This window comes from Methanothermobacter sp. (genome assembly GCA_030055615.1).
Classification (GTDB): Archaea; Methanobacteriota; Methanobacteria; order Methanobacteriales; family DSM-23052; genus Methanothermobacter_A.
In genome coordinates this window covers 140,001-197,671 of the sequence record JASFYN010000002.1, presented here as the reverse complement: position 1 = coordinate 197,671, position 57,671 = coordinate 140,001, and the positions used below count along the sequence as shown (strand labels likewise).

Annotated in this window: 61 protein-coding genes and 3 pseudogenes (2 of these 64 cut by a window edge); 30 read left to right on the top strand and 34 right to left on the bottom strand. The window is 39.0% G+C overall.

The features are described 5' to 3' along the window. The 4 genes in view from QFX38_04260 to QFX38_04245 are tightly spaced (at most 15 nt apart) and all read left to right on the top strand, a layout consistent with a single transcriptional unit that may run on beyond the window. Window positions 1–613, top strand: the 3' portion of a protein-coding gene (locus QFX38_04260; protein MDI9624077.1) for a DUF1512 family protein. 509 nt of this gene lie to the left of the window's left edge; 613 of the gene's 1,122 nt are visible here — the last part of the coding sequence; its start codon lies off the left edge, out of view; the stop codon is at window positions 611–613. A 2-nt stretch (window positions 614–615) separates the two neighbouring features. Next, window positions 616–1,224: a dCTP deaminase gene (gene dcd / locus QFX38_04255; protein MDI9624076.1), complete on the top strand. Its 609-nt coding sequence runs from the start codon at window positions 616–618 to the stop codon at window positions 1,222–1,224. Between the two features lie 2 nt (window positions 1,225–1,226). After that, window positions 1,227–2,969 carry a glycine--tRNA ligase gene (glyS, locus tag QFX38_04250; GenBank protein ID MDI9624075.1) on the top strand — a complete coding sequence of 581 codons (1,743 nt, stop codon included), beginning with the start codon at window positions 1,227–1,229 and terminating at the stop codon, window positions 2,967–2,969. Window positions 2,970–2,984: 15 nt separating this feature from the next. Continuing rightward, window positions 2,985–3,740, top strand: a complete 756-nt coding sequence (locus QFX38_04245; GenBank protein ID MDI9624074.1) for a TatD family hydrolase — start codon at window positions 2,985–2,987, stop codon at window positions 3,738–3,740. Between the two features lie 54 nt (window positions 3,741–3,794). Here QFX38_04245 and QFX38_04240 read toward each other — a convergent pair whose 3' ends face one another. From QFX38_04240 to QFX38_04220, 5 genes are read right to left on the bottom strand one after another with little or no spacing between them, the layout of a single operon-like run. Beyond that, window positions 3,795–4,634, bottom strand: a complete 840-nt coding sequence (locus tag QFX38_04240; GenBank protein MDI9624073.1) for a carbohydrate kinase family protein — start codon at window positions 4,632–4,634, stop codon at window positions 3,795–3,797. A gap of 25 nt (window positions 4,635–4,659) precedes the next feature. Then, window positions 4,660–5,439 (bottom strand): cell division ATPase MinD, encoded by a 780-nt coding sequence (gene minD / locus QFX38_04235; protein ID MDI9624072.1) that lies wholly within the window; start codon window positions 5,437–5,439, stop codon window positions 4,660–4,662. Between the two features lie 16 nt (window positions 5,440–5,455). Next, on the bottom strand, window positions 5,456–6,448 hold the full coding sequence (locus QFX38_04230; GenBank protein ID MDI9624071.1) for a DUF2226 domain-containing protein: 993 nt from the start codon (window positions 6,446–6,448) through the stop codon (window positions 5,456–5,458). 22 nt (window positions 6,449–6,470) lie between these two features. After that, a complete protein-coding gene (sepF, locus tag QFX38_04225; protein ID MDI9624070.1) occupies window positions 6,471–6,827 on the bottom strand; it encodes a cell division protein SepF in 357 nt (118 codons plus the stop codon). A 1-nt stretch (window position 6,828) separates the two neighbouring features. Beyond that, window positions 6,829–7,890, bottom strand: coding sequence for a DUF1611 domain-containing protein (locus QFX38_04220; protein MDI9624069.1), 1,062 nt, complete (start codon window positions 7,888–7,890; stop codon window positions 6,829–6,831). Between the two features lie 123 nt (window positions 7,891–8,013). Between QFX38_04220 and QFX38_04215 the strand changes: the two genes are divergently transcribed. The 3 genes from QFX38_04215 to QFX38_04205 all read left to right on the top strand — a co-directional run bounded on the left by QFX38_04215 (window position 8,014) and on the right by QFX38_04205 (window position 9,946). After that, window positions 8,014–8,361: a roadblock/LC7 domain-containing protein gene (locus QFX38_04215; GenBank protein ID MDI9624068.1), complete on the top strand. Its 348-nt coding sequence runs from the start codon at window positions 8,014–8,016 to the stop codon at window positions 8,359–8,361. A gap of 71 nt (window positions 8,362–8,432) precedes the next feature. Further along, the gene (locus tag QFX38_04210) at window positions 8,433–9,395 is read left to right on the top strand and encodes a 3H domain-containing protein (protein MDI9624067.1); all 963 of its coding nucleotides are present in this window, start codon (window positions 8,433–8,435) and stop codon (window positions 9,393–9,395) included. Further along, window positions 9,392–9,946 (top strand): ZPR1 zinc finger domain-containing protein, encoded by a 555-nt coding sequence (locus QFX38_04205; protein ID MDI9624066.1) that lies wholly within the window; start codon window positions 9,392–9,394, stop codon window positions 9,944–9,946. Before QFX38_04210 ends, QFX38_04205 begins: the two co-directional genes overlap by 4 nt. Window positions 9,947–9,951: 5 nt before the next feature. On the opposite strand, the gene QFX38_04200 is transcribed toward QFX38_04205, so the two are convergent. Together QFX38_04200 and nadC are read right to left on the bottom strand one after the other, a co-directional pair. Beyond that, window positions 9,952–10,296 (bottom strand): hypothetical protein, encoded by a 345-nt coding sequence (locus QFX38_04200; GenBank protein MDI9624065.1) that lies wholly within the window; start codon window positions 10,294–10,296, stop codon window positions 9,952–9,954. A gap of 143 nt (window positions 10,297–10,439) precedes the next feature. Continuing rightward, window positions 10,440–11,276, bottom strand: a complete 837-nt coding sequence (gene nadC, locus QFX38_04195; GenBank protein MDI9624064.1) for a carboxylating nicotinate-nucleotide diphosphorylase — start codon at window positions 11,274–11,276, stop codon at window positions 10,440–10,442. Window positions 11,277–11,347: 71 nt separating this feature from the next. Between nadC and rnz the strand changes: the two genes are divergently transcribed. The 5 genes from rnz to QFX38_04170 are packed head-to-tail and all read left to right on the top strand — an operon-like array spanning window position 11,348 to window position 15,048. Next, the gene (gene rnz, locus QFX38_04190) at window positions 11,348–12,268 is read left to right on the top strand and encodes a ribonuclease Z (GenBank protein ID MDI9624063.1); all 921 of its coding nucleotides are present in this window, start codon (window positions 11,348–11,350) and stop codon (window positions 12,266–12,268) included. After that, window positions 12,246–12,977, top strand: coding sequence for a mechanosensitive ion channel family protein (locus tag QFX38_04185; protein ID MDI9624062.1), 732 nt, complete (start codon window positions 12,246–12,248; stop codon window positions 12,975–12,977). Before rnz ends, QFX38_04185 begins: the two co-directional genes overlap by 23 nt. 51 nt (window positions 12,978–13,028) lie before the next feature. Next, complete coding sequence (locus QFX38_04180; GenBank protein MDI9624061.1) at window positions 13,029–13,568, top strand: class E sortase; 540 nt, start codon at window positions 13,029–13,031, stop codon at window positions 13,566–13,568. A 12-nt stretch (window positions 13,569–13,580) separates the two neighbouring features. After that, the gene (locus QFX38_04175; GenBank protein ID MDI9624060.1) at window positions 13,581–14,543 is read left to right on the top strand and encodes a hypothetical protein; all 963 of its coding nucleotides are present in this window, start codon (window positions 13,581–13,583) and stop codon (window positions 14,541–14,543) included. A gap of 49 nt (window positions 14,544–14,592) precedes the next feature. Continuing rightward, on the top strand, window positions 14,593–15,048 hold the full coding sequence (locus QFX38_04170; GenBank protein MDI9624059.1) for a deoxyuridine 5'-triphosphate nucleotidohydrolase: 456 nt from the start codon (window positions 14,593–14,595) through the stop codon (window positions 15,046–15,048). On the opposite strand, the gene acs is transcribed toward QFX38_04170, so the two are convergent. Beyond that, window positions 15,043–16,995 carry an acetate--CoA ligase gene (gene acs / locus QFX38_04165; protein ID MDI9624058.1) on the bottom strand — a complete coding sequence of 651 codons (1,953 nt, stop codon included), beginning with the start codon at window positions 16,993–16,995 and terminating at the stop codon, window positions 15,043–15,045. The two genes, QFX38_04170 and acs, sit on opposite strands and share 6 nt — an antisense overlap. A 67-nt stretch (window positions 16,996–17,062) precedes the next feature. On the opposite strand from acs, the gene QFX38_04160 reads away from it, so the two are divergent. Next, entirely contained in the window at window positions 17,063–18,673 is a 1,611-nt protein-coding gene (locus QFX38_04160) for a thiamine pyrophosphate-binding protein (protein MDI9624057.1), read from the top strand. 95 nt (window positions 18,674–18,768) lie between these two features. On the opposite strand, the gene QFX38_04155 is transcribed toward QFX38_04160, so the two are convergent. From QFX38_04155 to QFX38_04090, 14 genes are all read right to left on the bottom strand, one after another. Then, window positions 18,769–19,899, bottom strand: coding sequence for a tetratricopeptide repeat protein (locus QFX38_04155; GenBank protein MDI9624056.1), 1,131 nt, complete (start codon window positions 19,897–19,899; stop codon window positions 18,769–18,771). 20 nt (window positions 19,900–19,919) lie between these two features. Beyond that, window positions 19,920–20,612 (bottom strand): anaerobic ribonucleoside-triphosphate reductase activating protein, encoded by a 693-nt coding sequence (locus tag QFX38_04150; GenBank protein MDI9624055.1) that lies wholly within the window; start codon window positions 20,610–20,612, stop codon window positions 19,920–19,922. Between the two features lie 4 nt (window positions 20,613–20,616). Beyond that, the gene (gene hisC / locus QFX38_04145) at window positions 20,617–21,717 is read right to left on the bottom strand and encodes a histidinol-phosphate transaminase (protein MDI9624054.1); all 1,101 of its coding nucleotides are present in this window, start codon (window positions 21,715–21,717) and stop codon (window positions 20,617–20,619) included. Beyond that, on the bottom strand, window positions 21,717–22,184 hold the full coding sequence (locus tag QFX38_04140; protein ID MDI9624053.1) for a gamma carbonic anhydrase family protein: 468 nt from the start codon (window positions 22,182–22,184) through the stop codon (window positions 21,717–21,719). The genes hisC and QFX38_04140 overlap by 1 nt, the downstream gene beginning before the upstream one ends. Before the next feature lie 231 nt (window positions 22,185–22,415). Continuing rightward, window positions 22,416–23,687 carry a sugar phosphate nucleotidyltransferase gene (locus QFX38_04135; protein ID MDI9624052.1) on the bottom strand — a complete coding sequence of 424 codons (1,272 nt, stop codon included), beginning with the start codon at window positions 23,685–23,687 and terminating at the stop codon, window positions 22,416–22,418. Further along, a complete protein-coding gene (gene glmM, locus QFX38_04130) occupies window positions 23,681–25,024 on the bottom strand; it encodes a phosphoglucosamine mutase (GenBank protein MDI9624051.1) in 1,344 nt (447 codons plus the stop codon). The genes QFX38_04135 and glmM (QFX38_04130) overlap by 7 nt, the downstream gene beginning before the upstream one ends. 2 nt (window positions 25,025–25,026) lie before the next feature. Then, the gene (locus tag QFX38_04125) at window positions 25,027–26,256 is read right to left on the bottom strand and encodes a 2,3-bisphosphoglycerate-independent phosphoglycerate mutase (protein ID MDI9624050.1); all 1,230 of its coding nucleotides are present in this window, start codon (window positions 26,254–26,256) and stop codon (window positions 25,027–25,029) included. 21 nt (window positions 26,257–26,277) lie between these two features. Beyond that, complete coding sequence (locus tag QFX38_04120) at window positions 26,278–26,970, bottom strand: TIGR00297 family protein (protein ID MDI9624049.1); 693 nt, start codon at window positions 26,968–26,970, stop codon at window positions 26,278–26,280. A 32-nt stretch (window positions 26,971–27,002) separates the two neighbouring features. Continuing rightward, window positions 27,003–27,590 (bottom strand): 30S ribosomal protein S3ae, encoded by a 588-nt coding sequence (locus tag QFX38_04115; protein MDI9624048.1) that lies wholly within the window; start codon window positions 27,588–27,590, stop codon window positions 27,003–27,005. Window positions 27,591–27,704: 114 nt separating this feature from the next. Continuing rightward, a complete protein-coding gene (locus QFX38_04110) occupies window positions 27,705–28,028 on the bottom strand; it encodes a NifB/NifX family molybdenum-iron cluster-binding protein (GenBank protein ID MDI9624047.1) in 324 nt (107 codons plus the stop codon). A gap of 32 nt (window positions 28,029–28,060) precedes the next feature. Next, window positions 28,061–28,624 (bottom strand): flavodoxin family protein, encoded by a 564-nt coding sequence (locus tag QFX38_04105; protein MDI9624046.1) that lies wholly within the window; start codon window positions 28,622–28,624, stop codon window positions 28,061–28,063. Further along, the gene (gene mtnP / locus QFX38_04100) at window positions 28,621–29,406 is read right to left on the bottom strand and encodes an S-methyl-5'-thioadenosine phosphorylase (protein ID MDI9624045.1); all 786 of its coding nucleotides are present in this window, start codon (window positions 29,404–29,406) and stop codon (window positions 28,621–28,623) included. Before mtnP ends, QFX38_04105 begins: the two co-directional genes overlap by 4 nt. A gap of 5 nt (window positions 29,407–29,411) precedes the next feature. Further along, window positions 29,412–30,860 carry an RtcB family protein gene (locus QFX38_04095; protein MDI9624044.1) on the bottom strand — a complete coding sequence of 483 codons (1,449 nt, stop codon included), beginning with the start codon at window positions 30,858–30,860 and terminating at the stop codon, window positions 29,412–29,414. A gap of 26 nt (window positions 30,861–30,886) precedes the next feature. After that, the gene (locus QFX38_04090; GenBank protein MDI9624043.1) at window positions 30,887–31,312 is read right to left on the bottom strand and encodes an archease; all 426 of its coding nucleotides are present in this window, start codon (window positions 31,310–31,312) and stop codon (window positions 30,887–30,889) included. Window positions 31,313–31,400: 88 nt separating this feature from the next. Here QFX38_04090 and QFX38_04085 point away from each other — a divergent pair, with 88 nt between their 5' ends. Next, window positions 31,401–31,577 (top strand): hypothetical protein, encoded by a 177-nt coding sequence (locus QFX38_04085; protein ID MDI9624042.1) that lies wholly within the window; start codon window positions 31,401–31,403, stop codon window positions 31,575–31,577. Here the strand turns inward: QFX38_04085 and QFX38_04080 are convergent. Both QFX38_04080 and QFX38_04075 read right to left on the bottom strand, forming a co-directional pair. After that, the gene (locus tag QFX38_04080) at window positions 31,555–32,664 is read right to left on the bottom strand and encodes an ORC1-type DNA replication protein (GenBank protein MDI9624041.1); all 1,110 of its coding nucleotides are present in this window, start codon (window positions 32,662–32,664) and stop codon (window positions 31,555–31,557) included. The two genes, QFX38_04085 and QFX38_04080, sit on opposite strands and share 23 nt — an antisense overlap. A gap of 27 nt (window positions 32,665–32,691) precedes the next feature. Continuing rightward, on the bottom strand, window positions 32,692–33,423 hold the full coding sequence (locus QFX38_04075; protein MDI9624040.1) for a DUF115 domain-containing protein: 732 nt from the start codon (window positions 33,421–33,423) through the stop codon (window positions 32,692–32,694). A 118-nt stretch (window positions 33,424–33,541) separates the two neighbouring features. On the opposite strand from QFX38_04075, the gene QFX38_04070 reads away from it, so the two are divergent. Continuing rightward, the gene (locus QFX38_04070) at window positions 33,542–34,696 is read left to right on the top strand and encodes an alanine--glyoxylate aminotransferase family protein (GenBank protein ID MDI9624039.1); all 1,155 of its coding nucleotides are present in this window, start codon (window positions 33,542–33,544) and stop codon (window positions 34,694–34,696) included. Between the two features lie 401 nt (window positions 34,697–35,097). Here QFX38_04070 and glmM (QFX38_04065) read toward each other — a convergent pair whose 3' ends face one another. The 5 genes from glmM (QFX38_04065) to thiC form a co-directional block, all read right to left on the bottom strand. Continuing rightward, window positions 35,098–36,465 (bottom strand): phosphoglucosamine mutase, encoded by a 1,368-nt coding sequence (gene glmM / locus QFX38_04065; GenBank protein MDI9624038.1) that lies wholly within the window; start codon window positions 36,463–36,465, stop codon window positions 35,098–35,100. Then, window positions 36,462–37,856 carry a glycosyltransferase family 39 protein gene (locus QFX38_04060; protein ID MDI9624037.1) on the bottom strand — a complete coding sequence of 465 codons (1,395 nt, stop codon included), beginning with the start codon at window positions 37,854–37,856 and terminating at the stop codon, window positions 36,462–36,464. Before QFX38_04060 ends, glmM (QFX38_04065) begins: the two co-directional genes overlap by 4 nt. A gap of 35 nt (window positions 37,857–37,891) precedes the next feature. Next, window positions 37,892–38,281, bottom strand: a complete 390-nt coding sequence (locus QFX38_04055; protein ID MDI9624036.1) for an OB-fold nucleic acid binding domain-containing protein — start codon at window positions 38,279–38,281, stop codon at window positions 37,892–37,894. Window positions 38,282–38,410: 129 nt separating this feature from the next. Then, entirely contained in the window at window positions 38,411–40,066 is a 1,656-nt protein-coding gene (locus QFX38_04050) for an ATP-dependent DNA ligase (protein ID MDI9624035.1), read from the bottom strand. A gap of 30 nt (window positions 40,067–40,096) precedes the next feature. After that, window positions 40,097–41,368, bottom strand: coding sequence for a phosphomethylpyrimidine synthase (gene thiC / locus QFX38_04045; protein ID MDI9624034.1), 1,272 nt, complete (start codon window positions 41,366–41,368; stop codon window positions 40,097–40,099). 48 nt (window positions 41,369–41,416) lie between these two features. Between thiC and QFX38_04040 the strand changes: the two genes are divergently transcribed. Beyond that, window positions 41,417–41,815, top strand: coding sequence for a CBS domain-containing protein (locus QFX38_04040; GenBank protein MDI9624033.1), 399 nt, complete (start codon window positions 41,417–41,419; stop codon window positions 41,813–41,815). Between the two features lie 5 nt (window positions 41,816–41,820). Here the strand turns inward: QFX38_04040 and QFX38_04035 are convergent, their stop codons facing one another. Continuing rightward, window positions 41,821–42,636, bottom strand: a complete 816-nt coding sequence (locus QFX38_04035) for a DUF2099 family protein (protein MDI9624032.1) — start codon at window positions 42,634–42,636, stop codon at window positions 41,821–41,823. Between the two features lie 20 nt (window positions 42,637–42,656). Beyond that, window positions 42,657–43,646: a hypothetical protein gene (locus QFX38_04030; protein MDI9624031.1), complete on the bottom strand. Its 990-nt coding sequence runs from the start codon at window positions 43,644–43,646 to the stop codon at window positions 42,657–42,659. Between the two features lie 144 nt (window positions 43,647–43,790). Here QFX38_04030 and QFX38_04025 point away from each other — a divergent pair, with 144 nt between their 5' ends. Further along, complete coding sequence (locus tag QFX38_04025) at window positions 43,791–44,126, top strand: DUF2085 domain-containing protein (GenBank protein ID MDI9624030.1); 336 nt, start codon at window positions 43,791–43,793, stop codon at window positions 44,124–44,126. Next, window positions 44,123–44,776 carry a cysteine peptidase family C39 domain-containing protein gene (locus tag QFX38_04020; protein ID MDI9624029.1) on the top strand — a complete coding sequence of 218 codons (654 nt, stop codon included), beginning with the start codon at window positions 44,123–44,125 and terminating at the stop codon, window positions 44,774–44,776. Before QFX38_04025 ends, QFX38_04020 begins: the two co-directional genes overlap by 4 nt. A 51-nt stretch (window positions 44,777–44,827) precedes the next feature. On the opposite strand, the gene QFX38_04015 is transcribed toward QFX38_04020, so the two are convergent. After that, window positions 44,828–45,316 carry a hypothetical protein gene (locus QFX38_04015; protein ID MDI9624028.1) on the bottom strand — a complete coding sequence of 163 codons (489 nt, stop codon included), beginning with the start codon at window positions 45,314–45,316 and terminating at the stop codon, window positions 44,828–44,830. Between the two features lie 224 nt (window positions 45,317–45,540). Here QFX38_04015 and QFX38_04010 point away from each other — a divergent pair, with 224 nt between their 5' ends. The 3 genes from QFX38_04010 (at window position 45,541) to QFX38_04000 (ending at window position 47,117) form a co-directional block, all read left to right on the top strand. Next, window positions 45,541–45,900, top strand: a complete 360-nt coding sequence (locus QFX38_04010; GenBank protein MDI9624027.1) for a DUF5518 domain-containing protein — start codon at window positions 45,541–45,543, stop codon at window positions 45,898–45,900. Between the two features lie 80 nt (window positions 45,901–45,980). Beyond that, window positions 45,981–46,487, top strand: coding sequence for a metallophosphoesterase (locus QFX38_04005; GenBank protein MDI9624026.1), 507 nt, complete (start codon window positions 45,981–45,983; stop codon window positions 46,485–46,487). Window positions 46,488–46,493: 6 nt separating this feature from the next. After that, a complete protein-coding gene (locus QFX38_04000) occupies window positions 46,494–47,117 on the top strand; it encodes an RlmE family RNA methyltransferase (GenBank protein MDI9624025.1) in 624 nt (207 codons plus the stop codon). Here QFX38_04000 and QFX38_03995 read toward each other — a convergent pair. Next, a complete protein-coding gene (locus QFX38_03995; protein ID MDI9624024.1) occupies window positions 47,100–47,534 on the bottom strand; it encodes a hypothetical protein in 435 nt (144 codons plus the stop codon). The two genes, QFX38_04000 and QFX38_03995, sit on opposite strands and share 18 nt — an antisense overlap. A gap of 86 nt (window positions 47,535–47,620) precedes the next feature. On the opposite strand from QFX38_03995, the pseudogene QFX38_03990 reads away from it, so the two are divergent. From QFX38_03990 to QFX38_03960, 7 genes and pseudogenes are all read left to right on the top strand, one after another. Next, window positions 47,621–48,682: pseudogene (locus QFX38_03990) on the top strand (minichromosome maintenance protein MCM). After that, window positions 48,674–51,783: pseudogene (locus QFX38_03985) on the top strand (LAGLIDADG family homing endonuclease). The pseudogenes QFX38_03990 and QFX38_03985 overlap by 9 nt, the downstream one beginning before the upstream one ends. 4 nt (window positions 51,784–51,787) lie before the next feature. Next, window positions 51,788–52,582: pseudogene (locus tag QFX38_03980) on the top strand (AAA family ATPase). Between the two features lie 22 nt (window positions 52,583–52,604). Beyond that, window positions 52,605–53,012, top strand: coding sequence for a translation initiation factor IF-2 subunit beta (locus QFX38_03975; GenBank protein MDI9624023.1), 408 nt, complete (start codon window positions 52,605–52,607; stop codon window positions 53,010–53,012). 15 nt (window positions 53,013–53,027) lie between these two features. Next, entirely contained in the window at window positions 53,028–54,074 is a 1,047-nt protein-coding gene (locus QFX38_03970; protein ID MDI9624022.1) for a 60S ribosomal export protein NMD3, read from the top strand. 5 nt (window positions 54,075–54,079) lie between these two features. After that, complete coding sequence (locus QFX38_03965) at window positions 54,080–55,036, top strand: tyrosine--tRNA ligase (protein MDI9624021.1); 957 nt, start codon at window positions 54,080–54,082, stop codon at window positions 55,034–55,036. An 11-nt stretch (window positions 55,037–55,047) separates the two neighbouring features. Further along, a complete protein-coding gene (locus QFX38_03960) occupies window positions 55,048–55,242 on the top strand; it encodes a hypothetical protein (GenBank protein MDI9624020.1) in 195 nt (64 codons plus the stop codon). 1 nt (window position 55,243) lies between these two features. Here the strand turns inward: QFX38_03960 and tmk are convergent, their stop codons facing one another. Beyond that, a complete protein-coding gene (gene tmk, locus QFX38_03955; GenBank protein MDI9624019.1) occupies window positions 55,244–55,819 on the bottom strand; it encodes a dTMP kinase in 576 nt (191 codons plus the stop codon). 64 nt (window positions 55,820–55,883) lie between these two features. Between tmk and QFX38_03950 the strand changes: the two genes are divergently transcribed. Together QFX38_03950 and QFX38_03945 are read left to right on the top strand one after the other, a co-directional pair. After that, window positions 55,884–57,182, top strand: a complete 1,299-nt coding sequence (locus QFX38_03950; protein ID MDI9624018.1) for a response regulator — start codon at window positions 55,884–55,886, stop codon at window positions 57,180–57,182. A 20-nt stretch (window positions 57,183–57,202) separates the two neighbouring features. Next, window positions 57,203–57,671, top strand: the 5' end (the start) of a protein-coding gene (locus tag QFX38_03945) for an AAA family ATPase (GenBank protein MDI9624017.1). It continues 1,454 nt past the right edge of the window; 469 of the gene's 1,923 nt are visible here — the first part of the coding sequence; the start codon lies at window positions 57,203–57,205; its stop codon lies beyond the right edge, outside the window.

Sequence of the window (57,671 nt, the reverse complement as noted above, 5' to 3'; positions counted from 1 at the left end):
CCAATTTAAAGGCGCTAAAGCATTCTCCAAGGGTCTTCCAGTAGGCGACGGTGCAGGCCCCCTCACAATAGCAATGCTCCTAAAAAAAGATGATAAAATAGAATCCATAGACGACATGATCTACACAAAAAGAGAATACAATGGTAAAAAACTTATCATACTCAGACCAAAAGGGCCAGGAGCAAGACTAGGTAAAATTGCAAGGGCTGTGAACACATTAATAGACAAGTTCAACATCCAAAAGATTATAATGGTAGATGCGGCCGTTAAAATGGAAGGCGAAAAAACAGGCAAAATTGCGGAAGGTGTTGGTATCGTAATCGGAGGTACCGGAGTCGAGAAATGGTTTATCGAAGATAAAATACTCAAAGGAGACATGGAAATAGATTCAATAGTGATTAAAATGGGCCCAGAAGAGGCAATAACCCAGATGGATAAAAAGATCTTCAGAGGATGTGAAACAGCCCTTGAAAGGGTCAAAGCCAGTATAAAAAGGACAGAAAAGGAAAACATACTCGTCGTAGGGGTGGGTAACAGTTGTGGCATACCTAACATCGTCGAAGACCCATCAATCATAAAATTAAAAGAAGAAGATGATGAAAAGGGAGACTGACTATGGCAATCCTAAGCGACCATGACATAAAAAAGTATCTAAAGAGGGGTTTAATAATTATAGACCCCCTAGAAGATCCTGAAAGACAAATACAACCATCATCAGTAGATCTTAGGATAGGTAACGAATTCAAGGGATTCAAGATCATAAGAAAACCATGCATAGACCCCCAAGAACCAGGGGACATAGAATCTTACATGGAATCATACCATATAGAAGATGGAGAATCCTTCATAATACACCCAGGAGAATTTGCATTAGCCACAACATACGAATATATAGGATTACCAGACAATCTTGTCGCAAGAGTAGAAGGAAGATCATCCATCGGAAGACTCGGTATCACAATGCACGTTACAGCAGGATACATAGACCCAGGATTCCATGGCAGAATCACCCTTGAAATCTCAAATATTGGGAAAATGCCAGTAGCACTCTACCCAAAGCAGAGAGTATGCCAGATAGTATTCGAAACAATGACCTCACCAGCAGAAAAACCCTACGGACACCCTGAAAGGGAAAGCAAATATATGGGTCAACTCAAACCCGAAACAAGCAAAATAAAAGAAGACTATGAACTCAGAAAACTCAGAACAAAAAAAGGAGGATAATAATGAGCCACGAAGAAGTGATGAAGATCGCGAGAAAACGAGGATTCCTATGGTCATCATTTGAAATCTACTCAGGAGTGGCAGGATTCGTAGATTACGGTCCATTAGGGGCCCTCTTAAAAAATAAGATCATGAACAAATGGCGAGAATACTACATAATAAAAGAGGGATTCTATGAGATGGAATCACCCACAGTGATGCCTGAAGAAGTTTTTAAAGCTTCAGGCCACGTGGACCACTTCAATGACCCAATGACACAATGCAAAGAATGCAAAGAAGTATACAGAGCAGATCACATAATCGAAGAAGTTACAGGTCGGGATGTTGAAGGCCTAGAAAACCAGAAACTCACAGAGATAATCTCCAATGAAAAGATAAGATGTCCACGTTGTGGCGGACACCTCACACACGTCTGGAGTTACAATCTCATGTTTCAGACACTAATCGGGGCAAAGGGCAAAAAAATAGGATACCTCAGACCCGAAACAGCCCAGGGCATATTCACACCATTCAAAAGACTCCTAAGATTCTTCAGAAACAAATTACCATTTGGTGTTGTCCAACTCGGAAAAGCTTACCGAAACGAAATATCACCCCGTCAAGGTGTCATAAGACTCAGAGAATTCACACAAGCAGAAGCAGAAATATTCGTAAACCCTAAAGAGAAGACACACCCAAAATTCCACACAATAAAATCAGAAAAACTAAAACTCCACCCAGCAGAAAACCAAGAAAAAAACAAAAAACCGATAACAATAACCGCAGGAGAAGCCGCTGAAAAAGGTATAATATCAAGTGAACTTCTAACATACCATTTATGGTTGGCAAAAAAATTCCTAGTCGATATAGGGATACCAGAAGAAGTCATAAGATTCCGACAACATCTCCCAACAGAAATGGCCCATTATGCAATCGACTGCTGGGACGTTGAAATAAAAACCAACAGATACGGATGGATCGAAATAATAGGCATAGCAGACAGGACAGACTACGACCTCAAATCCCATAGTGAACACAGCAAAGAAGATCTCAAAGTCTTCATAGAATACGAAAAACCCAAGATAATAAAAAAAGAAACAATTCAAGCTAAGATGGATAAAATCGGTCCAAAATTTAAAAAAGACGCCGCGAAGATCATAAAAGCCCTAAAAGGTCTGGATCCGAAAATCGTCAAAAAAGAACTTAAAGAAAACGGCCAATTCACACTGGAATTAGATAAAACCTACACCCTATTAGAAGAAGACCTTGAATTCAAAAAAGTTGAAAAAACCATAAAAGGTGAAAGGATATTCCCCCATGTAATAGAACCATCCTTTGGCATTGACAGAATAATATATTCACTCCTACTACATTCATATAAAAAAGAAGATGGTAGGACTTACTTTAACTTTCCAGTTGATATAGCACCAGTAGAAGTTGCAGTCCTACCTTTAATAAACAAGGAAGAACTTGTCCAATTAGCACTAAATATAAAAGAGAATCTTAGAAATAATGGTTTCATCGCAGAATTCGACGCATCAGGTACAATAGGCAGAAGGTACGCTCGTATGGATGAAATAGGAGTGCCATTCGCGGTGACAGTGGATCACCAATCACTCAAAGATCATAAAATCACCTTAAGAGACAGGAACACCACAAAACAGGTTAGGATGCCAATAAAAGAGCTCACAAAGACCCTGGAAGACCTCTTGAAAAGACGGAAAAAATTCCAAGATCTTTCACACTACTATAAAATCCAAAACTAACAAGGTGAAAATAGGATGATAGACGCCCACATACACGCAGACACACGACCCTATGAAGATTTCGAAAAAATGGCAATAGCAGGTATAGATAAAACCATAACATGCGCCCATGATCCCCTACCAATGAAAGTCTCGACAGTCACCCTTGAACATATACAACGCTTACTAGAAGTAGATGCCAAACGCGCGAAAGAAAACGGCATCGAATTATACGTAGCAGCAGGAATACACCCAAGAAGCATACCCAGAGACTATAAAAATGTCCTAGAGAATTTACCACAAATTCTAAAGGATAAACGTGCGGTGGCCATAGGAGAAATCGGAATTGAAAAAGGAACCCATGTAGAGATAAAAGTCTTGAAGGAACAATTAGAATTAGCTGATAAACTGAAAATCCCTGTGATAATACACACACCCCGTAAAAACAAGAAGAAAATGACAAAAATCCTACTCCAAGTCATGGAAGATCATATCGACACTTCAAGGGTATTGATAGATCACATAAATACTGAGATAATCAAAGAAGTCATCAAACACGAATCAATGCTTGGACTCACCATACAACCAGGTAAAATGACACCATTTGAAGCTGTTATGATCATGAGAGAATATGGTATAGACAAATTCATGTTAAACAGTGATATGAGTTCAGCACCATCAGATCCACTATCAGTGCCAAGAACAGTCCATAAGATGCGCCTTGAAGGGTTCAATGACTCAGAAATACTTAAAGTATCTTCAAAGAATGCTGAAAAGTTCTTTAAAATATAGGTTAACTTCAATAATATACTTTAATGTCACCTATAATCCTTTTTTTGCCGAAAACTATATTGCACCTAGTTTTTTAAGATTTTTCAGGGCACATCCGTGCGCCTTTTTGAGGCATGAGTTTAAACTTTCACCTTTAGTCCATGATGCTATAAAACCCGCGGCAAAGGCGTCACCTGCACCGGTTGTGTCAAGAGCCTTAACTTCCTTAACCTTATATTTAACCAAATCTTTTTTTGTATGGACTTCTGCACCTTTACTTCCTCTTGTTATCACTATCAAGGGAATCCCCTCATCGATTAGGAGATTAATACCTTCCTTAGGAGATTTACCGGTTAAAAGTTTAAGTTCATGTTCATTGAGAAAAAGAACATCTGTATTCTGGAGTATTGGCCTTAACGTGGATATGCCATAAGCTGCAAGGAGAGCTCCAGGTGCAAAAGAAAGAAGATTTGCATGTTCAGCTGCTGGAAATGCTATTTCAAGGTATGTGCCTCCTAGGTGGATTAAATCAGCCTTTGAAATATAATCTATTTCCCTTTTTCCAATTTTAAGCTCCTTGTTCGCACCCATAAATGAGTAAATAGATCTCCTACCAGTCCTATCCACACTTATGAAAGCCATCCCAGTAGTCTCACTGGTCCTTGAAAGACCTTTTATATCGACTCCTTCATCCTTGAGTCTATTATAAATTATATCACCAAAATAGTCCAAACCAAGCTTTGCTACTATACCTGTTTTAAGACCGTTCCTAGTGGCATGAATTGCAAAATTAAGGGCGGATCCCCCAGGTGAAAGATGTAACTTTTCAATGTTCATTTCAGTATCAGGCTCTACGAAGGACGGAACCTTTAGGATGAAATCTATATTGGCGGTTCCCACACTTACTATATCCAAAAAAAATCCCCACCCATGGGAAAATTTATCTGCGCCCTGTTAAACCTGCTATTAATTTCGCTATGATACCTCTCTTATCAGGTTCAATTGGATGGAACTCTTTACCCAATAGATCAGCGGCTAATTTCATGATAGCATTGCTAGCGGGTGATTTAGGATTCTTTATAACTACAGGCTCTCCAAATGCTGCTGATCTACTAATTTCAGGATCTTCAGGTATAACTGAAATTACTGGAACTTCTAGTATAGTTTCGATCTCATCAACTGTTAGGAAGGTTTTATCATGTTGCTCCCTATTCACTACAACACCTATGATCTTAACATCTAGCTTATCTGCAATTATTTTTGTCTTAAGAACATCACTTATGGAAGGAATCTCAGGAGTTGTGACAAGTAAAAGTTCCTCAGCAGCGGCAAGCGCTGCTATAGCATCCTTTTCAAGGCCAGCGGGGGCATCAATTAATAAGATATCAGCATCTTCGACCAAATAAGATAATACTTCCTCTAAGCGTTCTAGTTTCACATTCCTCAATCCTTCTAATGATATCCCAGCAGGAACTATCTTCACACCTTCTGGACCATCATAAATAGCTTCCTCTATGTTGGCTTTGCCCGCGAGTACATCGTGTAAGGTGACTGATTTGCCCTCCATTCCAAGCACGAGCTCCAAATTGGCCATTGCGATATCTGCATCTAGTACTATTACACGTTCGCCGTAACTTGCGAGTGCAACTCCTAAATTGGCCGTTACTATTGTCTTTCCAACTCCTCCTTTACCAGAAGCGATTGTTATGACTCTTGTCATTTTATGCCCCCAGAATTTAATGTATTTCGATATTCACATTAAAATGTTCTATGATTTCAGGATAACCCCTGAATGTCTTTCTGATCTCCATTTCGATTATATCATTAATGTGTTCTTTTAATTCTTCTTCCTTCATTGTCCCACCTATTAGACGGGATAATAATCCTTTGTTTTCGCGTTCAATAAGTACTTTTATGTCTCCTTCAAGTTCTGGCATGTTTTCTAGGAAAACCATAACTTCAACACCTTTTATATCGGGGATTCCTATTATTGATTTTTTTATCTTGTTCATTAAAGTCAATTCTACTCTTTCTATATCTATTGTAGTTATGGCGCCCCCTTTATAGTTTTCGAGGACTTTTTCAACTTCTTCTTCGTCTATATCCTTCAATCCATACTTTTTCATTATTTCTTCTCTGTTTAGGGGTTTTGTTATTTTTTCTTCTGTTTCATCGGCGATTTCGGGAGCTTTTTCAAGTTCTGTTGATGTTTCTTCTGTGGTTTCTTTTTTTACTGGTGTTATTTTTGGATGTTCTTTTTCTTCTGTGGTTGGTGTGGTTTCTTCTTTTATTGGTGTTTCTTCTGTGGTTGGTGTGGTTTCTTCTTTTATTGGTGTTTCTTCTGTGGTTGGTGTGGTTTCTTCTTTTATTGGTGTTTCTTCTGTGGTTGGTGTGGTTTCTTCTTTTATTGGTGTGGGTTCAAGTTTATATACCTTGTTTATGTCTATTATGTAGTCTATTTGTGATTCTCTTACTTCAAACAGTTCTATGATCGTGTCCATTTTGTTAACGATTTCTAAGATTTTTTTCATGGCCTTTGATTTCATGTATCTGTCATAAGAGGCTGCTACTGGGATGCCATCTTTGATTAATATATGGCCTTCGCTTGAAGCGTGGGTGACTCTGATAAATCCGTTATGTTTTTTTCTGGCAAGTTCTTCTAAAAATTTATCGAAGTCTATTTCATCACCATAAGAGATGTATGATGGTTTTGTGATTGGTAATTCCATTCACCACTCCCCTTAGAATCTATTATTCTTTTTTGATGAGTTTTATCTCTGGGGGGGTGATGATTATGATCTCTTTTTCATTTTTACATAATAGTATAGCCTCGGCATTTTCTGTTTCCCGTAAATTTTTTATTTTTTCCCCCGCTCTTCTGAAATCTTCTAAGGATTCTTTTTTTAAGTGGCTTAGGTCTAGTATTACTGGGTTTTTTTCTTCTGTTATCTGGACTAGAACGTCATCGATGTCTTCGAGGTTTTTCGCTTTCATTAATATTATCTCATAAAAAGAATGCTCTGGTACTATAATTGTTTCGGTTTCTTCTTTTTTCTCCTCCTCGTCCAAGCCCATGGTTTCTTTTAAGAAATTTATAACATCTCGCAATTTATATCTCTCCTATGTGATCTATGATAGCATCTAATAATTTGGAGGAGCCCCCCCTTTTTACATCGGCGACTGGAAGATTATATTGGTTTTCATATTTTCTTATTAATTTTTCTTTTATATAATCATTTATGTTTCTCAGATTTAAGGAGATGCCCACAACTTTTGTGGGTTCAACAGCTTCTATTGCTTTTATTTCTTCTTTTATGCCTCTGGGGTACCTGTAGGGGTGTCTGGGCCTGTGGCATACTATGCATGCATCTGGCATGGATCCTACTAGGATTGCGGCTGATAATCCCCTGGGATGTGGGTTTTCTCTTTCTGTTAAACTGGCTTGGCTTTCAATGAAAATTATGTCAGGATCCTTTTTTTCTTCCATGTATTTTATCGTCCCCATTAGGGCTGCTGCGACATCCATTACAGAAAGGCTGCCTGCCCTGAAGTTGATATCAATTGGTGGCTCTAATCCCATCTCATCTGTGGATATTACCGCTGGTTTCATGCCCCTATTTTTGGCTTCGATACCTAGCATTCTTGTGGTGGTTCGTTTGCCACATTCTTGTGAAGTTCCTCCTATGTATACCACGGGGGTTTTGGGTTTGTAATTTATTTTTGGCAGGATTTCTGTACAGTGTGGTGGGGCCACTCCCATGACTTTGCGGACGTTATCCAAACGGGGACTTATTTCTAGGATTGATACGTTCTTTTCCTGGGCGAATTTTACCAGTGACTGGTTTTCGGCGAGTGGTAGCGATCTGAATGATGTTACAACATTTTTGCCCTCGTTTATTGCCTGGACTGCATACTTTAATGCGGTTCCTTCAGCTCCAATAGGTAACATTATGGCAACGCTCTTTGCAGGTGTCTTCTTAAGGAGTTCGAGGAGATCTGATGATACTATGGAGCCACAGAATTCTTTTCCATGCTTTGATGGATCATCATCTACGAATCCTACTATTTCCACTCCTTCGAAGTTTGCGAATTTTTCTCCTCCACCACCACAGCCTATTACAATGAATGGGTTGAGTTTTTGAAGTTCTTTTACAGAAGATAAGATGTACAAAGAATCACTCCTTAACATTTTAATGTTTGAAGATAATAGAAACTTTAATTAGTTATGTGTACTTACCTAATAATAAAATGGTTAATGAATATATAAATCTAGGGGATAGGTAATATGGTTGAAATGATTGAAAGGGTGCTTAAGGATCTAGGTAGAATTAATGGTGTTAATGGCTCTCTGGTTGTTGGAAAGGATGGTCTCATAATTGAGAGCGAAGTCCCATCAGGTATAGATGCGGAACTCGTAGCTGCAATGGCATCAGCAGTATTTGGTACGGCTGAGAGATCAGCTGAGGAGATCCAACAGGAACCACTTGAACAGGTGACAATAGAGGGCAGCAGGGGTAAAACATTGATGATCGATGCTGGTGAAGGCATACTTGCAGTTATAACAGATGTTGATATAAACCTTGGGCTAATAAGGCTCGAAATGAAAAGAAGCGCGGAAAGGGTGAAGGACCTACTAACATGAACATGGATTTCCCTTTAAACTGAAAAGGTGCACAGAAACATCTAAATATTTGGCCTTGGAGAGTAGGGATATTGAGGAAACCGTATGTAATATTGATAGGAAGCGCTTCTGGTATAGGCAAATCTACAATAGCTGCTGCTATAGCCAGTGAATTAAATATAAAACATCTCATAGAAACAGATTTTATCCGGGAAGTTGTGAGGGGGATCATTGGACCAGATTATGCTCCAGTACTCCACAGATCATCCTTTGATGCTTACACTGCCTTGAGAGATAAAGAAAGATTCGGAGACTATAAATCGCTGGTAAGCGCGGGATTTGAAGAACACGCTTCCTTTGTCATACCTGCCATTGAAAAGGTTATAAAGAGAGCCATTGAAGATGCGGATGACATAGTAATAGAAGGAGTACATTTAATCCCAGGTCTCTTAGACATAGCCAAATTCAAGGATGAAGCTTCAATACACTTTTTCATATTATCTGCGGATGAGGAAGTCCACAAAGAAAGATTCGTCAAAAGGGCCATGGAAATCAAAAGAGGGGGTAAGCATCTTGAATATTTCAAAGAAAACAGGATCATACACGATCATTTAGTGAAAGCGGCGAGGGAGCATAATGTACCAGTGATTGACAATGAAAGCGTAAATTGTACAATAAAAAGGATGCTGTCATTCATAAGAGAGTGTTGCAAACTGATAACATTAAAACACTCAGTAGATAAGCTACCTGAAGTTATAGATATAGTTATTAGAAAGTATGGTGGACGAATAGTAGATGTCGCTTATTATATACCAGGATTCACAGAGCCTCTTAAAAGGGAAGTGAATGTATATGATCCCAGGGAGGCTCAGAGGTTCCTTGACAGGCTTCAGAGCAATCCTAAACGAAAAAAGGATCTTGAAAGACTCTACAAATTATCGAATAACATACACTCACATATAATATGCGCACCAGACGAGGAAAGTCTCACTAAGATAACTCATGAACTCGACAAAAAAGGACTAATATACAAAGGAGAAGATGATCAACAATGAAAATCGATTGTCCAGTATGTCATGCCCAAAAATCGTTGGAAATCACCACGCACTTGGAGAAGATACCATATTTTGGTGAGGTCATGGAATCAACGCTTATATGCCAGGAATGTGGATACCGTTACAGTGACGTTCTCTGCCTGGATCATGGAGAACCTATGAGATACTCTTTATGGGTTGAATCTGAAACCTTAAACGCGAGGGTGGTTAAATCACAATCAGCCACTATAAAAATACCAGAACTAGGTTTAAAGGTGGAGCCAGGGCCAAGGTCCACAGCTTATATTTCAAATATTGAGGGGGTTATCGAAAGATTCCAAGCAGCTGTTAAAATGGCTTTAAAACTTTTCGAGGATGAGAAAGCCCAGGAGAGATCCCTTAATTTACTCGAGGACCTTAAAAAGGTTAGGGATGGTGAGAAAAAGGTTAAGGTTATATTGGAAGATCCTATGGGTCAAAGCTTCATAGCTCATCCAAAGGCTTCGAAGCGCAAGTTAACCAGTGAAGAAATCAAAAAACTTAAAACAGGTTTTATAACAATCGAAAGATAGTGTCATCATTCCTCTCGTGATTTCATTGTACGTTCAATATCCATGGCTAGAGAGTCACAGTCCGCTTTTATAGCCTCTAAGTGTTTTATTATCCTCTCTTTTTCCTTGTTTATCCTTTCTATGTTCTTATATGGGTAAATGCATTCCTTGAACATGTCATATTCCACTGTAGCATAAGGGTACTTGTTTAATTCCTTGCAGACCTTTGCTAATATTTCACCTAAAAATTTGTTCATTTCAACCTTGACTCTCTCTCTTATCATCTTGTCACTGTCAAGGTGTTGCTTCATGAGTCTTACAACTTCAGCCTTTGCAAATGGTAATTCCTCTTTTTCGCTCTCTTGGACCATAAAATTTTACCTCCTCTTATCATATGATTAGTGTGATGGCTATATAAATATTTGGATAATTGAAAAAATCCTAAATTTTTTAAATGGAATGGGAGCATATTTTAGAGAATATTAAAGACAATTTTAACCAGAATTAAAACAAGTCACAGTTTGCTCATCTCCAAACTTAAATCTACTACAGGCGTTGAATGCGTGATAAAACCCATTGATATCACGTCAACCCCAGTAGCGGCATATTCATCAATATTATCAGGGTTTATACCACCCGAAGCCTCGAGGATAACATTATCCCTCAAGTTTTCCTTTTCAAGTGTACTGATAACATCCTTAATAACTGATGGCTCCATATTATCAAGGAGTATTATATCAGCACCACACCTTGCAGCTATAATAGCATCCTCAACAGACTCAACTTCTACTTCTATTTTCTTTGTGAAACTTATATAGGACCTAACCTTCCTGATAGCCTCCTCTAGGTCTCCGATGAGGGAAATATGATTATCTTTTATCATTGCACAATCGTCAAGTCTAAAACGGTGAGTGTCACCGCCACCAATACGGATAGCATGTTTCTCCCACCATTGTAAGCCTGGTGTTGTCTTACGAGTTCCAGCGATTATAATGTTGGGGTTATATCTTCGCGCCCTTTGCACTAGATTATATGTAGTAGTGGCTATACCGCTCATTCTCATCATAAGATTAAGGAGGGTTCTTTCAATAAGGAGAATATGCCTTGCATCCCCTTTCATTGAGAGTATGATTTCATCCTCTTTGACCTTATCACCATCTAACTTATATGCTTTAAAGTCTAAATTGAAATCATCACATGTAATCTTTGCAACCTCAACCCCAGCTATTATACCATCATCCTTGGATATGACTTCTGCTTCAGCTTCTAAGCCAACCTCTATAAGTGCGTTAGTTGTGATATCCTCAAAACCCACATCCTCTTTTATTAATTTCCTTAACATATCAATCAAAATACTCACCCTCCCCTTTATGATATATTAACGATGGGATTATAAACCTTTTACAAAGGCTGGTGTGAAAAATGGAACTAATATTCCTTGGAACTTCGGCAGCAATACCCTCCAAGAAAAGAAACCATACCGCAATAGCCTTGAAAGCATTCGGTGAAGTGTTCCTATTCGATTGTGGAGAGGGGACTCAGCGGCAGATGGCAAAGGCAAAGGTAAGCCCAATGAAAATAGAGAAAATATTCATAAGCCATTTACATGGGGATCACATTTTAGGTTTGCCTGGGATGATCCAGACAATGGCATTCCGTGGGAGGGAAAAACCCCTACACATATTCGGCCCCCCTGGCCTCAAGGGAATGGTTGATGCGGCGATGAAGCTTGGATATTTTTCAATGGATTTTGACATTTATGTGCATGAAATAGGCGCTGGTAAAATCATAGAAAAGGAGGAATATGTTATAAGTTGTGCTGAGACAGAGCACACAGTACCTAATTTATCATATTGTTTCGAGGAAAAGAAAAGGCCTAGGTTTTTAAGGGATAAGGCTATAAAGTTGGGTTTAAAGCCTGGACCAGCATTTGGAAAGCTTCATAGGGGCATCCCGGTACGTTTGGGTGATAGGATCATAAGACCGGAAGAGGTTCTTGGAAAACCGCGTAAGGGTATTAAGATAACATATTCAGGTGATACAAGACCATCTCAGAACCTTGTAAAATTGGCTAAGGATTCCCATATACTCATCCATGAAGCCACATTCGAGGCAGGTAAAGAAGATAAAGCTCTTGAAACTGGACACTCTACGGCTTCTGAAGCTGCTGAGGTAGCTAGAGAATCTAATGTGAAAAATTTGATCTTAACACACCTTAGCACCCGTTATAAACGTTCTGATATTATTGAAAAGGCGGCTAGGGAAATATTTGAGAATACTATAGTGGCTTATGACCTCATGTCTATCGAGGTGAGGAAATATGCAACCGAAGATGATAATTGAAGGTTTACTTGTTATAGGAATTACATTGTTCGCCACGTTTGTTATAACAAGGTGGGTTTCGCGCTTACTTTATAAAACCGCGGAAAAATGGGAGTTAGATTTAACAGTAATACATGTGTTGAATGATATAATAAAATACGCCCTATATATATTAGCGGCTGCCATAATCTTGAAATGGTTTGGAATCGATCTTACGGGGCTAATTTTAAGTATAGGAATAGTAGGTGTTGCAGTAGGTTTCGCTGCTAGGGATACATTAGCAAATTTTATATCAGGACTTTTCATACTTGCAGATAAGAGTTTCAAGGTTGGTGACGTTATCGAAGTTTCCAACCAGAAAGGTACCGTTATAAAGATGGGTTTTAGGACAACAACAATCTGCACTTCTGACAATAAAATTATAACAATACCAAATTCTTCTTTTTCAAAAAACCCCTATGTTAATTATACATCATCCCATAGACGTAGGATAGATCTCAAAGTAAACATACCCTTGGAGGTTGATATAAAAGAATTTGAAAAGAAGATAAAAGGGATAGTAAGTAAAATAGATGGTATCTTACCAGAACCAGAACCGCATCTCATCATATTGGAGATTGCGGATACTGGTATAATCGCTAAGGTAACAGCTTGGACGGATAAAACAGATAAAGTTGTCTATTACAAGTCTATAATAGGAGAAAATGTCAAAAAACTTATTAAAAGGTGAAAAATGAGAAGATATAAAATATACTCAATAATTATAATCATTATTTCTATAATGATATCATCTCTGATTATAATAAAAGGGTGCCAGGACATTGAAAAGGTGAAAATCTCACAACACCACCTCGAAGAATACAAGAAAGCCCCAAAAGAACTTTTAAGCCCGGAAATACCCACTAATACAAGGTATACTATCATAGGGAAGCTGATAATACCTAAGATAGGCCTGGAAGCTTGGATAAGAGAGGACACAGTTAACGCCTATGATTCGGTCTACCATTACCCCGAAAGCGTAATGCCAGGAGAACCCGGAGACTGCGGCCTACTAGGACATAGAACAAGATATTCAGGGCCGTTCCAATTAATAGGAAACTTAAAGCCAGGAGACATAGTAATAATAGAAGACTTCATAACCTCCAAAAAATACACATACAAAGTAATATCCAATGGTGAAGATATAAGATGGGACTACAAAGAAAATCCCATAAGATTCGCACAGACAGGAAAAGCAAAACTGATGCTCATAACATGTTACCCTCCAGGGAGAACAGACGCTGCATGGATAACATACTGCGAACTTATAAACACTCAATAAGAGGTTTTCGAAATGAACATATTCGATGAAATCTACCAAGATTTCAAAAAGATAAATGGTTTCAATGGTATAATGGTAATGGATAATCAGAGCATCCTATATGACAGGATAACACCAGAAGGGATCGACAAAACGCAAATAGAATCCATGGCAAGGGTTATAAACAAATCATCACAAAAACTGCTTAAAAGAACAGGGCAAGGCCATTGTAAAACAATAATCCTAGAATTCCAAAAGAATAACATGATACTATTAGATATTGAGAAAATCCACCTTATAGTAATAGCAGACAAAAAAGCCAAACTCGGCCACATAATCCTTGTATCAGAAAAAAACAGGAAAAAACTCCATCAGATAGAAAAAGCACCAGTTAGTGAAGTTCCACTCAAAATAAAAAAAGAGATCACACCTTCAGGGGAAGTTAAAGGTTTACCCGAGGAAGAAGAGGAATTCACCCCCTCAGAAGAGGTCAAGAGTTTACCTGAAATAAAACCGCCGATTTCGCTCCCCAGAATGGAAAAGGAGGTTAAAATACCCACTAATGAAAAAGAAAAAACAGAATTAACCCTTGAAATATATGAAAACATACTACTTGCAATGTCAATTGGAGCCAGTAAAATAATGGGAGTTGCACCAGCCAGGGGAATGTTAAAAAAGTCATTACCATACAAAGAATGTCCACAGATCCTTGAAGGCGTTGAAGTTAAAGCAAATGCTGCCATAGAATTCAACACTATAAAATCTAATATAGAAAAATCCCGATACAAATCAGAGGACATCATAGAGGGTCTTAATAAAATAATATGGTCCATAACAGAAAATTATGGTAGAGTAATGGGATATGATGCATTCAGGGGCATGATAAGACCAGAATTTAAAACAATCCATGAAACATATGGCAAGGCAATGGAAAAACTTGGAATAATAGATGGAATACACCCAGAACTTAAAAAAGTTTGGGAAGAAGCATCATAACCATAATAGGTGCCCCGGAAATTCGTCAGGTTTACAGGAGCAAAATAAAATGCTAGGAGAAAAAGAACTTATAAAGCTTTTCCCAGAATTCAAAGACTTAATACAACCAGCAGGTATAGACTTGCGCCTTGACGAAGTATTCGAACAAGCCGGCCCCGCTTCTCTTTTAGATGATAAAAAAAGATTACCGGAACTCCGAAGGTTAAAACCTCCACTTTATAATTTAAAACCTAAAAAAGCTTACCTTGTAACCGTGGACAGAAAAATAAAAATCCCGAAGGGTTATGCTATGATATACCTCCCCCGTTCAACATTACTAAGATCTTTTATAGCAGTGCACACGGCACTCGGAGATCCAGGATTCCAGGGAAAACTAAGATTCCTAGTCTATAATTACGGGGACTTTGAATATAAAATAAAAAGAGGGGAGAGGATAGCACAGGCCATTGTATTCAAGGTTAAAGGCTCTGGAGAATACAATGGAAGCTACCAGGAACCACTATAATGCCTTCTCCAATTCATCAACGGCCTCAGGATTCGCAAGGGTGCTCGTATCACCCACATCTTCCCCTATAAGTTTCGCTTTTATTATCCGCCTCATTATCTTACCTGATCTAGTCTTGGGAAGATCATCCACGAACCCTATATAACTTGGAGTTGCTATAGGACCTATCTCCTTCCGCACATGCTCCCTGAGCACCCCTTTAAGGCGCTGGGTTGGTTCAACATCCTCTTTTAATATTACAAAGGCCGCTATTTCTTCCCCTTTTAGAATATCAGGTTTCCCGACAACCGCAGCTTCCACCACAAGAGGATGGCTTACAAGCGCAGATTCAACCTCAGCAGTACTTATCCTGTGACCTGCCACATTTAGGATATCATCTTCCCTACCCTGTATCCAGAAGTAACCATCTTCATCTATCCTCCCAACATCCCCCGTAAGGTAAATGTTGGGGAATTTACTCCAATAGGATTCAATGTAACGTTTCTCATCCTTGTAGAGTGTTCTGAACATTGCAGGCCATGGGGTCTTAATTACAAGGTGTCCTCCTTCACCCCTTAGACTGTTACCATCATCATCTAGTACATCAGCTTTTATCGTTGGGAAGGGTTTATATGCTGAGCCTGGTTTCAATGGGTTTATAGGTAGAGGTGTTATAAGGTGCATTCCTGTTTCGGTCTGCCACCATGTATCCATTATGGGACATCTTCTTCCACCAATATTTTCATAATACCATATCCAAGCCTCTGGGTTTATGGGCTCCCCCACAGATCCCAGCAACCTCAAACTGCTTAGATCATGATCTTGCGGCCATTTTTCACCGTATTTCATGAACATCCTCACTAGGGTAGGTGCTGTGTAGAATATTGTAACCCCGTAGTCTTCTATCATCTTCCAGAGTCTTCCAGGATCTGGATAATCTGGGGCACCATCGTATAATATTGATGTAGCCCCTGCTATCAGAGGCCCATAAACTATGTAACTGTGGCCTGTTATCCATCCTATGTCTGCTGTGCACCAGTAGATGTCATCGTCTCGGATGTCGAAGACGAATTTCATTGTTGTGTAGGTTCCCACAGCGTATCCTCCATGTGTATGTACCACGCCCTTGGGTTTGCCTGTTGTACCTGAAGTGTAGAGTATGAATAATGTGTCCTCGGCTCCTAATATTTCGGTTTCGCATTCTTTATCCTGTCCTTTTAGGAGGTCGTTCCAGAAAATGTCTCTTCCCTCTTTCATATCTACTTCTGTTTTTAGATGTTCTACGACTATGACCTTTTCTATGGTTGGTATATCATCTATGACCGTGTCTAGTGTGTCTTTGAGTTTTATGATTTTTCCTCGTCGGTGGAATGCGTCAGCTGTTATCACTATTTTCGATCCCGCGTCTATTGCCCTTTCTTTGAATGCTTTGGCCCAGAATCCTGAGAAGACTACGCTGTGTATTGCACCGATTTTAGCACATGCTAGCATTGCAATGGGCAGTTCTGGTATCATCGGAAGATAGATGCTGACTCTATCACCTTTCTTGACTCCTAATTCTTTCAGAGCATTTGCTAGTCTGTTCACTTCCTTGTAGAGGTCGAAGTATGTTAATTTTCTTTGTCTACCATCTTCTCCTTCCCATATGTAGGCTATTTTGTTTTTTCTCCATCCTTTAACATGTCTATCAAGTGCATTGTGGACTATGTTAAATTTACCATCTGCAAACCATTTGGCATATGGAGGGTTCCATTCTAATACTTTAGTGTAAGGTTCGAACCAGTCCAATTCTTGTGCCAACTCGTCCCAGAACCATTCTGGGTCTTCTTCACATTTTTTAATGAGTTCAGAGTAACTTTTTATATTCCTTTCGTCCATCCATTTCTTAATATTGCTTTCTTTGACAAGTTCTTCTGGTGGATAGAATATTCTCTTCTCATGGAGTAATGCATCTAGGTGGTCGCTCATAAATTCTCACCTTTATGTATTTTTGGTTTGAGATAATATTTTAAAGTTGGCCTAGGAGATTTGGTCTATGAAATGTTCCGATGCTATTGTAAAATTATTAGAAGATGCTGGTATAAAATATGTTTTTGGTCATCCAGGTGAACATATATTACCCCTTTATGATTCCATAAGGACCTCGAGTATTGAACACGTACTTCTAAGGCATGAACAAGGGGCCGCACATGCAGCGGATGGGTATGCACGAGCATCCGGGGAAATAGGGGTTTGCATATCTACAGGTGGTCCTGGTGCCTTGAACCTTGTTATGGGTGTTGCAACAGCCTATAAGGATTCCATACCGCTAATCGTGATCACGGGGGATATTCCGAGGGATCAGATAGGTTTAAACGTATTCCAAGAAGTTGAATTGGAGAAAATATTCAAGCCAATTACGAGATACACTTTCAAACCAGCAGATGGTGAAGAAGCCATATCAATGTTGAAAAAGGCCCTACTATATTCTAGTATAGAACCTATGGGTCCCATCCACATTAATATAAATAAGGACATATTCCAAGAGGAGATAAGGGAGGATGTACTGTTAGAGGAGGTGGAATATTCTCCCACGAGAAATTATACTAGCATGGGAGAGGCTATCAGCTTATTAAAGTCGTCTAAAAGACCTCTCATAGTTGCAGGTGCTGGTGTGCTCTGGAGTCGGGCTGAAGATGATCTCAGAAAACTTATAGAAGCCCATAATATACCGGTTGCAACAACATATCCTGCGAGGGGTGTTATAGGTGAGGACCATCCACTATGTTTGGGGATGATAGGTACGAGGGGCACTCCCACAGCTAATTATGCCGGGAAAAGCTGTGACTTGATCATAGCATTAGGTTGCAGAATATCGGAAAGAACCATAACCGGCTTTGGAGATTCGCCAATAATACACGTGAATATTGACAAGAAAACATTCAAAGGCGATATTAATCTTCAAATGGATGTTAAAGAATTCATAAAAAGAATAAAGTCCAATGTAAGTTCATATAATGATTGGATCAGAGAATTGGAGGAGTATTCCATTGGGAATCCTCCAGCATATGATGATCCGCCACTTTTGGAAGATTATCCTCTTAAACCTAGTCAAGTTATACCTAGGATATTTGATCTGGCCCCTGATGCTATAATAGTGAATGATGCTGGAAGCCATACAACTTGGGTTACACTTTATAGGAAGGTCTTGGAAAGTCGTTCATTAATATATTCTGGGGCATTTGGGCCCATGGGCTATGGACTCCCGGCTTCGATTGGAGTGGGCTTGGCAAGACCTGGAAAGAAGATAATTTTGATAGCGGGTGATGGTGGTTTTCAGATGACCATGCAAGAGCTTGGGACAATAATGGAGAGGAAATTGCCTATTATAATATGTGTATTGAATAATTCGAGTTTGGGTATAGTAAGGCAATGGCAGGAGATGGAGTATGGTGAAAGCTACCAGGTCCACCTTGAAAATCCAGACTTTGTTAAATTAGCAAAATCATATAATATAAGATCTGTTAGGATAGAAAAGCCGGAAGAGTTAGATGATACATTTTTGGGTGTTCTTGGGATGGATGAGCCAGTTTTGGTTGAAATAAAAGTTGAAGAAGAGGATATCCCATTGCCATCAGATTTTATTGCTTTAAAGGGAAAGTCTTGAAATTGAATTGGGGGGTGAAATTCTTTTTGGAAGGCTTCTGAGATGTTTGTGGAGCTTATATTAGTTGGAGATGGTGTGAGAGGGTTTGGGGGCTTTCAGAGGTTTTCGAGGCATTCTTCTTTAAGTATTTTAGCGTCTTCGTTTTTTGGGTTTATCATTAGTGCTCTGTTGAATGATTCAAGGGCTTCTTCGAAGCGGTTTAATTCGAGCAATGTGACGCCACGGTTGCTCCAAAATATATCATTTTCTGGTTCTAATTCTAATGCCCTGTCATAGCATTCTAGGGCGTCCTGAAATCTTCCAAGTTCGAATAACGCATTACCCTTCCTATTCCAGAGTGTTGCACTTTCATCATCTTCTAGTGCTAACTTTAATGCGTTTTCATAAGATTTTATAGCTTCTTCTTTTTTTCCGAGTTCTGATAGTAGGTCGCCCCTGGCGTTCCATGCCCCCACATTTTTATCATCTGCTTTGATAGCCTTATCATAGTATTTGAGCGCTTCTTTTTTTTCTCCCATAACTTCTAGTATCACTCCATGCCAGTATAATATGGTTGTATCCTTTGGATTTATTTTGAGGGCTCTATTACTGGAGTTTAATGCTCCTTTTATGTTGCCTGCGTTGAGTAATGTGATTGCCTTGTTATTCCATATGTATTCGTTTTCTGGTTCTAACTCTAATGCTTTGTCATAGTATTCTATTGCCTTTTGGAATTTTCCAAGTCTTGTGAGGTTGTCTGCTAGCCTATTTAGTATGTAAACATTTTCTGGATCTAATTTTAAGGCTGCATTATAGCATGTTTTTGATTCTTTATATTTTCCAAGGTCGAATAATATGTCTGCCTTTTGGATTATCATGGCTTTTTGGTCTATTTTTTCGCCTTCCCATTCTTCAATTGGCAATCTTTTGAATCTTATAATCTGAAATTCGGTTTCATCATCAATGTCCCCATATATCCTTTCAAATTCTTTTTTAAGTTCATTAGCATCTTTAAAACCGTCTTCTTGGGCTAGTTTATCGTCTTTTATAAGTTCTTTGAATTTTATGATCTCTACACTTGTAACTTCGGCTTCGAAAACTTTTTGACGCTCTTTTGATATGAGGTTCCAGTAACAGTGGAGTCTATCACCTACTTTTAGGCGTTTTTTCCACAGTTTACGTATGGTCATGCTCTTTTCGCCGGTTATAAGGTCGATTTGGCGGCTGTTGAATGATAGGATGGGCAATTCACCCCCTCCACTGTTACTTATATTTTTTCTTCTCCAAATTCTTGCGTTCTGATCTTCACGTTTTCACAATACCTTTTAGCTTTCTTTGCGATGTCCTTTAAAATGGAAGGTGATGGTGGATTAACATTCTTGAATTTGGGGTCGAGTACCATTTTGTTCCTGAATTGTTGTATCACATAAAGGTCGCAATTGATTTGAGAAGCGATCTTTATAATGTCTCCCGGTTTTAAAAGCTTAGGGACATAAGTGGTTCTACACTCAAGGAAGACATTTGATTCTGATAATATATTCATTGTTTCTTTGACTTTAGCCCCATCAAAACCGAAAAGTTTCCGATATTTTTCAAATGGGGCTTTAACATCGAGTGCAACATAATCTACTAGATCTTTTATCTTATCGATGTACTTTGGTTGGTAGCCATTGGTGTCCAGTTTCGTTTTAAGTTTTTGTGACTTAGCGAATTCTAGAATCTTCTCTAGTTCATCTATTTGTAAAAGTGGTTCTCCACCACTTATCACAATAGCATCTACTAAATCCTTAGATTCTATTATTTTTTTGTAAATGTCTTTGAGTGAAACATTTTTTCCTCCTTTTATTAGTTCTGGATTGTGGCAATATGGACATTTAAGCGAACAACCAGCAAGGAATATCACAAGTGATGGTGTGCCGGGAAAATCCACCGTAGAAATACTATAATTTCCAATCTTCATAAAATCACTCTATGATCTCCCCGAGGGCTTCTATGAACTTATCATTTTCTTTCATTGTCCCTACACTCACACGTATCCAATATTCGTCCAAACCTTTGAATGATGTGCAATCCCTGACTATAACACCCCTCTTAAGCAGCTCATCTGTCAATTGACCCGCGTTCATGCCAGTTTCGCGTATATCCACCAATAGATAATTTGCATAGGACTTAAGGACTCTAATCTTATCCATTTGTAGAAGTCTAGAATATAGATATTCCCTACTTTTAATTGAAAATTCAATAGACCTTTTTATATAATCCCTGTCAGATAATGTCGCAAGGGCAGCTACATACGAAAGTCTAGTCAAACTGAAAACGGGCTTAATACGATGCATATAATCTATTATCCTAGGATTCGAAATACCATAACCTATACGCATACCAGCGAGGCCCATGGCCTTTGAAAATGTTCTTAGGATGAACAAGTTCTCATAATCCTCGATGAGTCCTATGTTACTGACACCTGCAAATTCAAAATAGGCTTCATCCACTACAACTAATGCAGAAGTTGAGTCAAGTATGCTGACTATATCATCCTTTGAGATCAGGCCACCAGTAGGATTGTTAGGAGTGCATAAAAATATAAGCTTTGTTTTATCATTTATGGATTCTATGACAGATTTTGTATCAACGGTATTCTTTTCCATGTCCCATTTTGCATAGGTGGGTCTTGCACCATATGGGCGTAGAGTATACTCATAATACATGTAGGATGGTATTGGTACGATGAATTCTGTGCCAGTTTCCATGAAGGTTTTGCCGAGGAGATCTATTATCTCATCGGCGCCATCACCCCCAATTATTATCTGATTGGGGGAAGTCCCTGAATAGTCTGCGATTGCTTTTTTAAGATCATCCAGTCCTGATTCTGGGTATCTGTGCATGTTTTTGGTTTCACGTTTCACGGCTTTAACTGCCTTGGGTGAGGGTCCGAGGGGGTTTTCATTGGATCCGAGTTTCACGATTTCACTTTCTTTAAGGTGATATTCTTCAGCTATTTCTTTTGTTGATCTTCCAGGTACGTATGGTTCTATTCCTAGTATCGCATCCCTTATCTTGGCCATTATAACCCCTTCTTGGCGAGTTTAGAGTATCTTAGCGCATTGTCTTTTACAGATTTTATCTCTTCTTTTGTAAGTTCCCTTATGAGCCTCCCTGGGACGCCGAGTATTAGACTCCCTGGGGGGAATTCTTTTCCCTCGGTTACAACAGTACCTGCTCCTATAATAGAATCTTTGTTGATGGTGGAGCCATTGAGGATGGTTGCGTTCATCCCTATAAGTACATTATCGTTTATCCTACAACCATGTAATACAGCTGCATGCCCCACAGATACATAATCTCCTATTATAGTCTTGAAGCCTTTGCTTGTATGTACTACACAATTGTCTTGGATATTGGAATATGAGCCTATCTTGATGGGTTCGATGTCGCCTCTCACCACGGCATTATACCATATTGATGAATGATCTCCTATTTCGACTTCACCTATTATTTTAGCTCCACTGAAGACTTTAAAGTTCTTTCCCATCTTCTCCACCTGAATTAGGGGCTTTTATGATATAATTAGTATATAGAATTAATAAGTATTTTCTTAAGAATCTCTTCCTAGGCCTAGCGTGTAAAGGATTAAATAAGACTTTTATTTGGACATAATAGGGATCCTCATAAAATAAAATTTCCTATAATATTTTAGAGGGGGGTTTCTAAATTTTTTAAAATTTGGTGACAGGTAAGATGGGAATGTTCTAGTTTTGAGAATCTAATCTCTTTTGCTGATTATATGTTCTTGATTTACTATTACTAGTCTGTTTGAGGGTATGTCATGTGATATTATACTGCCAGGTCCTATTTGGGATCCGACTCCCACTTTAATGCCTGGGTTAAAGGAGGAATTGATGCCAGTTTTAACATTATCTGCGAAGATCACCCCCATTTTGCGGCGGCCTGTGTCTATTTTTTCCCCTTTTATTGTCATTTTTACATGGTTATCGTCAAATCGGAGGTTTGCTATGTTTGTCCCCGCGCCGAGATTGCAGTTTTCTCCGATGACAGAATCTCCCACATAGGATAAATGGTTTATATTTGTTTTATCCATTATTATGGAATTTTTGATTTCGACGGCGTTTCCTATGCTTACATTGTCTCCTATTGATGTGTTTGCTCTAATGTAGGAGTTGGGTCCTATTTCACAATTTTTTCCTATGTAGATGGGGCCTATAATGTATGTTCCTGATCTTATTATGCTCCCCTCTCCTAGGATGATCGGCCCGTGGATTGTGACGTTATCCTCTATTTCACCTTTTATGTCTTCTTTTATGTTTTTGAGGAGTGTTTCATTGGCTTCTAATAATTCCCATGGTTTTCCAACGTCTACCCAATGCCTTTTGGATATTATGCCTTTTATTGTTAAATTGTCTTTTATTTGCATTTTGATGGAATCTGTTATCTCGTATTCTCCGCGGGGTGATTTTTTTGTCCTTTCAATGTAATCGAATATTTTATGATTGAATAGGTATATTCCAGTGTTTACCAGGTTCCCTGGGGCTTTATTGGCTGGTGGTTTTTCTATGATATCCTTTACGTTGTCTCCTTCTAGTTTAACAACGCCGAATTGGCTTGGATCTTTGACTTCTCTGAGTACTATGGTGGTGTCCGCTTCTTTATAATGTGATATTAAATCTGTGATAGTGGCTGGTTCGGTGATAATGTCACCATTGAGTACTATGAAATCATCCTCTATGTATTCTCTGGCATATTTTATTGCATTTGCCGTTCCTAATTGTTCTTTTTGTGTATGGTATCTTATATTTACGTTGAATTTGTCCCCATTCCCGAAATATTCTTTCACCTTTGATTCATGGTATCCTGTTATCATTATAATGTCTTTGATGCCATTTTCTTTTAGGGCTTCTATGTTATATTGTAGTATGGGTTTGCCTGCTATTGGTAGCATTGTCTTGGGCCTTGTGAGTGTGAGGGGTCTCATCCTTGTCCCTTCACCTGCAGTTAGGATGACTGCTTGCATCATAATCCCCTTATAATTTTTTCCATGAATGATCGGCTCATATTATGAAGTTTTTTGGCTGTTTTTTCTTTTTTAGCTTCTATTCTGATTCTTATATATGGTTCTGTGCCTGATGGTCTTATAAGTACCCAACTGCCATCCTCTAGTGATATTCTTGTACCGTCTATGTTATCTATTTGGATTTTTTCTTTGAATTGTTGTGGTAATTGTTTTTTAACTTTTTCCATCACATTACCTTTTTTCGTGTCAGGACAAGGTATTTTATCCCTTATATTGTGATATGATGGTATTTCATCGAGTAATTTGGATAATGGACCCTTTTCTGATACTATTTCAACGAGTTTGAGGGCTGAGAATATTCCATCAGGTGATAAAGAAAATTCTGGGTGTAACCATGTGCCGGATGGTTCCCCGCCGAATGATCCTCCTTCTCTGATTAGGGCTTCTGCAACATGCACGTCCCCAACCTTTGTCCTTATAACCTTTCCTCCGACTTCTTTTAAACATTCATCAAGGCTGATGGACGCGTCAACTGTGGTGATGATTTTCCCGCCCTTCTCTTTGGCAATTAGTGTTAGAAGTTTATCAAAATCTGCGAACCTGCCTTTTTCGTCAACTGCTACCATCCTGTCAGCGTCGCCATCATGGGCTATGCCAAGGTCAGCCCCACTGGCTTTAACCATGCTCATGAGATCTTTCAGGTTTTCTGGGGTTGGTTCGGGGTTTCGGCCTGGGAAAAAGCCGTCTGGTTGACAATTTAATGATAAGACTTCGCATCCAATTCTTCTTAAGATTATTGGGGTTATATGTGATGCTGCTCCACAACCACAATCAACCACTACTTTAAGATCGGTTTTTATTTTAAAATGTTCTAGTAAATCTTCCATGTACATTTTTGTAATGTCCAAGTGATCTGAACTTCCTAGATTGTCCCAGTCTACCGTAATGTAATCTTTTTCATGGATTATTCTTTCTATTTCTTTTTCTTGGGCTGGTGAATATGCCATTCCATTATGGTTCCATACTTTTATTCCATTGTATTCTGGTGGGTTGTGTGAGGCTGTTATCATTACACCTGCCTTGGCTTTGAGTTTGGAAGTGGCATATCCTATAAGTGGTGTGGGGACCATTCCTATTTTGATGACGTTACATCCTCCTTCCATCAGCCCTGCGGATAATGCGTTTTCTATGAGTTGGCTTGATGTGCGCGGATCGTATCCTACTATGACTTCACCTTCTCCTTTGAGGTAAGTTGCGATGGCTTTCCCAACATTTAAAGATAATGATGCTGTTAATTTTTCTTTAAATCTTCCTCTGATGCCTGATGTTCCAAAAAGCTTCATTTTTATGCACCAAATTTTTCTGTTTTGTCCATTAGGTCGAGTAGTATGTTCATTATATCTGATCCTTTTATCCTGCAGAGTCCACCTTTGCTTGCTTCTCTTTCATTGAATCTTTTTATGTTATCCACTCTTATACCTGGACCATTAATTACGATGGGTACAGGGTCTCCGGTATGGTCTTTTACACTTATTGGGGTGGTGTGGTCGGCTGTGAAGACAAAAAACATCTCATCTAATGGGAAGTCTTCGAGTATTTCATCAACTTTTTCTAGGAATTCTATTTTGCCTTTCAGGTCTCCGTCGTGGCCTGCTTCATCGGCGCCGTCAATGTTTACAAGTATGAAATCATATGGGCTGTTTATTGTATCAAAGATTGCGTCTTTTATATTCTTTAGGTTGGTGTCTATGCCACCGGTTGCTCCTTCCACTTCTATGATGTCCATGCCTGTTAGGTTCCCTATACCTCTTATGAGTCCTGTTTCAGCTATACATGCTGCTTTTAGCCCATATTTTTCCTCAAATTTTTTTATATGAGGTACTTCCCCAGCCCCTCTCGGTAGTATGATGTTAGCAGGATTTTCAGACTTTTTTAGGCGTTCTATGTTAACTGGGTGGTCTTTAAGTAATTTGTATGATTTTTTGACAAGTTTGTTTAGTAGTTTCGCGGTTTTTTCAGCTGCTGGAGAATCGTTTAATGGTTTAACAGTCTTGGGGGGTTTGCCCTCCTTTTTAGGGTCGGAATCCGATACTTTATCTGAAAGATTTTCACCCCTTAAAACTAGGACTGCCCTGTGTCCTGTAGATTCCTTGAAGATTATTTCAACATCTTCGAAGCCTTCTATTTCCATGGAGTTGATTGTTTCAGCTATTTTGTCGGTTTTTTCCCTTATTCGGCCTGCTCGCCTGTCTATTATTATCCCGTCCTTGTCTTGAGTTGCGAAATTGCATCTGAACGCTATGTCTCCTGGTTTCACTTCTACTCCAACCCCGGCGGCTTCAAATGGTCCTCTGCCAGTATAGACTTTATATGGGTCGTATCCTAGTATTGAAAGGTGTGCTGTGTCGCTTCCAACCCTTATACCAGGCTTTATCGGGTCCATGATACCATTAATACCATTCTCCGCTAACTTGTCCATATTTGGGGTTTCAGCAGCTTCTAAGGGTGTTTTTTCTCCTAGTTCTGGTATTGGACGGTCTGCCATCCCATCAATTATCATTATTAGGCTTTTCATAATTTTCCCACCTTGGTTATGTTAGAAATGGAGGAGGATTATCCCTGCAGCTGCTCCTGTAACTGTTGCTAATAGATTCACTTGTTCATTGTTAATGTAATTTTTTCGTTCAAATAAAGCGCCTAGTATGCTGTCCATGAAGCATCCTATGGTACCTGCTATCACGGCTATTTTAACGGATATTAAGGGGTTAGGGCATATATTGAGAAAATATGCTGATAGGCCGATGATGCCTGCTCCGATGATACCTGCAGCGGTTCCTAGCGGTGATACGCCACCATCTGTTCCAGGTTTAACTTCCTTTGTCAAATCTGTTATTAGTCTGGGCGTCTGCAACACTCCTATTTCGCTTGCTAGCGTGTCTGCTGTTGCCGTTGCCACTGATCCTATGAATCCCCCAAGGAACCCATCATAGTAGCTGAAGCTGGCCATTATAAATGGTATTATACCATTGGATATGACGTTTCGAGCATTCCTTCTACCTTCATAAAGTTTCATGGATTTCTTGTAATTTTTCTTATATTTTGTGGCTAAAAGGCTTAGGATCAAAAAAATGAATATTAAAATCAGCCAATTAAACCCAGCAGCTACTATTATAATAAAACCCATTATAACCATTAAGAGGGATCCCCACAAATCCAAGGCGCGCCGATTGTAAGTTAAAAAGCCTATAAGTATGCATATGAGTACATAAATCCAATTAAAATCTTTCATATGGGGGACCCCCCTAGTATGGGGCTCCTTTTCTAGGCTGGTTCCTCTAATACTCTTGTCTTTATTATCTCAACCCTTTTGAGGGGGTAAACCTTCTTGGCTTCATGATATATTTCTGAGGCTATTTTCCCTGTTACAATACCCTCTACGAGCTCGTTAAAGGTTTTTTCACTTGCAAGCTCTTCTATTTTATCTTCGATGATCTTACGCATGTATCTTTGCTGTGATGATTTGGCTCGCCGGGTTGTTATGGCGAGGGTATGGATTTTTACCTTGTAACCATCCTTTGTTTTCACTATCTTTGGAGCGTCAACACGACTAGTACCTCTTCTTATCATGCTTCGCACATAATCTGTTGTAACCTCGTGGCCTATGAACTTTGTAGTTGCCTTGTCTCCTGTCACGTTTTCTATTTCAAATTTTAATTTAACATATTGCTTTGAAAAATCACCGGTAAGTTCTCGCATCGTAGCCTCTACTCTCCTAGTAAATAATAGTTTAGGGTCACGTGCAGGCGTAACACCTATCTCTTTTTCTCCGAATAAACTCGGGGCTGTTACAGTATACCATTTTTTTTCTTTCCATGTGTCTCTCACTCTTCTTCTTCTCACTTTAGCCATTATATCACCCTAAAAGTTGTGAATTTTTCCATGAAAAATTAGAATTACAAAAACTTGGGTCCTAATTTTCCAAAATATTGAAGTAGATTATTACACTAGAAGATATTTAAATATTTAGCTTTTCATAAACTTGTAATGTTTAATATACCTCTTAATAACCTCGTCTATGGGCCCTTCATCTGATACGAGTTTTATACTCGCCTCTTCAAGGCCTAATTTAGCCCTTAATCCGGCCTGGACAGCTATTACAATATCACAGTCTCTAACAGCATCTAATGTTTTCATCCATTGATGTTTTTCAGCCGGGTCAATGTTAATTTCTCTTTCATCAACCATCTCCGCTTTTTCACCATCGAACTCGTAAATAATAAACTTAGATGCTTTACCGAAATGCGAGTCCACATTTTCACCGTCAGATGATGCTACAGCTATCTTCAATTTAACAACCCCAAAAAAGGGTGTATGGAGGTCTAGTATATTTTTTTGATCAGTTTAGCCACGTTTTCGCCGAAATGTTCTATAGTTTCAATACCCTCTTTATCATCTTCAACTTCACCAGCAGCCCAGGCGAATAGGATATTCCAATAGGTTGAACCTGGGACTATCATATCATTTATGAGATAGAACATTAGCATTTCTTGTATTGTAGCTGTATGACCACCCCTACGGGCCACTGCAATGGGTCCGCCGACCTTCCATTTTAAGAAATTGTCAGAGGCTCTTGAAACCATCCCTATCCTTTGTAGTGCTGACATGACATCTCCGCGTGCTGTTCCAAAATATACTGGGGATCCTATTATGAATCCTTCTGATTCTCTTATTTTTTGGATGATGGTGTTGAGCCCATCATCTATTGCGCATTCACCTGTCTTTGCACAGGTTAGACATGCCCTACAAGATTTAATGTCCAGTCTCCTTAAAGAGATTATCTCGGTTTCAAGGCCTTCTTCCCTGATTTTCTCGGCACATCTTTCTAGGGCTGTCATAGTGTTGCTTTCTTTCCTCGGACTTCCACATAATAATAAAACTTTCATTTTGGCATCTCCTCTTTAAGTATTTCATCTACAGAGGCGTCTTTAAGCGTCTCATGACATTCACATGGGGATTCATCAATCATTTCAACACTCCTACTTATAATATCTATGATAATGGGCCTTTTCTCCTCCAAGACCTCGAAGACTTCTTTTATGGTGAGTTTATCCTCTGAGATTGAGGCTGCATAATTTGATACAAGGCAGAGGCTTGCATAGCACATTTCAAGTTCTCTTGCAAGGACGGCCTCGGGTAATCCTGTCATCCCTACAATTGTGCCTCCTAGGATTTTGAACATTCTTATCTCGGCCGCGGTTTCAAAACGGGGCCCTTCTGTGCACACGTATACTCCACCATCCTTCACTTCGCCAGAGGATAGTAGTATGTTTCTGAGTTTTGGACAGTATGGTTTTGTAACATCCACGTGGACTGTTTTTTTGTCATAGAATGTTCCTATCCTCGTTTTTGTGAAATCTAGGAAGTCATCTGGTGTGACTATTGTCCCTGGTTTGATGAATTTGTGGAGTGATCCTGCGGTGTTAGTTGCGATTATCTTATTGACACCTAAATGTTTAAGGGCCCATATGTTTGCTCTGTAATTTATCTTGTGTGGTGGATAGTCGTGGCCTTCTGCGTGTCTGGGTATGAATGCAACTTTTTTGCCATGGATTTTGAAAATTGATATTGGGGGTGAATCCCCATATGGTGTTTTTATAACCTTTTTTTCCACCTTCACATTTTGAGGTGTTTTGTAAATTCCTGTTCCACCTATTATACCTATCAAGTATGTCACCCTTTGGCGACGCCTAATGGTATCATTTTTGCGACTAGTCGTGATATTCCTGTTTTGTGGGATGTGTTAACGACTATGTCCACGTCTTTGTAGGCTCCTGGCGCTTCTTCCGCGATTACTGGCATTGAAGTGGCCCTGACGTATATTCCCATCCTTGATAGGTTCCTTTGGACTTGTTCGCCACGGTATGTTCTTTTCGCGCCTGCTCTGCTCATTTTACGCCCTGCTCCATGGGCGGTGGATCCGAATGTTTCTTTCATTGCAGTTTCTGTCCCGTGGAGTACATAGGATGATGTTCCCATTGTACCTGGTATTATGACTGGTTGGCCTATCTTCCTATACTTGGAGGGTATTTCTTTTCTCCCTGGGCCGAAGGCTCTTGTAGCTCCTTTTCTGTGAACGTAAACTTCCCTTTTCAAGCCTTTTATTGGGTGGGTTTCTTTTTTGGCTATGTTGTGGGCCACGTCATATAATATTTCCATTTCCATGTCTTCTGCGCTTTTGTTGAATACTTGTTCGAAGGATTCTCTCACCCAGTGTACTATCATTTGTCGGTTGGCCCATGCGTAGTTTGCTGCTGCTGCCATTGCTTGGAAGTATTCTTTCGCTTCTTCTGAGTCTACTGGGGCGCAGGCTAACTGTCGGTCTGGTATTTTGATGTTGTATTTTTTGTAGGCTTTGTCCATGATTTTTAGGTAGTCTGAGCAGATTTGGTGGCCGCATCCCCTGGATCCTGTGTGGATTAGTACTGTTACTTTCCCGGTTTCTAAGCCGTAGGCCTTCGCTGCTTTTTCATCGAATATTCTATCTATTCTCTGGACTTCTAGGAAGTGGTTGCCTGAGCCTAATGATCCTAGTTGTGGTATTCCCCTCTTTTTTGCTTTTTCGCTTACTTTTGTTGCGTTGGCTTCTTCCATTTTACCATTTTCTTCGAGGTATTCTAGGTCTTCTTCCCAACCGTATCCGTTTTCGACAGCCCATTCTGCACCGTTTTCTAGCACTTCATCGATTTGACCCTCTTTTAGTCGTATTTTGCCTTTGCTTCCAACGCCTGATGGCACGTTCCTGAATAGTGTGTCTATGAGTTCTTTTATTTTTGGTTTGACTTCTTCATGATCTAGGTTTGTCTTTAATAGTCTGACTCCGCAGTTTATATCGAATCCCACGCCACCTGGGCTTATGATACCGTTGCTGGCGTCGAATGCTGCAACACCACCTATACTGAATCCATAGCCGAAATGTATGTCTGGAAGGCCGATTGAGAATTTTTGTATGCCGGGTAGGCATGCTACATTCGCCACTTGGTCAACGGCTCCTTTCTCCAAATCTTTTAAGGCTTCTTCGTCTAGGAATATTCGCCCTGGGACGCGCATGCACTCTTTATAATCTGTGGGGACTTCCCATACTGATTCTCTAACTTTTATCAAGATATCTTTCACATTCATTATAATCCACCCCAAGTAGGGTTCTTTTATAGGTCTACTATCACTCTAACTTTATATTGGCCTTTTTCTTCTCGCACATCCATAAGATGGTAGGTGACTGCTTTTACTTCATCGCGGATTTCATGTATATTGGGATCTATATTGTCACCTAGGGCTTTTCCTTCTAGTCTATATACTCTATTTTTTTGTATATTAACTTTGAATTTTGAGAAGAATAGGAATTCTGTATCCTTTAGGAATAGGAGTTCGTCGAGCCAATCATGTAGAAGTGATATTTCATCTTCGGCTTCTAATTCTATCCTTTTTTCTTTTTTTGGTTGGACTTTTTTTGTGTCTGTCATTAATTCGAACATTGCGAGGGCTGCGTTTTCGAAGGCCTCTTCTATTGTTGACCCGTATGCCCAATAGCCGGCGTCTGCTGTTACTTCAAAGTATTCGAATTTTTTCTTCATGTTCTCTCCAACCTGTTATTAGTTTTCATATGCTCTTCCTCTTTTATTATATCCTCCCAGAATTTGACAATAACATAGGTGATGAAAGATGTATCGGTTGGATAGGTCAAAGAAAAAAGGGAGTTTCACAGACCTTAACATTGAAGCTTGTATCATAATATTCATTGTCCTTTTACTTGTAATAGGGGGCGTATATTTTTTCGCGAGCACGCCAAATTCTAATTATCCAGTAAGCCTATTCTTCATCTATCTAATTCCTTTTTAAATCTTGGGATTATAAGACGCGCATTACCACGCTTACCTTTACCCGTGAATGGAGTGTCAATAAGTCTTAAAAATTCAAGTTTTTCCAGTATCCTATTAAATGTTGAATAACTTAACCCTGTTCTCCTTTTAAACTCCTTATAGGCTTGGCCTGCTGTTAAATTTTCACTTCCAGCAGCTATAATAATCTTTAGGAGTTCTCTTTCATTTTTTGAAAGATTTTTTATTGTGTCTTTAAAACTTGTGGATATTGTGTCTTTTATGGCCTTTTCAAGGTGTGCTTTTTTTATCTTGGGGGAGGCTTCGGCCTCGGCGAGGTTCCCACAGACCCTTAGAAGGTTTATACCATATCTTAGGTCTCCAGTTTCAAATGTTAAATTTGTTATCTCCTCTATTATTTCATCAGAAATTACACCATCATAAAATCCTATCCTGGCCCTGTCCTTTAATATGTCATGTATTTCGTCGTAACTATAGGGTTGGAATATTATCTCCTGGGGGATGAACACTGAGTTAACATTTTTATCAAGAGCATATCTAAACTCAATATCCGATAATACAGCGAATATACCCGTTCTAACATTATCAAAAGTCTCATATGCCCTTAGAATATCATAGAATATCCTATTAGCCTTCTTGTCATGGAATAGATGGTTAACATCATCTAATGCTACTATAAGGGCCTTATCCTCTGTTGAAAGTTTATGCATTATATCATGGTATATCCTAGAAAATGGAACCCCAGTCTCTGGAGGATAATATCCGAAGATCTTATAGTATATCTGTGAAAATATGCCGAAACGTGTAGTATGCAATTGACAGTTAATATAGGAGCATATAACTTTCTCCGAGCTAGCTTCAACCATTTCAAAGAGTTTCTTTATGGCTGTGGTTTTACCAGTTGCACAAGCTCCTAGTACAACAGCATTAATGGGCCTCCCATTCATTAAGGCAGGTCTTATGCAAACTGCAAGAGCTTCCATCTGCGAATCCCTGTACTTAAAATTTTCAGGGATATAATCAGGGTCAAAGGCTTGTAAGTTCCTGAATATTGTCTCATCATGTAAGAGGATATCATCTATTCCCATGATATGATAATTATCCTTCAAAGTATATTAATCTTTCAATGATTTAACTTCTACGAGATTATAGATTTTAACATCCTCGTTTTCCATTATCCAATTTATAAGCTTCTTGGCATATTCCAGTTTCAACCTTTTAATCTTATCTGCTTTTTCTGTCTTTTCACTTATCTGGGGCCTTGAATATTTTGTGATGATATCACCAAAATCCATACCAGCCAAGATTATAAGTTTAGCGCCTAATTCAACCGCGAGGAAAACAGCCCTATCACCATCAGTGAAACCCCCAAAATTGTGTAAATCCCCTATCGGGGATGTCTGGGTCGTTCCGAAAATGTTCCTAAGCTTTGGAAGATAAGATTTTAGCCTCTCTAGGTTATTACCATGTGCATGTACCACTACGAAAGAACCCGCCTTATTCGCCCTGATTATATCATTGATTTTACCGTCAAGGTCTGTTACAATGATATCAGGTAGTATGGATTCTTCTAGGAGGGCGGTTGTAGCCCCATCAGCAGCTATCACAGTGAAAACCCCAAGGTCAAAATCCTCCTTTAAGAGCTTCAAATGTTTTTTAATGGATGGTCCAGCCCCGAAAACTATGAACTTATCATTATGTGGCAGATCATCCATATCAACTTTTATATTCCTATGCTTTTGGAGGAAATCATTAAGATATTCAGCAGCCTCCATATCAGCAACGGGGTCGAATTTGAAATCTTCTATGATTTTCTCATACCAGCCTATCCACGTTTTAAGATCCATTATAACCACATTCAAAAAGACCAAATTTTTTATTAGGTGATAGTCTTTGGATAAGTATAAATCTTTTTAACATCCTCTTTATTAATATGAAAGTAATAGAGATTGGGAGGAGTTTTTCATGGATGAAACATTATTGATGATCCCAGGTCCAACTAGGGTCACCCCCAGGGTATTAAAGGCCATGTCAGAGAATATAGTGAACCATAGAAGCGCCGTATTCGGCAAATTATTAACAGAAACAAGTGAAATGATCTCTGAGATATTCCAGACCAATAATAAGTCCTATATACTCACAGGTTCTGGTACTGCGGCCATGGAAGCAGCAATAGTTAATATACTGGAACCCGGTGACAAGATACTTAACGTAGTCGGTGGAAAATTCGGAGAAAGATTCAGTAATATTGTCGAGGCATTCGGGGGTGAATCAAAGAGGATCGAGGTCGAATGGGGGAAAGCAGCGAATCCTGATGATATTAAAGAAGCCCTTGAAGAAGATGAGAATATAAAAGCAGTTACTGTGGTGCACAATGAAACTTCTACTGGGGTTGCCAATCCCATAAAGGAGATAGGTAAGATCCTAGCTGATTATGATGCACTTTATATTGTTGATACCGTCTCCTCACTAGGAGGGGCTGAAGTAGATGTTGATGGATACAATATAGATATTTGTGTTACTGGTTCGCAGAAATGCCTCGCAGCACCTCCAGGTTTAGCTGCGATAACATTGAGTGATGAGGCATGGAATGTTGTTGATAATACAAATTCAAGATGCTATTATTTAGACCTTAAGAAGTATAGGAAGACCAGCAGCATGGAACCTCCAGAGACTCCTTACACACCAGCAGTCTCATTAGTATACGCTTTACATGAGGCATTGAAAGTCGTGGAGGAAGAAGGACTTAAAAATAGGATTAAAAGGCATGAATTAGCTGCTGAGGCCACTAGGAATGCTATAAAGGCCTTGGGCCTTGAATTGTTCCCTGATGAGGAGGTTTCATCCACAACTGTTACAGCAGTTAAATTACCAGAGGGTGTGACAGACGCTGAACTGCGGGGTACCATGAGGAACAAGTATCACGTGGAACTTGCAGGTGGACAAGATCATTTGAAGGGTAAAATATTCAGGATAGGACATATGGGTAACATAACACACAGGGAACTTATAACAACATTCTCAGCACTTGAAATGACCCTAAGAGAACTTGGATTCGACGTGGAGATGGGTGAAGGCGTAGCTGCAATAGCAGACACCTACCTACCCCAAAAATTATAAAAAATTTTTATTTTTTTGGGTTTTATGCTTAATATTGTGCTTGTTTTCCCATCTATTCAAATGTAGGCTATGATGGTTCTTGTGGATTTTGTCCTTTCCCCTTTTACAACTACTGGAATACTCCATTATTGAGGGCGTGCCACTTGTGGTATTCGCAAATTTTGCAGGATTCGTTGCCATCGTAATCAGCTGCAATATTCTGAGCCCCCATTTTGTGGATATTATCTAATGATTTCTTGGGATTTTGTAATGCTTTGGGCTTCTTTATGGAAAAATAGAATATTCCAATTAAAATCGGTAAAATATGAGCCAATAAGGATATATTTTGAAATCCATTTTTCAAACCAGCAGAAAATTTTACTAGTGGGATTATTATTTCATTAGGTTCAATTCTTGGATTTCTAGCCTATCTCATTGATTGACCTTTTAACGATACTGATACCCCATTTGGCCATTTGGGTGGCTTTTTCTTGGCTTTTGGCTTCCGCGAAGCATCTGAATATGGGCTCTGTGCCTGATGGTCTTATGATCACCCACCCATCTTCTTTAAATATTTTAACGCCATCTGTGGTGTCTATCCTGTCGATTTTAGGGTCTCTTTCAACCTTTTCCTGGACGGCGGCCATTACCTTGGGTTTAAGTTTATCTGGACATTCTATTTTCATCTTTTCGGAATAATATCTTGGTAGTTCGGCCACTAGCTTAGAGATTGGTTTGCCTTCTTCGGCCATGATCTCAAGTATCTTGGCGGCTGAGAGGGCCCCGTCCCTGCCATATACAAAATCTGGGAATATTAGACCACCATTTTCTTCGCCGCCGAAGATTCCTTTTTTTTCTTTGAGGGTTCTTGCCACGATTAGATCGCCTACTGGGGTTGTTATAACCTTTCCATTGTTTTCTCTTGCAATATCATATATAGCTGAAGTGGTCGCTACTGTAGTTACAATCAGGCCTCCTTTGTTTTCTTTTAACATTTTCTTCTCTACTAATGCGAAGGTTTTATCGCCGAAGATGAAATCTCCCTTTTCATCTATACAGATAGTTCTGTCAGCGTCGCCATCATGGGCTATGCCAAGGTCGGCCCCACTGGCTTTAACAGCATCCATAAGATCTTTCAGGTTTTCTGGGGTTGGTTCGGGGTTTCGGCCTGGGAAAAAGCCGTCTGGTTGACAATTTAATGATAAGACTTCGCATCCGAGCTCTCTTAGAAGGTATGGTGTTGTATATGAGGCAGCCCCTGATCCGCAGTCAACTACAACAGTAAAATTAGCTTCCCTTATAATATCGGCATCGACTCTCTTTATAACTTCATCTATGTATTCCTTGATAATCCTCCTATTTTTGGTTGTGGAACCTATACTATCCCATGGGACTCTTTCAGCCTTTTCTTCGAAGAAGATTTTCTCTATTTTTTCTTCTAATTCTTCTCTGATTCCTATACCGTGTTCATCGACGAATTTTATCCCATTGTATTCTGGGGGGTTATGGGATGCTGTGATGATAACCCCTGCATCATAGTATCTTCTAACAGCATATTGTACAGTAGGGGTTGGGAGTATCCCAAGATCTACAACATCACATCCGCTAGATAGTAGGCCTGCTATAACGGCATGTTTTATCATGGCGGTAGAGGTCCTGGTATCACCACCCACGGCAACTTTTCCATTTATGAGAGAGCCGAATGCTGCTGATAATCTTGAGGCAAATTCTGGTGTTAATTGTTTGTTTGCAATCCTTCTAACACCAAAAGTACCGAATAGTTTTTTCATGTTATCGACCTTTCGTAGATTTTGAAATCATTATTCATGTATACTAGTCTTGAGTATGGGGGTGGAGTCATATTAGTTTTAAGGATTATATAGCCTATTTTTTCTCGTATCATTTCTTCCTTTGTGAATTTTCCATTTATGTATTTATTCCTATTGATAGATTTAACAGTACCTGGTGCATAGCCTCCACCGGCTACTGGCTGATCTGAAATAGATACTATTATGGGCTCCAGATGATAATCTGCAGCTACAACAACTCTCTCATGATCTCCGTGATACTTGAACCATTCTGCAACTTCAATTGCGGTAGCAGAGATTGAAGGTTTTGTGGAATTGGCAGTTACATATCCATTATACAATGATAAAACCACTATTATCAACAAGAAGAGAGCGTATTTCCTTTTTTCAAAATTTAAGGCTTTTGTGGCTAAACTCGCTAGTACTGCTACTGGGAACAAATTGAAGTAGATTATTCTCTCTGTAATTACATTAACGCCAAAGATATAAATTACACTTATGAATGTCACGCTGATAAACCAAGAGAATATCATCATGTCCTTTTTTTCCCAATCCCCTATGATGTTAATGAGCCCTATCAATGCTAAGAAGAATGGAATTGGGCCTATAAATTTTATGTAGTCTCCAAATGGTAATTTTTGGGTTGGTGGTGATTTGAATACAAAACCATATTTCATGAGAATGGGGATGAACCAGAGACTACTTGTGATTAAACCTACTATTATAATTATCCAGTACTCTTTGAGATTTTTTTCACCTTTGATTTTCAGGATGATAGTTGTGAGTGTTATCACAGATAATATGATTATAGCTGATAGTAGATGGGTAAGGAGAATTAGACCCCATATGAAACCAGCTACTAGTGCATATCTCTTGTCACCTTTTTCAATTGAAAGATAATAAAAATAGGCGAGAATAGGTAAAAATATAATTGCCATGGCTTCTGGGATTGGGAGCATCATCCTCTGGAATAGGGGGCTTAAGATTATAAACATACCTGTGAGGAATCCTATAGTATTCCCATAAAGTTTTCTTGAAACATAAGAAAATGAAAAAACCCCAAATAATGCCAAAAATGGTTGTATTAATCTCGCGGCTAAAAATGGGCTGATATTCAAAATTTTCACAATGGATAATAGAGATAGATGGAAAAGTGGGGGATAAAATATCGGCCTTCCATAAGGGGCTGCAGTTAAATTATCCCAGAAAACTATGCCTTCACTGTAAAGTTTCATATTATGTATATGATAGTAGATATCCCAGCTTAATGGCCAATTATATTTTATTGTGGGTATTAGCGCTAGTGTGAATGCGAAGACAGCTGGTATGAATATTATGAGCTTGTTAAACTTCGATTTTTTCAAATAATCCAAGGTTTCACCCCCAAAATAGTCCGGTTATCTTATTTTCATAATATTTTTAGGTTTTGGGGCTCTTCAAGTATGATTTCCATTGAACCCTTGTATTCTGTTATTTTACCTGTGATTTTTATTTTTCTGTATTTGAACGTTTCTATATTCAGGTCGGATCTTTCAACCTCATTTTTCACAGATTCAAATACTACAACTGTTATTCTTCCAGTACCATCATTTAATGTGATAAATGATGCTTTACCAGTCTTTGAATTTTTTATTTCCTCCACAAAACCTGTTACTGTGACTTTTTCGTCGATCATGCCCTTATTTATTTCTTTTATTTTAACTTCTCTGGGCATGATACTACCTGCTGATACTATCATCCCTATGAGACCCACTAATGCAATTAAAATGACAATCTTAAATATTTTCTCATCCTCCAACATAAACACCATATTAATTATAGACTACTAAGTATTATTATATTTTATGGCATGCGCTCCCCAACTATTTGAATTTCCGAGAAAAAAAAAACCACAAAATTATAGGTTCTGCATATTATAGGGGGTTTTTCATGCTTTGAAGAGTGATTCTATACGTTTTATGGTGTCAACATCTTCTAGGCTGAGATCATCCCTTATCCTTTTCACTACTGGAAATCGAAGGGAATATCCGCTTTCATATTCCGGGCTTTTGACTATTTCACTATATGCCACTTCTAGGATTATTTCAGGTTTTACCTTGATTTCCCTCCCCTTCTCCTCTATCGTTATCTCCTTTAGTCTTTCTGTGAGTTCTTTGAGTGTTTTATCATCTAGGCCTGTTGCAACATGTGCCACCGTTTTCAATTCACCGGTTTCATCATCCCTCGCCGCTAGTAAATACGACCCTATGAGGTGTGCACGTTTTCCTTTGCCGTATGTTCCGCCAATAACCACCAAATCTAAAGTTTCAGGTTCTGCCTTGTACTTGAGCATCTTTTTGCCACGTATCCCAGGTATATATGGTGCGTTCGGATCCTTTATCATTATACCCTCATGTCCCTCTTTTATAGATTCCCTGAAGAGTGATATACCATCATTGATATTCTCGGTATTGACCCTCAATTGTCTACTTAATTCTATCTTACCCTCTATGGGCCTGATTATAGACTCCAAGATCTTGCGCCGCTCTTTGAAGGGTTCGTCTATGAGTGGTCTCCTATAATATAATATGTCGAAGAGGTAAAGTGTGAGGGGTATTCTAGTTATCATTTCTTCAATGTCGTATTTTCTCTTCACCCTTTGGAGGATGTATTGGAATGAACCCGGCCTTCCTTCAATGTTTACGATGATTTCCCCTTCTACTATGAAATCTTCTTGGGGTAATGATTTTTTCACGCGTTTGATGATCTCGGGCACGGCATTGCTTATATTTTCTAATCTGCGAGTGAATATTAAAATCTCGTCACCTTTTCTATGTATTTGGACTCTCACACCATCATATTTGGTTTCGCAAAGTGCTTCCCCAAGTTCTTCTATGGCAGATTCTATGCTTTCTGCCAGTTGGGCTAACATTGGCTTCACTGGTCTTCCAGGTTCTAGTGAGAGTTTGCGGAGTCCGGCTTCGCCTTCACTCTTGGCAACCTTGGCCACCATTCCAAGGTCGTTGGTGAGCATGTAGGCCCTTTCAACAATTTCTTTATCGATGTTAAATGCTAGTGATATGGCGTCACTTATAATACCCTCACCAGCCCCAACCCTCAATTCCTCGAGTATTGTTCTTGTTATATATTTAGCTTCGACTGGGGAAGCTAAGGATAGTATGCCTAGTAGTATGTCTATTTTTTTTGATTGGGCTCCTGGGCCTGTTATATATGCCAGTTTTCTAAGATCGTTATAGACTTTTTCGACTGTGAGGGGATGTGGGGTGAATGTTAACTGGGATTTTCTTTTGAATAATACTTCACTTGCTTTGCCTATGTCGCCTTGTTCGCGGATTTCTTCTTCTATTTCATCAACACTCACACCAGTGACGATTGATATCGCCTTCATTAGAAGTTTAGGCCCGATTCCAAGCTCTTCTTCGCTCCATGTTGGAAAAACACGGCCTAGAAGGAGTAGGGTTACGGTTGGTAAAAGTTCGGTGTCTGTCTCTCTGAGGAAATCGGCTATTATATCAGTCTTTTCTAATCTTTTGGTTGTTGATTCTAGTCTGTTATAGAGTTCAGCTAAATTTTTGTATTCCATTATTATCCCCTGGGACATTTTAGGGATGTTTTATTGCCTTTTGAAGAGTCTTAAGGCGCAGTATTCGCCACACATTGAACACATGTCTTTTTCTTCAACTGGACATTGCATCCTATACTTTCTGGGTTTTTCATGGTCGAATGCTAATTCAAATTGCCTCTCCCAGTTGAAGTCTCTTCTCGCCTTTGCCATCTCTAATTCCATGTTCCACGCCTTCATCATCCTCTTAGCGGAGTCAGCTGCCTGTGCAGCTATCTTTGAGGCTATAACCCCCTCTTTAACCTCTCTTATACCTGGTATGGTTAAGTGTTCTGCCGGCGTGACATAACAGATGAAATCTGCTCCATGATATGCCGCTATGGCCCCTCCAATGGCCGCGCTTATATGATCATAACCTGGAGCCATGTCAGTTACTATAGGACCCAAGACATAAAATGGAGCTCCTTTACAGATGGTCTTCTGAATTTTCATATTCGCGGGGATTTGATCTATTGGGACATGTCCTGGCCCCTCTACCATACATTGTACATTCGATTCCCTGGATTTTTCAACCAATTCTCCTAGTATGATTAATTCTTGTAATTGGGGGGTGTCTGATGCATCTGCCAGACAGCCTGGTCTCAGTCCATCACCAAGACTGAGTGTAACATCATATTCATAGGCTATTTCGAGGAGATATTCATAGTCTGAATAGAGTGGATTCTCCCTTTTGTTGTGTTTTATCCATGTGGCGAGGAAAACTCCTCCTCTGCTCACCATTCCCATGATCCTATTTGATCTTTCTAGTTTTTCTACTGTGTCTAATGTTATGCCAGAGTGGACTGTCATGAAGTCGACTCCGTCTTTTGCTTGTTTTTCTATTGTATTGAAGATGTCGTCTTCGTCCATGTCAACTATTGAACCATTTTTTTCCGCGGCTTTTACACCGGCCTCATAGATGGGTACTGTGCCAACTGGTACATCCACCTTTTTTAGTATTGTTTTTCTTATCTTGGCTAATTTTGGTCCTGTGCTCAAATCCATTATGGTGTCTGCTCCGTGTTGGATGGCGACAAGCGATTTTTTAACTTCTAATTCCGGATCTTCCAACTTGGGGGAAGAACCGACGTTAGCGTTTATTTTTGTGGATAGGCCTTCACCTATCCCACATGGGATTGGATTATGGATTGGATTTGATGGTATGACAATTCTACCCTGTGCTACTCTTTTCATGATCTTTTGGATCTTATAATCTTCTGATTTGGCCACTTTCTCTATTTGGGGTGTTGTGTTGCCTTTTTTTGCTTCTTCCATTTGAGTCACTTTGGATCCCCTCACCTTTAATATATAATTGGGAACACAAATAAATTTATGATACGGAAACTTTGTGCAAAGGATATTATGATAAGGGATGTTATCGTGGTGACACCAGAGGAGTCTGTGGCTGCCGCGAAGTTGAAGATGGTCCGGGCTAATATTGGTGGAGTGCCTGTAGTAGAGGGGGATAAGCTTGTTGGGTTCATAACACATAGGGATATTTTATTGGCTGGGAGTGAAGTTCTTAAACTTAAAGTGAAGGATATTATGAGCCGAGACCTTGTTGTAGTTGACAAAAACGCTTCTATTGGCAGTATAAGTAAGATAATGGTGGAGACTGGCTATCAGAGGATCCCTGTAGTGGAGAATGGGAAATTATTGGGTCTTATAACTCAGAGTTGTGTGATAAAGGCTATAGCCGATCATATAGAAGATGATTGCTTTAAAAAGTAGGATATTTAGATGAGTGGATAGGGTAATGGAGGGTTTTTCTTTTCTTTAAGGCCGCCTATTTTCTCTATCCGCTTTTTTATGAACTTTTCACCTTCTTTTGTGGCGGCGTATATTGGTATTGAGTATCCTGCCTTGAAGAGTGCTTTTTTATCGCCGATGTGGCGGATGTGTTTTGAGGCGCACGATGTTATGATATCGGCATTTTGGAAGAGTATTTCAGCTTCTTTTTTTGTTATACCGGTAAGGTGAACAGCAAAGATATAAACTTTCTTGTCCATTTTCCTTATTTTAACCGCATCTTCTATATCGGCTACTGTAACGGCTATAGAATTGTATCCTTGGTCTAACGCTTTTTTAACACCCATGGGTTGGTCTATTTTCCCAGTTTCTGGTTCTAATACGTTTTCTTCTCCAAGTTCTTCAATGATCCTTTTTATGGGGCTTGTTTTAACCACTCCTGAGATTCTTCCACCTACTCCCTGTGCGAATTCTGGTTCGGTTATTAGAACTGTCCCAGCCCCTTCACATACCATCACTGCGCAGTCTATCATATTTTCTTCGAGGAGTGTTGAGATTATCTCAGAAACCCCAAAGGAAAGGAAATCCTTCATCTTAAGTTCTCTCTTTGGCGTGCACATACCAAAGTCTCTTATGCGGAATTCTATGTTCTCACGTATAGTTTCCTTGTTTAGTTCTTTGATGCCCCTATACTTATGGAATAGTGGACAGTATTTTATCATGGGCTCTCCGAGTGAGACTATCCTACCATCCTTTATTCTGATCCTTGTCCTTCCCAAGGCTTCTATGATATGCTCATCCATTCTATTACCTTCTTTTCGTTTTATCTTTCTTTGTATGGGAATCCTTCTGCTGGTGTTGGTTTCAGGATTTTTATGGCGTCGGATCTCATAAGGGCATTTACAGAAGCGCTTAGTGAACAGAGGGTCCCGATACCATAACCTACCCTATCGTTATTATCCATGATATCTACTGTTATGTAGTCCTCCATTCTCACAATCTCTTTTACATTAACATTTTTCATCCTGTGGAGTACCTTGTTCCCTAAGGCCCCCATGGCCTTCCCTATCCAGCAATGTTTAAGGGGGCATTGATCGCAGTAATTTTTGAATATCCTATTCCATTTTTTACTCCCTAATCCCGCTGCTATTTCAGCCCTCACAGTGGAATATGCTATGCAACAGCCCCAGTTCCTTCCTATAATTTTATTATCTTCGATTAGGTCAGTGTATACTCTCCTGTTTTTCCACCTGATAATGTTTAGGATGCCCCTTTCATATTTTATTTGACCTGTGTTCTTGGATCCTTTTAACCGTTCTGCTATTTTGCGCCTTATACTGGGGATCCTGCCAGCTGATATGTTTATTGCACAGACTGGACAAAATCCTGTGACAGAATTTGAGATTTCATCACCATCTTTATCATAGAATATCGCCCGGACCCCTATGCCATCCCTTTTAACTTCCACATACCCACCATTTTCCCAGATATGGGATATTATAAGGCCTGCGGATGTCACAACCCTCCCATAACCTGACATTCCAGCCACCCTCCTAAGGTCGGCCTTTTTTGTCAAAATACCCTTCAAGTCTGTTGCTATATCCTCTGGGATGATATCAGCGTCTATCTGCGCCTTGAGTATGGCTGGGGCCCATGTTATATCCTTACCTTCTCCTATGGTTTCTCCTAGACTATTGACTAGTCTGGCGTTCACGCCTTCAAAACATTCACTTGATTCTGCATTTATACCATGATTTGAAAGTTCTTCGAGGACCCTGTGACATATACCACATGCACCTTCCGCCAAATCCAAAATAGGGGAAGGGACCCTCAAATTGTTTCCCATATTATCCCCCCACAAAGCATTTTAACCCTCCTTGTTATATTATTATCTTAACCCAATTATAAAAGGAGAAACTATAATTTTAACTTTATAAGACTTATAATCTGTGGGAGCATGATGAGATTTTGGATTTGTCATAGGAGACCTGATAGGACGTTCTCGATAAAAGGTCACCGTTTCCCGGTTTGTTCAAGATGTACTGGTATATACATTGGAGCGTTTTCCTATTTCTTGATAGCATATTTTACGCCCATAAAATACACTCCAATACTAGTTATCATGGCGATCCTAATGACAAAGCCAATGATAGTTGATGGATTCACACAATTATTGGGTTTAAGGGAAAGCACCAACTTACTAAGACTCATAACAGGTCTACTTGGAGGTTTCGGCTTTGGAATTTTAACAAAAGCCCTAAAATTCTACATATTAATTTGGTGGGTATATTGAAGTGTCCAAGATGCGGAGCATATAACAACAGAAAAGCCAATTTCTGCAGAAATTGTGGTACAAAACTCGCTAAAAGATCCGAAATCGCCATATGGGGTTCTTTGGCGAGCTGTTGCTTTGGTATAGTATTCTTAATCATGTTAGGGGCAATCTTAACTCCTGAAATCCCCCAAGAACCATATGATAAGATAGAGACCATAAATGGTTATACTATAGTCTACCAGACCACAGATTATACTTGTGGACCGGCATCCCTTGCAACAGCACTCATAAATAAGAAAGGCGCTAACCTAACAGAAAAGAGGATAGTGGATTATCTAGGTAACAATCCCCATGGTTACAATGCCTACGAACTTGTCAAAGTCGCTGAACACTTTGGATATAATGCTAGTATACAAGAAGGCCCCCCACAAAAATACGATATAATTATAATAGACGATGGTGCACTTGACATAGGTTATGAATGTTATGATGAAAACCATACCATAACACATTTCGTGATACCAGGATCCAACGGACATTTCACAGTATATGCTGGGGCGACCCCAGATGGTTTTATAATATTTTTGGATCCATCAAATGGGATAGAATATGTCAGCCCTGGCACATTCAATGAAATTTACCAAAATTTAAGAATTCACATTCAATGAAATTAGAATGCTATGGAGACCCCCCCAGGGATATGCCTATTGTCGGAGATTTTAATAATAGTCCCATATTGTGATCCGCCAATTTTCAAGATCCACTGCATATACTCTGACACAGTATGTGCCTGGGCCGTTTGTAACCTCTATTATCTTCCTTTTCAAATCTGGGGATTCTGTAGCCCCCCATTCCAAGGTTTCTGCTGCCACGATATTCCCATCTTTTATGACATCTACCTCCATCGTGTTAGGTTGGTATGTTATCATGGGCACGGCTGACATTACAACCTTGAACTTCTCCCCTTGTATGTTAAAACATCTATAATCATCACCTGAACCCGTGAATGTTGTTATTTCATGCCATTCGGGCAAATCACCTGCTGATGGAACTGATACTCCTTCTTTTGTATCTGTAGGTGTTGTTATGGTCCTCAGAGGCCTTAAAGGGGGTTCATCAAATACTTTTAATAGTATACCTGTCATGAAGCCTAGGAGTGCAACTAGAATAAAACATGTTACAAGGAGTATTTTGGTTGTTGTTTCCATAGGGTACTCCCCCCATTATAATACTTGGTATTTTATCCAGAATATAATATTTTATTAGGTGTATTTTATACCCCTTTAGGTTTTGGGAGTATCCAAATTCTAAAGCCACCCCTCAGTGCCATTGTAATTAGTATTTTCTAAGTTATGAGTTTTTCCAGTTAATGAGGTTGATTTTCATCATGTTGCCGATATAATTAAATAGTGTTTGTTCCTAGTATAATAGTATGGTGAAGTGGGGTCCTGTATTTGTAGGTTTCATACTTTCTATTGTCTTTCCAATCATTTTAAGGTCTTTCGTGCCAGAAGGTGCATCTGTCTTGGGACTGTTCTTAGCAGGTTTTATAGTGGGTTTAATGGTGAAAGAGGGCGCACTTGGAGGTTTTTGGAATGCTACGGTGGCTGGTGCATTTGGTGGTATAATATTAACCTTGCTTTTAAGCATTTTCGGCGCCCTCATCGGTGGAATATTCGGTTTTTTCATGGGACTTTTCACGGGCATAGGAGTAGTAATAGTCTTATTATTGGTTTCGATGATATTCATGGGAATTGGAGGGGCTATAGGAGGTTTTTTAGCAGGAGACTAGGAATTTCGGCCCTCCTTTCACGTTATTTTGTATTATACTCAACGAAGTTAGATGAAAATTATATTATTGGGGTGATCAATATGCTCCTTGGTGTTGTCTCTGATACTCATGTACCTGATAGGGCGTCTGTCATCCCTGATAAGGTTTTTGAGGTTTTCAGTGGCGTTGATATGATACTCCATGCGGGAGATTTAACCTCATTGGATGTTAGGGAAGAGTTTAATAGTTTGGCTCCTATGAAGTGTGTTCAAGGTAATATGGACCGTTATTATGGTCTTGAACTTCCAAAGGATGAGATTTTAGAAGTAAATGGCCTAATTATAGGTTTGAATCATGGTGAAGTTTATCCTCGTGGCGATACCCAACAGCTTAAGTATATTGCTTTGGAGATGGGTGTTGATGTTCTTATTTCAGGGCATACTCATCAGCCGTTTATTAAGGAGGTTGATGATATACTACTCTTGAATCCTGGCAGTCCTACCGTGCCGAGGTTAGCTTATCCTAGTGTAATGTTAGTTGAAGTTTATGATGGTAAGATTGAAGCAGAGGTTGTGAGGGTGGGTTCACCAATCTGCAAAATAAGGTGATTAGCTTTGGGTAAAAGATGGTATCTTGAGAGGAAAAGAGATTATTATTATAAGAGCGCTAAGAAGCATAAGTATAGGTCCAGGGCTTCATATAAGCTTTTACAACTTGATAATAGATTCCATATTATAAGGAAGGGTAATAAGGTTGTTGATCTTGGAGCTGCTCCTGGTGGTTGGTCACAAGTTGCCCTTGAAAAAGTGGGTGATGATGGGCTTGTCATCGCTGTGGATATTAAGCCTATTAAACCTTTCCCAGTGAATAATTTCCATAGTATAAAGGGAGATTTTACAGATGAGAAGGTCCAGGAGAAGATAGGTGAATTACTATGCGGAAAAGCTGATGTTATAATATCCGATGCTTCTCCTTCACTTTCAGGTATAAAAGATATTGACCAATTAAAGTCGTTAGAACTTGTTGAGAATGTTAGAAAGGTTGCTGACAGATTCCTTAAAAAGGGTGGTAATCTCCTTGTTAAAGTTTTTCAAGGGCCTGGTTTCAATGAATTATTAAAAAAATTAAGGAGTTCATTCAGGATGGTTAAAAGCACGAAACCGGCTTCTTCCAGGAAGGGTAGCCCTGAAATGTATATTGTCTGTAAAGGCTTCAAAGGGTCAAATGAGGGCTTTTAGACTAGTTAGACTATCCCTAGCCTCTTTTAATTTTAAATTCGCAGTCTGAAGCCTACTTTTGACCTCTGGTATTGGTTTGTTGGTGGAAAGGGCGCTTTCAACGTCATCAAGGGCAGATTTAGCCTCCACAAGTTTGATCTCCGCGTTAACATACTTTTCCATAAGATCCTTGTCGCCTCTTTCATAAATTACCTTCTTTGTCGACTCATAGTCGAGTTTTAGATCCTGGTATTCTTTTTGTAATTGGGCGAACTCATCATATAATGACCCTTTATCAACATTCATGGAGATTGTTGAGGATATCCTCTCAACTCCAATATATGCTAGGACTATGACTGTTATGATGATCATTAACACTCCAAGTAGTGATATGGTCATGGAAGTGAACTTGAACAATCTTAGCCTTGATCTCCTCATTGAATCACCTCCAGGGCATCCATTGTATTCATTAAGATTTATTCTTCGTAAAGATTTTTATAAAACGATAATAATATATTTTTATGATGAAGGTAGCAGAGAAAACAAAAACACCCATTATTAAATTTGAAGAATTCTTTTCCACAAAAGAATATAAGGATAAAATATTCGAGGTCCTAGAGAAATATCCTAGTGTGAGATCTATTGAAATAGACTATAGAGACCTTGAAATGTTCGACCCAGACCTTGCGGATCTTTTAATAGAAAAACCTGACACCATAATAAGAACAGCTCAGAAAGCCATTCAAAACATAAACCCAGTGGGAATGGACGCGGATCTCAACATAAGATTCAAAAATATCACTAATATTATCCCATTAAGGGATCTGAGGAGTAAATTCATAGGTAAACTAGTTGCAGTTGATGGTATTGTGAGAAAAGTTGATGAAATACGTCCAAGAATATTAAAGGCCGCATTTGAATGTAGAAGTTGTGGACACCCACAGGAGGTGCCACAATCCAGTAATATTTTAGCAGAACCATCATTCTGCCCAGAATGTAGGGGTCGTTCATTCAGACTATTACAAGAAGATTCCCAATTCCTTGACACACAAAATTTAAAATTACAAGAGCCTTTGGAAAACCTTTCAGGTGGTGAACAGCCCAGACAGATAACAATAGTATTAGAAGACGACCTCGTGGACACCTTAACACCAGGAGACGTGGTAAGAGTCACAGGCATACTCAGAACAATAAGGGATGATAGGACAAAACGATTTAAAAACTTCATATATGGAAATTACGCGGAATTCCTAGAACAAGAATTCGAAGAATTACAGATAACAGCCGAGGACGAGAAAAAAATAAAAAAACTCGCAGCAGACCCCAACATCTATGATAGGATAGTAAGATCCACAGTCCCATCAATCTATGGCTACCGTGAAATCAAAGAAGCTATCGCACTACAATTATTTGGGGGAACAGGGAAAGAATTAGATGATAAAACAAGACTCCGAGGGGACATACACATACTCATAGTAGGAGACCCTGGTATCGGAAAATCCCAGATGCTTAAATATGTTTCAAAACTGGCCCCAAGAGGCATATATACGAGCGGTAAAGGCACAACCGGCGTTGGATTGTGCGTAGCTCCTGAAAGCATGATTTTTACAGATAAAGGGGCGTTTGAAATTGGGGATTTCGTTGAAAAAAACCTCAGCGAGCCCATCGAATATCGGAAGGGGATCTATGTATCCAAGCTTAAAAAACCGATTAAAATTCAAACTATCAACCCAACAAAAGTATCTTCAAAAGTTTCTGATAAAATTTGGAAGCTTAAAGCTCCAGAAAAACTGATTAAAATAACAACACAAACTGGGAAAGAATTGACTCTAACACCAGAAACAAAAATTTTAAGCTTTGAAAATGGAGAATTAAAGTGGAAAGAATGTAAAAAACTTGAAAAAGACGATCATGTGGTAACGACAAGGAAGTTAGAGCACAATGGGCAAAATGTTTTAACACTTGAACTTATCAAGGACATGAATAATGTAATGGTCCATGGAGTGGAAGCTTTAGTAAAAAAACTTATCAAGAAAATTAAAAAAGGGAAAAACTTTAAAGAATTCTCTCAAAATAGTCATTATTGGACTAATACCCCAATTATTAGTTTAAGCATGCTCTTAAAACTTGCTAGAAAAGCCAATTACAGTTTGGAAAAGTTAACTGATAAAATTCAGGGTTTTTCACAATATGAACGTCCAATAAAGCTTCCTAAATATTTGAATGAGAAATTTTTGTATTTTGCAGGCTTGATGGTTGTGGACGGGGATATTAAAGTTACACCCGATGGACTTTATTCTCTAAGATTCTCAAATAACAATAAAAAACTTAGAGAAAAATTCAAATCTATTGTCAAAGAGCTTTTCAGGATAGAGCCAAAAGAAAACGTGTCAACTGTCATGTTCAATTCAGGAATTATCGCACACATTTTAAACAAGCTTGGCATTCCAGGATCACCCAACTACAATATTATATTTTCCCTTCCAAATAAAGAACTTGCAGCATTTATCAGGGGACTATTCGATTCCAATGGAAAAGTCATCATAAAAGATGGTTCACCTTCCATCAATTTTTACTGTAAAGATGAAAAATTGGCTAAAAAACTCCAACTTGCATTCTTAAGGTTTGGAATAATAGCACATTTAAAAAAGGGAGAACCTAGAAGGGTAAAAAGAAACATTAGAGATGATTACATAATCCGAATTTCTGGAGAGAACATTGAAAAGTTCACCACATTAATTGGATCTGAACACCCTAATAAGAAAAATAAACTTCAAGAATTACTAAGTAAAAGAAAGAGTACAAGAGCGGATCTAATCCCTGGAATTGGAGGAATTATAAAAGAAATAAGAAGTTTCTATGGAATAAGCGCTAAAGAAACCTATGACCCATACCTTAGATATTCAGTTGAAGAAAAAGGTATCATTTCAAGAAAATCGCTTCAAAAGGTTATCAGAAACCTAAAATCAAAAGCATCGATTAAAAATATTAAAATAGAGATACCCAACAATATCAGATCAAAGCTTGGGAAAATTACATGGAGCAGAAAAGTACCTTTTAAAATCCTTGTCCAAATCGCGAAAAGAATAAAGGATAAAAAAGTTCGCACATCCATTTTCCAGATTTTAAATGATCTGAAAGCTCAAGAAAGGACTGTTAAAGAAAAACTTCAATATTTAGAAAACTTAGCTTATTCTGATATCCTATTTGAAAAGATAAAGAAAGTTGAGATTATCACATCCCCATATGAGTATGTTTATGATCTGACAGTCGAAAAATCTCATAGCTTCATAGCGAACGGTATAGTGGTTCATAACACGGCTGCTGCAGTTCGAGACGAATTGGGTGGATGGTCACTTGAAGCAGGTGCATTGGTCTTAGGAGACCGTGGAATTGTCTGCGTCGATGAATTGGATAAAATGCGAGAAGAAGATCGTTCAGCCATACACGAGGCCCTTGAGCAGCAAAGCTATCACAAAGATTTCGAGATTCTTCTCGCAGATGGAAGGAAAGCTAGGATAGGCGATCTCGTAGACAAACTCATGGAAAAAAGAAAAAATGAGATAATCCATGGAAAAGACACTGAAATACTGATAACAGATGAACTTAGGGTAATGGCATATGACTTGGAAAATTTAAGGATAATTCCAGTCACTGCTGATAGGATAAGCCGGCATAAAGCCCCTGATAATTTTATAAAAATAAAATTTGAAAATGGTAGGAGCATTATTGTAACACCCGAACATCCAGTTGTAATATGGGATGGTGAGATTAAAACAGTGCGTGCAGATGAAATCAAAAAAGATACATTAGTCCTAGGAGTGAATAGTTACAATATATCCACTAAAGGGGATATTGACACCTTTACTGCTAAATTTTTAGGATTCGCCCTCTCAAAATACTATAATGGGGCTGAGTTCACAAGTGCTGATGAAAAATTAATTAAAGAACTTAAAAAAATATTAGAAGAACAAGAAATAGAATATAATATCTCCATAAAAAAAGAAGGCGAGAAAACAGCATATATTCTTAGGGTAGCCAATTTTGATGAATTCCCTGATCTTCTATTACCATCAGATATGAGAAGAGTTCCAGATAAGATCTTGATGGGTTCTGCCGATGCCCAAAGAGCGTTTTTAAACGCTTATTACAAAGTTGATGGTTTTGTGGATGGCCACCAGGCAGGTTATTGTACAGTTTCGCCTAAAATGGCTGAAGATCTACAAGATCTACTTTTAATCTTTGGAATTTATTCCTACATCATCAAAGAAGGTAGAAATTATAAGGTCATAATCAGCGAAGACAACATGGAAAGATTCGCCCAGATAATCGATGATCCAAGAATTGAGAAACTTAAAACCCAAAGATTATCAAATAACAATATTTTACCAAATAGACCGCTACATGGGATGGCCACAACCGAGAAGATCAATATTAAAGCTGCTGGGAGACTACTCACAGTTAAAGAATTAACAGAGAAATTGAAAACCCCATATTCTACATGGCGCCATCGACTAATGGAGGATAAACCACCAACAGAGTTTATTGAAAAGTTAGAATCTCCCAAAAATGTACGCTTTATTAAAGTCAAAAGTGTTGAAATGATCGAAAACACCGACTCAGAATGGGTTTATGATATAACCGTTGAACCATACCACTTATTTGTCTCACATGGTCTAGTACTACATAACACAATAAGTATAGCTAAAGCGGGTATAATGGCAACCCTAAATTCACGTTGCGCAGTACTAGCAGCAGCCAACCCAAAATTCGGACGATTCGACACTTACAAGTCCATAGCAGAGCAAATAGACTTACCATCAACCATACTCTCAAGGTTCGATCTAATATTCGTCATAGAGGACAAACCACACGAGGAAAGAGATAGGGAACTTGCAAGACACATCCTCAAAACCCACAAAGAAGATACACTACCCATAGAAATCGAACCAGAATTACTAAGAAAATATATAGCATATGCAAGAAAGAATATTCACCCCAAACTAACAGACCAGGCAATGAAAGTACTCGAAGAATTCTATGTTTCAATGCGAAGCAGCGCAACAGACGAAGACTCACCAGTACCGATAACAGCACGCCAACTAGAAGCCATAATAAGACTAGCAGAGGCAAGTGCCAGAGTAAAACTCAAAAATAAAGTTGAAGCAGAAGATGCTAAAAGAGCCATAAGACTGGCGAAATCCTGCCTCAAACAAGTAGGCTACGACCCAGAAACAGGCAAAATCGACATAGACAAAGTAGAAGGGAGGACCCCAAAATCAGAAAGAGACAAATTCAACATATTAATAGAATTAATAAAAGAACTCGAAGAAGAATACGGAGGAAAAGCACCAACCAACATCCTTAAATCAGAAATGCTAGACAGATACAATATAAGTGAAGAAAAAGTAGAAGAAATCCTAAGATTTTTACAGGAAAAAGGAGTAATATTCGAACCCCAAAGGGGCTACGTAAAAATAGTCTAAAAGGGGAGGAGGTATGATAAATTTGCAAGATTATGAAAAATTATTAGACAGGGCCATAGAACAATTACCACCGGAAGTCCTAGAAACTAAACGTTTCACCATCCCAAAGGCCTACTCTGTCATCCAAGGTAATAGAACACTCATCCAGAATTTCAAGGAAATAGCGGCCAAATTAAACAGGGACCCTCAACACCTTCTAAGATACCTCTTAAGGGAACTTGGAACAGCAGGAAACATCGAAGGTAAACGGGCTATCCTACAAGGAAAATTCACACATTTCCTCATAAACGAAAGGATAGAAGATTACGTGAAAAAGTTTGTATTATGCCCAGAATGCAATCGTCCAGACACTCGCATAATAAAAGAAGGCCGCATATCCCTCCTAAAATGTGAGGCTTGCGGCGCCAAAGCCCCCTTAAAGCCAGTTTAAGGTTAGGAGTTTTATATGGGTGGGAATTTTTGCATAAAATGCGGGCGCTCCAACACCCAATTATACAAAGGATTATGCAAGGAATGTTTCCTTGAAGAATACAAGCTTCTAGAAGTTCCAGAAGGGATAGAAGTTGAAGTCTGCGCACACTGCAATGCGCAATTAATCAATGGAAAATGGACTGGAAGGGGCGTCCCAGAAGATGAAATAATCTATCGCGCCCTCGAAAAAAATATCCAAAAAAAAGTAGAGGATGTCATAGTGGATCTTGAAATACTCCAAAAAAGGGGTACCATAAGCTCTTGCATAGTAACAGCAAAAGCAAAAGTCATAGGAGAGGAGGTTACGCAAGACTTCTATACAGAGGTAAGATTAAAAAAAAGTGCATGCCCATATTGCAGTAAATACAAGTCTGGATATTACGAAGCAGTCATACAATTAAGAGCAGATGAAAGAAGCCTAGAACCGGAAGAGATAAAAAGGTCAGAACAGATAATAAACAAAACCCTCCAAAAATCATGGAGAAAAGACAAACTAGCATATCTTGCCAAGAAAACCAGGCAAAAAGAGGGTGTAGATTATTACATAGGATCATATAAGGCGGCCAAGCGGGTTATAGCAGCACTTCGAGAGGAGTTCGGGGGACTTGTGAAAGAATCCCCCAAGCTCATGGGAAGAGACAAATCCACTGGCAAAAACATCTACAGGATATGGATTTCATTCAAATTACCAAAGTTCAAAAAAGGAGACTTCATATCATATAAAGGTCGTGTGGGGATTATAAAAGCCATGGACGCCCATGGTATACTATTCTACGACCTTGATAGACAAGAGATGTCAACCACACTCTGGCGTGAATACCAGAAAATAGAAAGGATAGCAACCCCAAAAGATATAAAGAAAACCACAGTCACGGCAATATCCCCTGGTAGGATCCAAATACTGGATCCTATAAGCTATGAGCCAATAGACCTCAAACTCAAACCCGGCATGGAAGATTTAAAGATTGGCGACCAAGTATCAGTAATCCAAATAGACAGAAAAACATACATTCTATGGTGATAAAAGTGGATATCGAAGAAAAAATAAAAATCGCGAAGAAAGGCACTATAGAATTGATCACCGAAGAAGAACTCAGGGAAAAACTCCAGAAAAAAGAACCAGTCGCATATATCGGCTACGAACCATCAGGGAAAATACACGTAGGCCATGCCATCACAGTAATGAAACTCCTAGACCTTCAAAGAATAGGATTCAAAGTAAAGGTGCTCCTAGCAGATTATCATGCTCACCTTAATAGCAAAGGCTCCATGGAAAAAATAAAAGAAATGGCAGAATACAATAAGAGATGCTTCAAGGCCCTTGGACTATCAGATGATACAGAGTTCATATTAGGTTCAAGTTTCCAGACAAAAGAAGAGTACACACATAAACTCTATGAATTGTCACTTATAACGACACTAGCGAGGGCTAAAAGGAGTATGGCGCAGATAACAAGGGAAGCTGAAAATCCAAAGGTCGCGGAGGTCATATACCCCCTCATGCAAGTCATTGACATGATATTCCTAGGAGTAGATCTTGCATTGGGTGGTATGGAGCAGAGAAAAATACACATGCTTGCCAGGGAAAACCTCCCAAGGCTTGGCTACAATGCACCAGTATGTATGCACACACCCCTACTCCATGGAACAGATGGTGGGGAGAAAATGTCATCTAGTAAAGGCAACTTTATAGCAATTGACGATCCACCAGAAGTTATCAGGGAAAAGATAAAGAAAAGCTATTGTCCAATGAAGGAGATAAAAGGCAACCCTATAATAGAGATGGCTGAATATCTTATACTACCAATGTATGATAGGATGTTGATAAAAAGGCCTGCGAAGTTCGGAGGCGACCTTGAACTTGGCCGTGAAGAGCTCATAAAAGCATATTCCAGCGGCGAATTACACCCACTTGACCTTAAAAATGCTGTTAGCGAATACTTGATAGAGATTTTCGAACCCGCTAGGACATACCTTGAATAGGTGGTTATGCAATGTTATATGAGATGAGATTGCCACATGGGATAACAAGTAGTATGATTATAAAGATTATGGAGAAGTATGATGTGGAGCTAGTTCAGACAGATCAAGGGCCGGTTCTTCAAGGGGAATTAGAGGAGCTTGAAAAGGCTAAGGATGAGATCATAAAATATTTTAACGAGCGCATAAAGGAATTAGAGAGTAGATAATCTATCTGCAAATGCCAAGGTAAGGTGCTATTATCTTCCTTATATCATCTTGTATGATGTTAATGCCCCTGTTAGCATCCACTATGAAGAATCCATTTTCTTCTGCTATTCTAAGGTATTTTTTCCTCACCCTTTCAAGGAATGACTTCTCCTCGAACCTTTCAAGGCCTTCAAATCTCTCTTGGGCATTTTCAGGGTTGATGTCCAAGATTATGACGATATCTGGTCTTATGGCGAATTTGTTTATTTCTTTTATCCAATCTTCTGGTTCTTGGTATGCTATGCTAGAATAAAAGCATCGATCACTTACTATGATAATCCCTTCATCCTTTGCCTTTTGGATTTTATCCTTCAAGAGTAGTCTGTCAGCTGCAAATAATAGGCCTAGTATCTTTTGCTGGTCGTCAGTTGGTAGTTTTGGTTCATTTAGTATTTTTCTTATGATTCTACCAATGGGTGACTGGGTAGGTTCTCTGATAAGCTCTACTTTGTATCCATTTTTATTAAGCCAGTCTTTCAAGAGTTTACATTGTGTTGTTTTACCGGCTCCATCTATTCCTTCGATACAAATATACATTGAATCCAATTTATATTATAGAATATAATATATAATGGGGTAATTCAAGCTTGGGGTTTGGATCATGGCAAAAGTAATGATAGTGGAAGATGAGAACATAGTTGCTATGGATATCAAACAACGCCTAGAAATGCTAGGATATGAGGTTACTGCTACTGTAACTACAGGTGAAGAGGCTATAGAATTAGCTGAGAAAACAAGACCTGACGTCATACTTATGGATATCGTCCTTAAGGGTGAAATAGATGGTATAGAAGCAGCAGGGGAGATCAGGAGACGATTCAGAATCCCCATCATTTATATAACGGCTTATTCTGATAAGAAGACCCTTGAGAGGGCTAAGGTGACAGAACCATTCGGTTACATTATAAAACCTTTCGAAGACCGGGAACTACACAGTGTAATTGAAATAACACTCTACAAACATAAAATAGAGAAAAAATTGAGGGAAAGCGAGGAAAGATATCGTGCAATTATAAGATCATTAAATGATGTCCTATTCACCCTAGATGCTAATGAAAAATATACTATGGTATCAGGTCAAATACAAGATTATGGTTTGGCCGAGGAGGAAATGATAGGGAAAACTCCTAGGGAAGTTTTCGGAACTGCTGGTGAACTACACCATGAACAAAACCAGAAAGTATTAAAGGGTGAATCAAGAACATACCATTGGGAATGGGAAAAAAACGGTAAAAAATTATATTTTATGGTGTCTCTTTCACCTCTAAGAGATTCTGAGGGTGAAATTGTTGGCATAACCGGAATATTCAAAGACATCACAGCACTTAAAGAATATGAACTGGCTCTTAAAAAGGAGAACAGGATAAGCAGAGCATTAGCAAATCTTGCTAAAAAACTCTTAGAACCCATATCAATCGAGAAGATATCTGATAACGTTATAGAGTATGCAAGAAAACTTACAGGCAGCCAATTTTGTATTATAGAAGCCGTTAACATGGAGGAAGTAAAGGAGTGCATCATACCAGAAGAGACATTAAAAGAATGCCAACTAAAAGAAAAACCCAAAATGACCCGGTTATGGAATTGGATCATGAAGAACAGAAAACCATTAATGTCCAATAATCCACAAGAAGATCATAGACTGCCTGCCATCCCAGCAGATCATGTGAAAATTGAAAACCTACTCATGGTCCCAGCATTATTACAAGATGAACTTGTAGGCATAATAGCTCTCGCAAACAAAGGTGAAGGCTATGACAAAAAGGACCTTGAAATAGTGGAAAGATTAGCGGACTTATATTCAATCGCCATAAAAAGGAAACAGGACGAGGAAAAGAATAGGATTATCATCCAAAAATTCCTTAAAATAGTATCAGAGATCCTAGAGGAACTTAAATAACACCCCCCAGATAATGGACAATGTCAAACACTATTTTTGGACGGGAAGATCTCAAAAAAGTAAAAGGTATAGGAGATAAGTTAGCCGACAAGATCCTAGAGGAACTTGGAGGCGAAAAAGAACTCACAAGGCTAGTTGAAAATAAAGAAGTGGATCGTTTAGCCCAAATAGAGGGAATAAGCAAAAAAAAAGCCATTGAAATCATAAATAATCTACTAGGGGATCCAACACCACATTTTCTAAAAGGTGAGGGAGCCCAAAGATTATACGAGGATATAATCAATAAAATACTCCCATATGCTAACACACAATACTCACATAACCGTATACTACTTCTACACCCTAGAAAAGACCCGGAATGGATAAAAAAACATATACAGATGGTAATCGATTCAAAAAAGACAGTCCATAAACTCCCAATAAAACAGATCAGAGAACTACTCAAAAAAATAAAAACCCCAAAAGAGCCAAAACCAAAGTTCAACCCCG

What these genes read in the sequence shown, in the direction of transcription:
- dcd (MDI9624076.1), top strand. Translation starts at nt 616, where the DNA reads ATGGCAATCCTAAGCGACCATGACATAAAAAAGTATCTAAAGAGGGGT.
- glyS (MDI9624075.1), top strand. Translation starts at nt 1,227, where the DNA reads ATGAGCCACGAAGAAGTGATGAAGATCGCGAGAAAACGAGGATTCCTA.
- QFX38_04245 (MDI9624074.1), top strand. Translation starts at nt 2,985, where the DNA reads ATGATAGACGCCCACATACACGCAGACACACGACCCTATGAAGATTTC.
- minD (MDI9624072.1), bottom strand. Translation starts at nt 5,439, where the DNA reads ATGACAAGAGTCATAACAATCGCTTCTGGTAAAGGAGGAGTTGGAAAG.
- QFX38_04230 (MDI9624071.1), bottom strand. Translation starts at nt 6,448, where the DNA reads ATGGAATTACCAATCACAAAACCATCATACATCTCTTATGGTGATGAA.
- QFX38_04215 (MDI9624068.1), top strand. Translation starts at nt 8,014, where the DNA reads ATGATTGAAAGGGTGCTTAAGGATCTAGGTAGAATTAATGGTGTTAAT.
- QFX38_04205 (MDI9624066.1), top strand. Translation starts at nt 9,392, where the DNA reads ATGAAAATCGATTGTCCAGTATGTCATGCCCAAAAATCGTTGGAAATC.
- QFX38_04200 (MDI9624065.1), bottom strand. Translation starts at nt 10,296, where the DNA reads ATGGTCCAAGAGAGCGAAAAAGAGGAATTACCATTTGCAAAGGCTGAA.
- rnz (MDI9624063.1), top strand. Translation starts at nt 11,348, where the DNA reads ATGGAACTAATATTCCTTGGAACTTCGGCAGCAATACCCTCCAAGAAA.
- QFX38_04185 (MDI9624062.1), top strand. Translation starts at nt 12,246, where the DNA reads ATGCAACCGAAGATGATAATTGAAGGTTTACTTGTTATAGGAATTACA.
- QFX38_04180 (MDI9624061.1), top strand. Translation starts at nt 13,029, where the DNA reads ATGATATCATCTCTGATTATAATAAAAGGGTGCCAGGACATTGAAAAG.
- QFX38_04175 (MDI9624060.1), top strand. Translation starts at nt 13,581, where the DNA reads ATGAACATATTCGATGAAATCTACCAAGATTTCAAAAAGATAAATGGT.
- QFX38_04170 (MDI9624059.1), top strand. Translation starts at nt 14,593, where the DNA reads ATGCTAGGAGAAAAAGAACTTATAAAGCTTTTCCCAGAATTCAAAGAC.
- acs (MDI9624058.1), bottom strand. Translation starts at nt 16,995, where the DNA reads ATGAGCGACCACCTAGATGCATTACTCCATGAGAAGAGAATATTCTAT.
- QFX38_04160 (MDI9624057.1), top strand. Translation starts at nt 17,063, where the DNA reads ATGAAATGTTCCGATGCTATTGTAAAATTATTAGAAGATGCTGGTATA.
- QFX38_04150 (MDI9624055.1), bottom strand. Translation starts at nt 20,612, where the DNA reads ATGAAGATTGGAAATTATAGTATTTCTACGGTGGATTTTCCCGGCACA.
- hisC (MDI9624054.1), bottom strand. Translation starts at nt 21,717, where the DNA reads ATGGCCAAGATAAGGGATGCGATACTAGGAATAGAACCATACGTACCT.
- QFX38_04140 (MDI9624053.1), bottom strand. Translation starts at nt 22,184, where the DNA reads ATGGGAAAGAACTTTAAAGTCTTCAGTGGAGCTAAAATAATAGGTGAA.
- glmM (MDI9624051.1), bottom strand. Translation starts at nt 25,024, where the DNA reads ATGAAGCTTTTTGGAACATCAGGCATCAGAGGAAGATTTAAAGAAAAA.
- QFX38_04125 (MDI9624050.1), bottom strand. Translation starts at nt 26,256, where the DNA reads ATGAAAAGCCTAATAATGATAATTGATGGGATGGCAGACCGTCCAATA.
- QFX38_04120 (MDI9624049.1), bottom strand. Translation starts at nt 26,970, where the DNA reads ATGAAAGATTTTAATTGGATTTATGTACTCATATGCATACTTATAGGC.
- QFX38_04115 (MDI9624048.1), bottom strand. Translation starts at nt 27,590, where the DNA reads ATGGCTAAAGTGAGAAGAAGAAGAGTGAGAGACACATGGAAAGAAAAA.
- QFX38_04105 (MDI9624046.1), bottom strand. Translation starts at nt 28,624, where the DNA reads ATGAAAGTTTTATTATTATGTGGAAGTCCGAGGAAAGAAAGCAACACT.
- QFX38_04095 (MDI9624044.1), bottom strand. Translation starts at nt 30,860, where the DNA reads ATGAATGTGAAAGATATCTTGATAAAAGTTAGAGAATCAGTATGGGAA.
- QFX38_04090 (MDI9624043.1), bottom strand. Translation starts at nt 31,312, where the DNA reads ATGAAGAAAAAATTCGAATACTTTGAAGTAACAGCAGACGCCGGCTAT.
- QFX38_04085 (MDI9624042.1), top strand. Translation starts at nt 31,401, where the DNA reads ATGTATCGGTTGGATAGGTCAAAGAAAAAAGGGAGTTTCACAGACCTT.
- QFX38_04080 (MDI9624041.1), bottom strand. Translation starts at nt 32,664, where the DNA reads ATGGGAATAGATGATATCCTCTTACATGATGAGACAATATTCAGGAAC.
- QFX38_04075 (MDI9624040.1), bottom strand. Translation starts at nt 33,423, where the DNA reads ATGGATCTTAAAACGTGGATAGGCTGGTATGAGAAAATCATAGAAGAT.
- QFX38_04070 (MDI9624039.1), top strand. Translation starts at nt 33,542, where the DNA reads ATGGATGAAACATTATTGATGATCCCAGGTCCAACTAGGGTCACCCCC.
- glmM (MDI9624038.1), bottom strand. Translation starts at nt 36,465, where the DNA reads ATGAAAAAACTATTCGGTACTTTTGGTGTTAGAAGGATTGCAAACAAA.
- QFX38_04050 (MDI9624035.1), bottom strand. Translation starts at nt 40,066, where the DNA reads ATGGAATACAAAAATTTAGCTGAACTCTATAACAGACTAGAATCAACA.
- QFX38_04040 (MDI9624033.1), top strand. Translation starts at nt 41,417, where the DNA reads ATGATACGGAAACTTTGTGCAAAGGATATTATGATAAGGGATGTTATC.
- QFX38_04035 (MDI9624032.1), bottom strand. Translation starts at nt 42,636, where the DNA reads ATGGATGAGCATATCATAGAAGCCTTGGGAAGGACAAGGATCAGAATA.
- QFX38_04025 (MDI9624030.1), top strand. Translation starts at nt 43,791, where the DNA reads ATGATGAGATTTTGGATTTGTCATAGGAGACCTGATAGGACGTTCTCG.
- QFX38_04015 (MDI9624028.1), bottom strand. Translation starts at nt 45,316, where the DNA reads ATGGAAACAACAACCAAAATACTCCTTGTAACATGTTTTATTCTAGTT.
- QFX38_04010 (MDI9624027.1), top strand. Translation starts at nt 45,541, where the DNA reads ATGGTGAAGTGGGGTCCTGTATTTGTAGGTTTCATACTTTCTATTGTC.
- QFX38_04005 (MDI9624026.1), top strand. Translation starts at nt 45,981, where the DNA reads ATGCTCCTTGGTGTTGTCTCTGATACTCATGTACCTGATAGGGCGTCT.
- QFX38_03995 (MDI9624024.1), bottom strand. Translation starts at nt 47,534, where the DNA reads ATGAGGAGATCAAGGCTAAGATTGTTCAAGTTCACTTCCATGACCATA.
- QFX38_03970 (MDI9624022.1), top strand. Translation starts at nt 53,028, where the DNA reads ATGGGTGGGAATTTTTGCATAAAATGCGGGCGCTCCAACACCCAATTA.
- QFX38_03960 (MDI9624020.1), top strand. Translation starts at nt 55,048, where the DNA reads ATGTTATATGAGATGAGATTGCCACATGGGATAACAAGTAGTATGATT.
- tmk (MDI9624019.1), bottom strand. Translation starts at nt 55,819, where the DNA reads ATGTATATTTGTATCGAAGGAATAGATGGAGCCGGTAAAACAACACAA.
- QFX38_03950 (MDI9624018.1), top strand. Translation starts at nt 55,884, where the DNA reads ATGGCAAAAGTAATGATAGTGGAAGATGAGAACATAGTTGCTATGGAT.